At 70.9% G+C, this 41062-nt stretch carries 41 protein-coding genes, 2 tRNA genes and 1 pseudogene; 12 read left to right on the top strand and 32 right to left on the bottom strand.

All coding sequences use genetic code 11. From position 1 onward, the window contains the following. The 5 genes and pseudogenes from VQ03_RS34505 to VQ03_RS07155 form a co-directional block, all read right to left on the bottom strand. A pseudogene (locus tag VQ03_RS34505) lies at positions 1 to 163 on the bottom strand (metallophosphoesterase); the annotation flags it as partial. 3 nt (positions 164 to 166) lie between these two features. Continuing rightward, a complete protein-coding gene (locus VQ03_RS07170) occupies positions 167 to 1219 on the bottom strand; it encodes a DNA polymerase III subunit delta' (protein ID WP_048450186.1) in 1053 nt (350 codons plus the stop codon). Beyond that, positions 1209 to 1910 (bottom strand): dTMP kinase, encoded by a 702-nt coding sequence (gene tmk / locus VQ03_RS07165; RefSeq protein WP_048450185.1) that lies wholly within the window; start codon positions 1908 to 1910, stop codon positions 1209 to 1211. The genes VQ03_RS07170 and tmk overlap by 11 nt, the downstream gene beginning before the upstream one ends. Continuing rightward, positions 1907 to 3133 (bottom strand): D-alanyl-D-alanine carboxypeptidase family protein, encoded by a 1227-nt coding sequence (locus VQ03_RS07160; protein WP_048450184.1) that lies wholly within the window; start codon positions 3131 to 3133, stop codon positions 1907 to 1909. Before VQ03_RS07160 ends, tmk begins: the two co-directional genes overlap by 4 nt. Positions 3134 to 3372: 239 nt before the next feature. Further along, the gene (locus VQ03_RS07155; protein ID WP_245291996.1) at positions 3373 to 4599 is read right to left on the bottom strand and encodes a septal ring lytic transglycosylase RlpA family protein; all 1227 of its coding nucleotides are present in this window, start codon (positions 4597 to 4599) and stop codon (positions 3373 to 3375) included. A 551-nt stretch (positions 4600 to 5150) separates the two neighbouring features. Between VQ03_RS07155 and VQ03_RS32795 the strand changes: the two genes are divergently transcribed. Further along, entirely contained in the window at positions 5151 to 5963 is an 813-nt protein-coding gene (locus VQ03_RS32795) for a hypothetical protein (protein WP_048450182.1), read from the top strand. Between the two features lie 28 nt (positions 5964 to 5991). Here the strand turns inward: VQ03_RS32795 and VQ03_RS07145 are convergent, their stop codons facing one another. Further along, complete coding sequence (locus VQ03_RS07145; protein WP_083467824.1) at positions 5992 to 9225, bottom strand: efflux RND transporter permease subunit; 3234 nt, start codon at positions 9223 to 9225, stop codon at positions 5992 to 5994. A 214-nt stretch (positions 9226 to 9439) separates the two neighbouring features. On the opposite strand from VQ03_RS07145, the gene VQ03_RS07140 reads away from it, so the two are divergent. Both VQ03_RS07140 and VQ03_RS07135 read left to right on the top strand, forming a co-directional pair. Further along, positions 9440 to 10654 (top strand): efflux RND transporter periplasmic adaptor subunit, encoded by a 1215-nt coding sequence (locus VQ03_RS07140; protein ID WP_048450181.1) that lies wholly within the window; start codon positions 9440 to 9442, stop codon positions 10652 to 10654. A 100-nt stretch (positions 10655 to 10754) separates the two neighbouring features. Then, on the top strand, positions 10755 to 11258 hold the full coding sequence (locus tag VQ03_RS07135) for a hypothetical protein (RefSeq protein ID WP_048450180.1): 504 nt from the start codon (positions 10755 to 10757) through the stop codon (positions 11256 to 11258). Here the strand turns inward: VQ03_RS07135 and VQ03_RS07130 are convergent. The 6 genes from VQ03_RS07130 to VQ03_RS07105 all read right to left on the bottom strand — a co-directional run bounded on the left by VQ03_RS07130 (position 11246) and on the right by VQ03_RS07105 (position 18684). Continuing rightward, positions 11246 to 11962: a DUF2459 domain-containing protein gene (locus VQ03_RS07130; RefSeq protein WP_245291995.1), complete on the bottom strand. Its 717-nt coding sequence runs from the start codon at positions 11960 to 11962 to the stop codon at positions 11246 to 11248. The genes VQ03_RS07135 and VQ03_RS07130 overlap by 13 nt on opposite strands. A 5-nt stretch (positions 11963 to 11967) precedes the next feature. After that, positions 11968 to 12222: a DUF2283 domain-containing protein gene (locus VQ03_RS07125; RefSeq protein ID WP_245291994.1), complete on the bottom strand. Its 255-nt coding sequence runs from the start codon at positions 12220 to 12222 to the stop codon at positions 11968 to 11970. Positions 12223 to 12365: 143 nt separating this feature from the next. Then, positions 12366 to 15077 carry a valine--tRNA ligase gene (locus tag VQ03_RS07120; protein WP_048450179.1) on the bottom strand — a complete coding sequence of 904 codons (2712 nt, stop codon included), beginning with the start codon at positions 15075 to 15077 and terminating at the stop codon, positions 12366 to 12368. 224 nt (positions 15078 to 15301) lie between these two features. Further along, positions 15302 to 15952 carry a PopZ family protein gene (locus VQ03_RS07115; protein WP_245291993.1) on the bottom strand — a complete coding sequence of 217 codons (651 nt, stop codon included), beginning with the start codon at positions 15950 to 15952 and terminating at the stop codon, positions 15302 to 15304. A gap of 132 nt (positions 15953 to 16084) precedes the next feature. Then, entirely contained in the window at positions 16085 to 17488 is a 1404-nt protein-coding gene (locus VQ03_RS07110; RefSeq protein ID WP_048450178.1) for a TolC family outer membrane protein, read from the bottom strand. A 527-nt stretch (positions 17489 to 18015) separates the two neighbouring features. Beyond that, positions 18016 to 18684 (bottom strand): protein-L-isoaspartate O-methyltransferase family protein, encoded by a 669-nt coding sequence (locus VQ03_RS07105; protein ID WP_048450177.1) that lies wholly within the window; start codon positions 18682 to 18684, stop codon positions 18016 to 18018. A 713-nt stretch (positions 18685 to 19397) separates the two neighbouring features. Here VQ03_RS07105 and VQ03_RS32790 point away from each other — a divergent pair. Then, positions 19398 to 19757, top strand: a complete 360-nt coding sequence (locus VQ03_RS32790) for a hypothetical protein (RefSeq protein ID WP_157063988.1) — start codon at positions 19398 to 19400, stop codon at positions 19755 to 19757. Between the two features lie 56 nt (positions 19758 to 19813). Here VQ03_RS32790 and VQ03_RS32785 read toward each other — a convergent pair whose 3' ends face one another. The 5 genes from VQ03_RS32785 to VQ03_RS07090 all read right to left on the bottom strand — a co-directional run bounded on the left by VQ03_RS32785 (position 19814) and on the right by VQ03_RS07090 (position 22527). Beyond that, positions 19814 to 20257, bottom strand: coding sequence for a hypothetical protein (locus VQ03_RS32785; protein WP_157063987.1), 444 nt, complete (start codon positions 20255 to 20257; stop codon positions 19814 to 19816). A 108-nt stretch (positions 20258 to 20365) separates the two neighbouring features. Next, entirely contained in the window at positions 20366 to 20779 is a 414-nt protein-coding gene (locus VQ03_RS07100) for a hypothetical protein (protein ID WP_048450176.1), read from the bottom strand. 79 nt (positions 20780 to 20858) lie between these two features. Further along, positions 20859 to 21311: a hypothetical protein gene (locus tag VQ03_RS07095; protein ID WP_048450175.1), complete on the bottom strand. Its 453-nt coding sequence runs from the start codon at positions 21309 to 21311 to the stop codon at positions 20859 to 20861. Continuing rightward, positions 21308 to 22126 (bottom strand): TIGR04255 family protein, encoded by an 819-nt coding sequence (locus tag VQ03_RS31625; RefSeq protein ID WP_167376062.1) that lies wholly within the window; start codon positions 22124 to 22126, stop codon positions 21308 to 21310. Before VQ03_RS31625 ends, VQ03_RS07095 begins: the two co-directional genes overlap by 4 nt. A 327-nt stretch (positions 22127 to 22453) precedes the next feature. Beyond that, positions 22454 to 22527, bottom strand: a tRNA-Cys gene (locus tag VQ03_RS07090). Between the two features lie 271 nt (positions 22528 to 22798). Here VQ03_RS07090 and VQ03_RS07085 point away from each other — a divergent pair. Beyond that, a tRNA-Asn gene (locus tag VQ03_RS07085) sits at positions 22799 to 22874 on the top strand. Positions 22875 to 23077: 203 nt separating this feature from the next. After that, entirely contained in the window at positions 23078 to 23254 is a 177-nt protein-coding gene (locus tag VQ03_RS31620) for a DUF1328 domain-containing protein (protein WP_048431004.1), read from the top strand. Between the two features lie 144 nt (positions 23255 to 23398). On the opposite strand, the gene VQ03_RS07075 is transcribed toward VQ03_RS31620, so the two are convergent. Further along, positions 23399 to 23626: a hypothetical protein gene (locus VQ03_RS07075; protein WP_048450174.1), complete on the bottom strand. Its 228-nt coding sequence runs from the start codon at positions 23624 to 23626 to the stop codon at positions 23399 to 23401. 460 nt (positions 23627 to 24086) lie between these two features. On the opposite strand from VQ03_RS07075, the gene sseA reads away from it, so the two are divergent. Further along, the gene (sseA, locus tag VQ03_RS07070) at positions 24087 to 24929 is read left to right on the top strand and encodes a 3-mercaptopyruvate sulfurtransferase (protein WP_048450173.1); all 843 of its coding nucleotides are present in this window, start codon (positions 24087 to 24089) and stop codon (positions 24927 to 24929) included. Positions 24930 to 24965: 36 nt separating this feature from the next. Here the strand turns inward: sseA and VQ03_RS07065 are convergent, their stop codons facing one another. The 4 genes from VQ03_RS07065 to VQ03_RS07050 all read right to left on the bottom strand — a co-directional run bounded on the left by VQ03_RS07065 (position 24966) and on the right by VQ03_RS07050 (position 29267). Beyond that, positions 24966 to 25793 (bottom strand): amino acid ABC transporter ATP-binding protein, encoded by an 828-nt coding sequence (locus VQ03_RS07065; protein ID WP_083467821.1) that lies wholly within the window; start codon positions 25791 to 25793, stop codon positions 24966 to 24968. A gap of 8 nt (positions 25794 to 25801) precedes the next feature. Beyond that, positions 25802 to 26959, bottom strand: coding sequence for an amino acid ABC transporter permease (locus tag VQ03_RS07060; protein ID WP_048450172.1), 1158 nt, complete (start codon positions 26957 to 26959; stop codon positions 25802 to 25804). A 7-nt stretch (positions 26960 to 26966) separates the two neighbouring features. Then, positions 26967 to 28178: an amino acid ABC transporter permease gene (locus VQ03_RS07055; protein WP_048450171.1), complete on the bottom strand. Its 1212-nt coding sequence runs from the start codon at positions 28176 to 28178 to the stop codon at positions 26967 to 26969. 66 nt (positions 28179 to 28244) lie between these two features. Beyond that, positions 28245 to 29267 carry an amino acid ABC transporter substrate-binding protein gene (locus tag VQ03_RS07050; protein ID WP_048450170.1) on the bottom strand — a complete coding sequence of 341 codons (1023 nt, stop codon included), beginning with the start codon at positions 29265 to 29267 and terminating at the stop codon, positions 28245 to 28247. A gap of 279 nt (positions 29268 to 29546) precedes the next feature. Between VQ03_RS07050 and metC the strand changes: the two genes are divergently transcribed. Then, on the top strand, positions 29547 to 30734 hold the full coding sequence (gene metC / locus VQ03_RS07045; protein ID WP_048450169.1) for a cystathionine beta-lyase: 1188 nt from the start codon (positions 29547 to 29549) through the stop codon (positions 30732 to 30734). 278 nt (positions 30735 to 31012) lie between these two features. Here metC and VQ03_RS07040 read toward each other — a convergent pair whose 3' ends face one another. Next, positions 31013 to 31606 (bottom strand): pyridoxamine 5'-phosphate oxidase family protein, encoded by a 594-nt coding sequence (locus VQ03_RS07040; RefSeq protein ID WP_048450189.1) that lies wholly within the window; start codon positions 31604 to 31606, stop codon positions 31013 to 31015. 64 nt (positions 31607 to 31670) lie between these two features. On the opposite strand from VQ03_RS07040, the gene VQ03_RS07035 reads away from it, so the two are divergent. After that, on the top strand, positions 31671 to 32030 hold the full coding sequence (locus VQ03_RS07035; RefSeq protein ID WP_157063986.1) for a hypothetical protein: 360 nt from the start codon (positions 31671 to 31673) through the stop codon (positions 32028 to 32030). On the opposite strand, the gene VQ03_RS07030 is transcribed toward VQ03_RS07035, so the two are convergent. Next, complete coding sequence (locus VQ03_RS07030; protein ID WP_048450167.1) at positions 31985 to 32746, bottom strand: gamma-glutamylcyclotransferase; 762 nt, start codon at positions 32744 to 32746, stop codon at positions 31985 to 31987. The genes VQ03_RS07035 and VQ03_RS07030 overlap by 46 nt on opposite strands. Before the next feature lie 131 nt (positions 32747 to 32877). Between VQ03_RS07030 and VQ03_RS07025 the strand changes: the two genes are divergently transcribed. Further along, a complete protein-coding gene (locus VQ03_RS07025; RefSeq protein ID WP_048450166.1) occupies positions 32878 to 33189 on the top strand; it encodes a hypothetical protein in 312 nt (103 codons plus the stop codon). Positions 33190 to 33277: 88 nt separating this feature from the next. After that, the gene (locus VQ03_RS07020) at positions 33278 to 33562 is read left to right on the top strand and encodes a hypothetical protein (RefSeq protein WP_048450165.1); all 285 of its coding nucleotides are present in this window, start codon (positions 33278 to 33280) and stop codon (positions 33560 to 33562) included. A 26-nt stretch (positions 33563 to 33588) separates the two neighbouring features. Here VQ03_RS07020 and VQ03_RS07015 read toward each other — a convergent pair whose 3' ends face one another. The 5 genes from VQ03_RS07015 to VQ03_RS06995 all read right to left on the bottom strand — a co-directional run bounded on the left by VQ03_RS07015 (position 33589) and on the right by VQ03_RS06995 (position 37219). After that, positions 33589 to 34329, bottom strand: a complete 741-nt coding sequence (locus tag VQ03_RS07015) for an alpha/beta hydrolase (RefSeq protein ID WP_048450164.1) — start codon at positions 34327 to 34329, stop codon at positions 33589 to 33591. Positions 34330 to 34406: 77 nt separating this feature from the next. After that, entirely contained in the window at positions 34407 to 34883 is a 477-nt protein-coding gene (locus tag VQ03_RS07010) for a hypothetical protein (protein WP_208605483.1), read from the bottom strand. A gap of 409 nt (positions 34884 to 35292) precedes the next feature. Beyond that, the gene (locus VQ03_RS07005) at positions 35293 to 35748 is read right to left on the bottom strand and encodes a type II toxin-antitoxin system RatA family toxin (RefSeq protein WP_048450163.1); all 456 of its coding nucleotides are present in this window, start codon (positions 35746 to 35748) and stop codon (positions 35293 to 35295) included. A 4-nt stretch (positions 35749 to 35752) separates the two neighbouring features. Further along, positions 35753 to 36715, bottom strand: a complete 963-nt coding sequence (lipA, locus tag VQ03_RS07000) for a lipoyl synthase (protein WP_048450162.1) — start codon at positions 36713 to 36715, stop codon at positions 35753 to 35755. 216 nt (positions 36716 to 36931) lie between these two features. Further along, complete coding sequence (locus VQ03_RS06995; RefSeq protein WP_048450161.1) at positions 36932 to 37219, bottom strand: GlsB/YeaQ/YmgE family stress response membrane protein; 288 nt, start codon at positions 37217 to 37219, stop codon at positions 36932 to 36934. 252 nt (positions 37220 to 37471) lie between these two features. Between VQ03_RS06995 and VQ03_RS06990 the strand changes: the two genes are divergently transcribed. Then, positions 37472 to 37900, top strand: coding sequence for a PRC-barrel domain-containing protein (locus VQ03_RS06990; RefSeq protein ID WP_048450160.1), 429 nt, complete (start codon positions 37472 to 37474; stop codon positions 37898 to 37900). Between the two features lie 47 nt (positions 37901 to 37947). Here VQ03_RS06990 and VQ03_RS06985 read toward each other — a convergent pair whose 3' ends face one another. Genes VQ03_RS06985 through VQ03_RS06975 form a run of 3 tightly spaced genes read right to left on the bottom strand, consistent with a single transcriptional unit; the run spans position 37948 to position 40770 of the window. Further along, positions 37948 to 38274 (bottom strand): lipid-A-disaccharide synthase N-terminal domain-containing protein, encoded by a 327-nt coding sequence (locus tag VQ03_RS06985; protein ID WP_048450159.1) that lies wholly within the window; start codon positions 38272 to 38274, stop codon positions 37948 to 37950. A gap of 4 nt (positions 38275 to 38278) precedes the next feature. Continuing rightward, positions 38279 to 39025 (bottom strand): glycosyltransferase family 2 protein, encoded by a 747-nt coding sequence (locus tag VQ03_RS06980; protein WP_048450158.1) that lies wholly within the window; start codon positions 39023 to 39025, stop codon positions 38279 to 38281. 29 nt (positions 39026 to 39054) lie between these two features. Beyond that, the gene (locus tag VQ03_RS06975; protein WP_048450157.1) at positions 39055 to 40770 is read right to left on the bottom strand and encodes an ArnT family glycosyltransferase; all 1716 of its coding nucleotides are present in this window, start codon (positions 40768 to 40770) and stop codon (positions 39055 to 39057) included. Positions 40771 to 41062 lie beyond the last annotated feature (292 nt).

The raw sequence follows: 41062 nt of genomic DNA, 5'->3' as shown, positions 1-41062 counted from the left end.
GCAGCTCGCCGGCGAGCTGCAGCAGCGCGGCGAGGCCCTGCTCCGGCTCGCCCTCCCAGACGTCGCCGGCGCAGACCATCACGTCGAAGGGCTGCGCCGGGGCCGGGACCGCCGCGAGGGGCCGGCGCTCGAGATGCAGGTCGGAGAGCGGGAAGAGGCGCATCGCTCAGGTACCGAACAGCGACAGCACCACCGGCCGCCGGTCGAGGTTGTAGACCTGCGCCTCCCGGGCGGCCCGCGCGGCGCGCTCGGCGGCCTCCGCCAGGGCCGCGAGGCGGGCCGGCGGATCGCCCTGGCGGCGCTCGATCTCGGCGGCGAGCCGACGTTGCACCGTGTCGAGGGCGGCGGCGTAGAGCCCGTCGGCGTCGCGGCCGGCGAGCCGCTCGGCGAGCTTCAGGGCCCGGCGCCAATCCGGCCGGTCGCCCTGGTCCAGCAGCGCCTCGACCTCGTCGACCACCCCGATCGTGTCGGGGTCGAGGAGGTCGAGGGCGCGGGCGACCGAGCCCTCGCTCAAGGCGGCCGCCCGCTCGATCAGCTCCGACGGTTTGCCGGCCTGCTGCGGCCCGAGGCTGCGCAGCACCCGGGCCACGTCCCCGCTCGCGAGCGGCTTCAGGGCGAGGCGGCGGCAGCGCGAGCGGATCGTCGGCAGCAGGCGCCCGGGGGCATGGCTGACGATCAGGAACAGCGAGCGCGGCGGCGGCTCCTCGATCACCTTCAGGAGCGCGTTGGCGCTGGCGAGGTTCAGTTCGTCGGCGCAATCGACGATGCAGATCCGGTAGCCCGCATCGGCCGAGGTCGCGGCGAAGAGGTGCAGGGCGCGCCGCGCCGCGTCGACGCCGATCTGGGTCGGCACGGTCTTGGCCACGCTCGTCTTGGATCCTGGCGCCCTCTGGCGGCGCAGCAGGACGAGGTTGGGGTGCGACAGGCCGGCGACCTGGCGCGCCACCGGGTGGCCGGGCGGCAGCGCCAGGCTGTCGGGCACGCCTGCGCCGTCGCCGCGGGCGAGCAGGTGGCGGGCGACCCGGAAGGCGAGCGTCGCCTTGCCGATGCCCTTCGGGCCGCCGAGCAGCCAGGCATGGTGCAGCCGCCCGGCGCCGATCGCTTCGCGAAAAGCCCGCTCGGCCGCCTCCTGTCCCAGGAGATCGGTCTGCTCGCGCGGGCGCGGCACGCCCGGGATCTCGCCCGGTTCGAGCTCGTCGTCCCTCGTCTCAGGCGGCATCGGAGGTTCCCCGCACGAGATGGGGCAACCGCGCCGCGACCGTGGCACGGATCGCCTGCGCCACGGCATCGGGCGATCCTTGCGCGTCGATGACCGCGCAGCGCGCCGGCTCGGCCGCGGCGATGGCGAGGAAGGCCGCCCGCAGGCGCTGGTGGAAGCCCAGGGCCTCGGCCTCGAACCGGTCGGGGCCGCCGGCGGAGGCGCGGTCGCGCTGGCGCGCCCGGGCGAGGCCGATCTCGGGGGGAAGATCGAGGATCAGGGTCAGGTCCGGCCGGGTCGTCCCCACCACCACCCGCTCCAGCGCGGCGAGCGTCCCCGCATCGACCCCGCCGGCGGCGCCCTGGTAGGCCCGGGTCGAATCGCTGAAGCGGTCGCACAGCACGACGGCGCCGCGGCCGAGGCTCGGGCGGATCAGGGTCGCGAGATGGTCGAGGCGGGCGGCGGCGAAGAGCAGCGCCTCGGCGAAGGGGCCGTAGGGCTTGGCGATTCCGGAGAGCACCGCGCCGCGGATCCGCTCGGCCCGCGGCGAGCCGCCGGGTTCCCGGGTGGTCACCACCTCGCGGGCCCCCTCCGCGCCGGCGCGCAGCCAGGCCGCGACCCGGGCGATCTGGGTCGACTTGCCGGCGCCCTCGCCGCCCTCGAAGGTGATGAAGCAGCCGGAACCCCCGGCCGGTCGCGCGTCTCCGGTCACGACTTGCTGGTGATCCGGCTGAGGGCCTGGCGGAACCAGCCGGTGCCGACCTCCAAGGCCGCATCGAGGGCGCGCTGGGTCATGGTGCCGGCCGGCACCGCTTCGCCGGTATAGAGCGGCATGTCGAGCACCACCTGCTCGCCGCGGGTGACCTTGAGCCGGCCGACCTCGCGCCCCTCCTCCACCGGCGCGGTCAGCGGGCCCTGGTAGGTGGCGCGCGCCACCAGCCGGTCGCTGTTGCCCCGAGGCAGCATCAGCCGCACCGGCTTCTTCGTGACGAGGGGCACCCGGCCCTTCTCGCCCCCGTAGGTCTCGGCCTCCGCCACCATCTCGCCGGCATTGAAGACCTGGCGCGCCTCGAACGCGCGAAAGCCCCATTCGATCAGCTTGCGCGATTCCGCGGCGCGGTCGCGGGCGGTCTTGAGGCCGCTCACCACCAGGACCAGGCGCTGGCCGTTCTGCACCGCCGAGCCGGTCAGGCCGTAGCCGGATTCCTCGAGATAGCCGGTCTTCAGCCCGTCGGCGCCGATATCGAGGGCGAGGAGCGGGTTGCGGTTCTGCTGGCGGATCTTGTTCCAGGTGAACTCGCGCTCGGCGAACAGCTTGTACTGCTCCGGATAGGTCTCGATCAGGTGGATGGCGAGCTTCGACATGTCCCGGGCGGTGACCTTCTGGTCGGGCGCCGAGTAGCCGGTGGCGTTGCGGAAGGTCGAGCGCTCGAGCCCGATCTCCTTCGCGTGCCGGTTCATGATCTGGGCGAAGTTGTCCTCGGTGCCGGCGACGCCCTCGGCGGCCGCGATCGAGGCGTCGTTGCCGGACTGGACCACGATGCCGCGCAGGAGGTCGGGCAGCTTCACCTTGCTGTTGAGCTGGGCGAACATCGACGAGCCGCCGCCTCCGGCGCCGCCGCGGCGCCAGGCGTTCTCGCTGATGGTGAACTCGGTGTCGGGGCCGAGCTTGCCCTTGCGCATCTCGTCGAAGAGCACCTCGACGGTCATCAGCTTCGCCATGCTGGCGGGCGAGAACGGCTCGTCGGCGCCCTTCTCGAACAGGACCGCGCCGGTATCGGCATCGATCAGGATCGCGTGCGGCGCAAGTGTCTGGAAGGCTTGAGCGCGCGCGCCGGTGACCGCGACGGCGGCCCCGAGGATGGCTGCCAGGCCCAAGCCCGCGGCACGGCGCGCGAGCGCCCTGCCCGCTCCGGTGGTCGCTGTCACACGCATACCCCTACCGCTCTCGAACCCGGCCGACCGGGAGACCTGACGCATTTTGCCGCTCCGCCCGGGCACGCGCAACCGCGCCTGTGCCGCAGTGCGGGAGGCGGAACCGTTTCGGATGTGAGCTGCGGCGGGCCGGTCGGATCATCCGGTCGCCTCGACCGGCCCATCCTGTCCGCGACCCCGGGACGAGGTCGCGGGCCGGACGCCGCGGGCCTCCGACGTCCCGAAGGCCGCGCCTGGCCTCAATACATCCCCGCCACCTTCGACCGCGGCGCCGTGCCGGGCCGGCGGCCGGTCTCCTTCGCGTCGTCCTTCGCGCCCTTCTGGGCGCCGGCGAGACGCAGGGGCGGCGCGACCGGCGGCGGGCCGCCCTTCGCGACCGCGATCTTGGACGCGGCCTTGCCCCCGGCCGGCATCGCGGCGGCGTGCATCGCCTGGGCGAGCGAGGCGCGGTCCGCCGCCGGATGGCCTGCGAAGGCCAGGGCCTGGCTCGGCGGGGCCGGCCGGCGGGTCGAGGCGGTGGGGGCCGCGGGCTTGGTGGCCGCGGGCTTGGCGGCTGCGGGCTTGGCGGTGCGGGACGCGGCGAGGGCCGGGTTCAGGCCCTCGATGGCGGCCATGCGGACCGGAGCCGGGGCGGCGGGCAGGCGGGCCGGCACGCGGGGGGCCTCGGCGACCCGGACGGGAGCCGGCGCGCGCGCGGCGACCTGTATCGGGGCGGCTTGCAACGGGGCGACCCGCGGCGTCTCGACGATCGGGCGTACCGCCTCCGGCTCGGGCCGGCGGAACGCGAAGGGCTTCGCGTCGTCGCGGGCCTCCTGCCCTCCTGCATCCGCCACCATGATGTTGGCGCCGGCCGGCACGCCGGCCGGGGCGCCGTCGGTGCGGAGGGTGGCCATCAGCTTGCGGTCGTCGCTGCCGCCGACCGAGGCCTTGCCGACATATTCGATCCGCACCTTGGTGGTGCCGCGGCGGCGGAAGTCGAGGGCCTCGGCCACCGCCTGCGACACGTCCATCAGCCGGTCGGCGTGATAGGGCCCGCGGTCGTTGACCCGCACCACCATCGAGTGGCCGTTCTGAAGGTTGGTGACCCGGGCGTAGCTCGGCAGCGGCAGGGTCGGATGCGCGGCGGCGACCGAGAAGCGGTCGAAGATCTCGCCGTTGGCGGTCAGGCGGCCGTGGAAGGCGGTGCCGTACCAGGAGGCCAGGCCCTCGCGCACGTAGCCGCGGGCGTCCTGGCGCGGCACGTAGGTGCGCCCGGCCACCACGTAGGGCTTGCCGGTCATCTGCCGGCCGCCGCCCTTCGGGATCTGGTCGTTCTCGCCGTAGAGCCGGGGGCTCGCGGCGACGCCGTATTTCGGGTCGATCTCGCGGCCGCCGCTCTTCACCGCCAGGTTCTTGGGCGTCGGCCCGGCGCAATTGGCTGCCGCCAGGGCGATTCCCGCCACCGCGGCCCACCGCACGACCGGCATCGGCCGGAGGGCCCCCCGCTCCGTCCCCGGACGCGAGGAGCCGCTCTTCGAAGATCCCGCCATCGACCCCTCGGATCCCCCGTGCCGCCCGAAGGCCGCCGCCCGCCCGGGAGGGCCAGGGCAAGCGGGCCTCGAAGGCCGCACAGGGTTACGCTGCACTTAAGGCAGACCCTGCCGGCCCTGCGTAAATGAAAGCTCAACGGAGGGTCTCGCGCGAGTCCCCTCCACCGTCGTCCACAGGCGCGTGCGCCGGCCTCGCCCGAGGGACGGCGTCGAGGCCGCCCGCGGCAGGCCCGGTGGGCCCGGCGGGCGGCAAGGCCGGCCGGGATCTCTGGGTCGGGATCTCCGGGTCGGAATCTCCGGGCGGCCGGGCGTTTCGCGAAAGACGTATAACCCGCGAATGACTTGACTGTTCGGACGACGCATTTTCGGACGACTCGGTATTTTCGGACGACTTGGCTTCCCGGACGGATCGGGCAGGCTCGATCCGGCGTGGGGCCGGCCGCCGTCGCGCGGCGGCCCGTGAGCCTGCCCCACCCGGGAGGAACACCATGGGACACGCACTGGGACACGCCCTGTCGCGGCCGCTCGCCGCATCGCTGCTCGCCGCCTTGCTGGCCCAGCCCGTCCCCGCCCTCGCGCAGCAGGCCCCCGCCGATCCCGGGCCGGGCGTCCCGGCCGGCTGGTCGCAGGAGGTGCGGACCGTCGTCGCCCTCGCGGTGCCGGAGGAGACGGCCCAGTCGCTGCTGCCGGCGGGCTGGACCGTCAACCCGGCCCCGCAGGGGCCGGGCCGGGGCGCCAACCTCTCGGTGGTCTTCCGCGAGCAGCTCGCGGCGACGGGGCCGGACGGCAAGCCGGCGGGGGCCGAGGAGCGGGCCGCCGTGCTGGCGGTGCCGGCCCGCCGCGGCGACGAGACCGGCTTCGTGATCGTCCACACCTTCGGCGATGCCCGGTCCGGACCGGGCTACTACAAGGTCGGCGTGCCGGCGAGCGTCACGCTCGAGCGGCGCGGCAGCGCCACGGCGCTGGCGGGCACGGCCGAGGAGGCCTGGAGCGTGAGCGCCGAGAGCGGCGAGCGGCTGGCGCTGCGGGTCGCCTATGCGCGCGGCACGCCGGCCCGGGTCCAGCCCACCGCGCTCAATCTCTCGGCCGCCGATCCGCGGGTCCGGCGCATCTACCGGGTCGACCAGGGCGTCGACCCGGTCCTGAGCCGGCCCGCCGGCATCGACCGGACCACGGCCCTGACGTTCACCGCCTCGGGCGGCGCGCTCGCCCGGGTCTTCGACGGCCGGGAGCAGGTGGTCGCCGTCCTGTCCCTGCCCTGGTACGCGCGCCAGATGTTCGCGCCCGCCGCGATCGACTGACCTCTCCGGTCGAAGCCCCGCGCGCCGCCTATTCCGCCGGCTGCGGCGCGCCGGGGCCCTGCGCCTCCTCGCCGGGCTTCTCCTTGCCTGGCCTCTCCTGGCCTGGCCTCTCCTGGCCTGGCCTCTCCTGGCCCGGCTTCTCCTGGCCCGGCTTCTCCTGGCGCCCCCGCCTCTCCACCAGCCGCTCGGCCGCGACGTAGAAGACCGGGGTGACGAACAGGGTGAGCAGCGTCGCCGCCAGCAACCCGCCGATCACCACCGTCCCCATCGAGATCCGGGCGTTGGCGCTGGCCCCGCTGGCGATGGCGAGCGGCACCGAGCCGAGGATGAAGGCGAAGGAGGTCATCAGGATCGGCCGCATCCGCAGGCGCACCGCGTCCTGCGCCGCCCGCACCGGATCCTCGCCCTTCGCCCTCAGGTCGCGGGCGAAGGAGACGAGCAGGATCGCGTTCTTGGCCGCGAGACCGACGAGGAGCAGGAGGCCGATCTGCCCGAAGATGTCGAGCGGCAGGTCGCGCAGGCTGAGCGCGCCCGCCGCGCCGAACAGGGCGAGCGGCGTCACCAGGATCACCACGAAGGGGAGCCGCAGGCTCTCGTACTGGCCGGCGAGGAGGAGCACGATCATCACCACCCCGAGCCCGAAGATCAGCGGCGCCCAGCCGCCGGCGATCTTCTCCTGGTAGGCGACCTCGGTCCATTCCACCGCGTAATCGGTCGGGAGCGCCGTCCCGGCCAGGCGCTCCACCGCCGCGATCGCCGCGCCCGAGCTCGCGGTCTCGGCGGTGTCGAGGGCGATCTCGATCGCCGGATAGGTGTTGTAGGACAAAACCGCCGTCGGCCCGCTGACGAAGTGCGGCGTGACGAGCGCGCCGATCTGCACCGGCTCGCCGCGATTGTTGGGCACCGTCAGCCGCGACAGGTCCTGGATCGTGCGCCGCCCCTGCGACTCGCTCTGGACATAGACCTGGTAGACGAAGCCGAACTTGTTGAAGAGGTTGACGAAGGACGAGCCGACATAGGTGCCGAGCGCGTCGAACAGCGACGACAGGCTGACCCCGAGCTGCTCGGCCTTGGCCCGGTCGATGTCGAGGCGCAATTGCGGCACGCCGTAGCTCGTGGTGGCGGTGGCGCCGCCGATCTCGGGCAATCTCTTCAGTTGCGCGATGAAGCCTTCGGCGGTCCGGGCGAGCTTGAGCCCGCCCTCGCCGCTGCGGTCCTGCAATTCCAGCGTCAGGCCGCCGCGGGAGCCGAGGCCCGGCAGCGGCGACGGATCGACGATGCGCAAGACCCCGTCCGGGTGGTTCCTGAACTGCTGGCGCAGCCGCCCGATCACGTCGGCGACCGTCTCCTCGCGCTGGTCCCAGGGCTTCAGGGTCGGGATCTGGAAGCCGTAGAACGGCGCCGTGACGTCGGCCAGGATGCCGCGCCCGGCGACCCCGATCGTGCCGGCGGCCGAGGGCTGGTCGAGGACCGCGCGGCCGACCTCCTCCACCATCGCGGCGGTGCGGCCGACGGAGGCGCCCTTCGGCATCGCGATGTCGGCGAAGAAGTAGCCTTGGTCCTCCTGCGGCACGAAGGCGCTCGGACGGCTCGCGACCATCCAGGCGGTGAGACCGGCGAAGGCGAGGAAGACGAGGCCCGTGGCGACCAAGTGGCGCGACAGCCGCCCCACCGAGCCGACCGCGACGCCGGTCGCCTGGTCGAGGGCGGCGTTGAACCAGCGCAGGGGCGCCCGCCAGCGGCTCCGGTGAGCGTTCGTGTCGTGAGGCTTGAGCAGCAGGGCGCAGAGCGCCGGGGTCAGGGTGAGCGAGACGACCGCCGAGATCAGCACCGAGATCGCGATGGTCAGCGCGAACTGGTTGTAGAGCTGGCCCGTCAGCCCCGGGATGAAGGCCACCGGCACGAACAGGGCGGCGAGCACCAGGGTGGTGGCGATGACCGGGCCCGCCACCTCGTTCACCGCCTCGCGGGCGGCCTCGCGGGGCTCTTGGCCCTCCTCCATCAGCCGCTCGGTGTTCTCGACCACGATGATCGCGTCGTCGACGACGAGGCCCACCGCCAGCACCAGGCCGAGCAGGCTCAGGGTGTTGAACGAGAAGCCGAGCGCCGCCATCGGCCCGAAGGTGCCGATCAGCGCCACCGGCACGGCGATGGCCGGGATCAGGGTCGCGCGCCAGCTCTGGAGGAACAGGTAGGTGATGACGACGACCAGCACGATCGCCTCGAACAGGGTCTTGATCACCTCGTGGATCGAGGCGGTGACGAACTCGGTGCGGTCGAGGGCGATCTTGTACGTCAACCCGGGCGGAAAGCGTTTCCCTAAATCCTTCATGGTGGCGCGCACGCCCTTCATCACCTCGACGGCGTTGGCCTCCGGGTTCTGGAACAGGCCGAGGGACGCGGCGGGCTTGTTGTCGTAGGTCGAGCGGCTGCCATACTGCTCCGACCCCAGCTCGACCCGGCCGACGTCGCGGATGCGCACCACCGAGCCGTCCGGGTTGGCCCGGATCACGATGTCGGAGAATTCCCGGGCTTCCGTCAGGCGGCCCTTGGTGACGATCTGCAGCTCGAAGGCGGGGGCGTCGCGGACCGGCTCCTTGCCGAGGGAGCCGACGGTGATCTGGGCGTTCTGCTGCTCGACCGCCTGGACGATCTGGCTCGGGCCGATCCCCAGCGATTCCATCCGGGCCGGGTCGAGCCAGACCCGCATCGCGTAGCGCTGGTTGGAGAAGTTGACGATGCGGCCCATGCCGGTGACCCGGCGCAGGGGCTTGATCACCTGGGTCTCGGCCCAGTTGGACAGGAACAGCTCGTCGTAGCGGTTGTCGTCGCTGTACAGCACCACGTTGCCGAGGCGCTGGCGCGACGACTTCACGATCTCGAGGCCCTGGTCGCGCACCGCCTGCGGCAGGCGCGACTCGGCGCGCTGGGCCCGGGTCAGCACGTCGGCGGCCGCCGCGTTGAGGTCGGAGCCGACCTCGAAGGTCGCGTCCATGCTGACGCTGCCGTCGGCGTTGCTGGTCGAGCTGATGTAGATCAGGTCCTGCGCGCCGTTGATCTCCTGCTCGAGCGGGATCGCGATCGCCTCGTAGGCCTGCTGCGCCGTGGCGCCCGGATAGGTCGCCTGGATGTTGATGATCGGCGGCGCGATCTCGGGGAACTGGGCGATCGGCAGGGCGAACCCCGCCACGGCCCCGATCAGGGTGATGAGCACCGAGATCACGCCCGCCAGGACGGGCCGGTCGACGAAGTAGGCGAACATCCCGGGTCCCGGTGGCCGCCGGGGAAGCCGCCGCGAGCCGAGGCTCCGGAAGCCGGCCTTGCTGGCCTGCGACGGTAAGGTGAAAAGCTCACGTGCAACGTCATCGCGTCCGAGGGAGTTCCCCCCGCGGGAGACCGGCCGCCACGCGCCCCTGCGCGGATCCAGCACCTGCGGATCCAGCCCGGAGCCTGCCCCTCGGAAGGAGACCGCCATCGTGCGCGCAAGGCTTCGCTACGGCCTCGCCGGTCTCGCCGCGCTCGCGGCGGGGGCCGGCCTCTGGTGGGGCTTCGGCCATCCGCTGCCGCCGGGCGCCGCCGGCCTCCTGCCCGGCCCCGTGGCGCACTTTCTGATGCCGCAATCGCCACCGAAGACGGAGCCCGAGGCGCCCGAATTCGACGTCGCGGTGGCGCAGGCCACCACGCAGACCGTGCCGGTCGCCTTCTCGTATACCGGCACGGTGATCTCGCCCAAGGACGCCGCGCTCCAGCCCCGGGTCACCGGCGTGGTGGTGGAGCGGCCCTTCGAGCCGGGCGGCCACGTCAAGCAGGGCCAGATCCTGTTCCGCATCGATCCGCGGCCTTTCGAGGTGGCGTTGCGAACGGCGGAGGCGCAGCGCGAGCAGGCAGCGGCGCAGCTCGCCTTCGCGGATGCCGAGGTCGACCGCACCCAGCCGCTGGCCGACAAGGGCTACGCCTCCGAGCAGCGCTTCCAGCAGCTCGAGAGCAACCGCCAGGTCGCCCGCAGCCGGGTGCAGGAGGCGGAGGCCGCCATCGCCCGCCAGAAGCTCAACCTCGACTACGCGGTGATCCGCGCGCCCTTCGACGGGCGCTCCAGCCTCTCCGACGTCAATATCGGCGACCACGTCAACGAGAACACGACCCAGCTCGCCAGCGTCGTCCAGGTCGACCCGATCGAGGTGCAGGTGGCGCTCTCGGCCGAGGATTCGGAGGCGGTGCGCGCGGCGCTGAAGGAGAAGCGCGCCTTCATCCAGACCCTCGATGCGCAAGGGCGCCCGGAGCGCAAGGCGACCATCTACAAGCTCGACAACCGCTTCGACCCCCGCACCGCCCGCCGCCTGGTCCGGGCCTGGCTGCCCAATGCCGACGAGCGCTACCTGCCGGGGGAGTTCGTGCGCACGCAGGTGCAGGTCGGCGAGGAGGAGCGCCTGCTGGTGCCGACCGTCGCCCTCTCGTCCCAGCTCGACCAGCGCATCGTCTGGCGCGTCGGCGACGACGGCCGGGTGGCGATGAATCCGGTCACGACGGGCGAGGAATTCGGCGACCGCACGGCGATCCTCAAGGGCCTGAAGGCCGGCGACCGGATCGCCACCGACCACCTCCAGCTCCTGCGCCAGGACCAGCGGGTCGGGATCAAGCGCGACGGGAAGGACGCGCGGCAGGCCGCGAACGAGCCCGGCGCGGTCCGGTAACCTCTCGCCGGTAGCCTCTCGTCAGCGCTTGCCGGAGAGGAGCGCCCGACGCTACGCTTCGGGCGGCCACCCGGCCAGGCACGCGAGCGACGGGCCCCGCATGACCTCTCTCGAGACCGCGTCCGCCGAGACCACGCCGACCGGACCTGCACGTCCTGGAGGCGCACCGAGCGGCGACCTGCGCTTCTCGGTCGTGACCGCCGGGCCGGACGGGCTCGAGCTCGTGGTGGCGTTCGGGCCACGGGACTACGCGGTGCGCCTGACCCCTGCGGAAGCCGCCGAGCTCGGCGTGGCGCTCCTCGCCACCGCCTCGGTGGCGGCGGATGCGGCACAGGACGTGCCGGCGGGCACCCGGGTGGAGAACTGCTTCTTCCCGGTCCTCGGCTGGACGGCCGGCGAGGTCGCGCCCGGCGTGCCGGCCCTCGCCCTCCGGCTCGCCGAGGGCACCGAGATCGCCTTCCAGTTCGATCGCGCCCGCGCCCGGGCCTGCGGCCGCGACCTTGCCCGCAGCGGCCGGACGCCCCTGCGCGAGCGCCTCCGGCGCGTCTTCCGGCGCCCCGTCCCGGTGCCCGCCGCCCCGCCTGCCGATCCTCAGGGCGCGTGAGGCCTGGCGCGCCAGGCGAGATCGAGGGCGAGTCCCCGCGGCAGGGTGTCGAGGAGCGGCGTGACCGGGAGGCCCGCTTCGTTGAGGAGCCCGGCACTCCAGTGGTTGCAGACGTGGAGCAGGCCGAAGCGGCCTTGCGCCTCGTAGAACAGGCTCGGGCCGTAGAGGCCGGGTCCCAGCACCACCGGGTGGCCGTCGCGCCGGGTGAAGGACTGCGCGAGCGCGGCGGCAAGGCGCCGGAATCCGGCCTGCGACAGCTGCAGGGTCACGATCTCGGCTTCCGGAAAGGCGGCGCCGGGCTCGGCCGCGACCCCGACCACGTGCAGGACCGCCGGGCGGCCGCCCGGGGTGAACAGGGCCCTGAGGGCCAGCCGCCAGTCGAGGGACTGGAGCGTCGGCACGGCGCGGTAGAAGCCGGCATCGCCCCAGCCGACCTCCAGCGCCGGGTAGGCGCGAAAGCGCCCCGTCACCTCGAGGAGCGCTCCGGCCCCGGCCTCCTCCGCCGCCCGGGCGAGGGTGTCGCGGGGCAGCAGCAGGCCGGAATGCCAGGGCCCGGCGACGAGCCGCACCGTGACCGTTTCCTCGCCGGGAGCCGGCGGGTAGAGGCTCGGGCTCCCCGGCCGGGCGGTGAGCCAGGCCGTCAGGACGAGGGTGACGAAGAGGGTGACGACGAGGGCCGCCACCCGCCGGGCGAGGCGGCGCAAGGCGATCAGGCCGCCACGGTGAGACGCCGCAGGTCCTGGTCGGCCGCGAGGTCTTCCAGGGAGGCGTCGAGGATCTCGATCCCCGCGACGGTCCCGGCGGCGTCGTAGGCTACGACGATGCCCGGCCGGACCTCCCGGCTCTCCACCACCTCGGCATCGGTGAAGCGGACGGACAGCACGTCGGTCGCGGTGTCGTAGCGGCCCCTCACGGCGCGGGCCTTCGGGCGGGTCGGTTCATCGGGATGGGCTGCGGGGCTCATGCCGGGCGCGTATCCGGGCAAAGGTTGACGAATCGCTTGCGCGCCGCCCGATCCCCCGGGCCGGGTGCCTCTCCCCGGTCGGGCCGGCCTTCCGCGGCTCCGGTGCGGGGACCGCACCGGAGCCGTCGCATCGCGGGATCGGCTCAGCCCTGGAGCCGGGTCAGCGCCTCGCGCACCTTCTCGCGGCGGGCGATGGCCGCGTCGCGGCGCTCGCGCTGCTCCTCGACCACCTCCTCGGGGGCGCGGGCGAGGAAGTCGGCATTGCCGAGCTTGGCGTCGATCTTGGCGATCTCGCCATCGAGCTTGGCATCCTCCTTCTTCAGCCGCGCCACCTCGGCGGCGAGGTCGACCACGCCTTCGAGCGGCAGGGCCGCCACCTCGCCGCGCACGATCAGCTGCACGGCGTTGCGCGGGCTCACCTCGGCGATCTCGATCGAGGCGATGCGGCCCAGCCGCCGCACGGTGTCGCCCCAGCGCGCGACGCGCTCGCGCACCGCCTCGCTCGGGGCCACCAGCACCAGGGGGATCTGGGCGCCGGCCGGCACGTTCGTCTCCGAGCGGGCCGAGCGGATCTCCGAGACGAGATCGACCACCCAGCCGATCTCGGCCTCGGCCTCGGGCTTGGCGAGCGCGCCGAGGTCGGGCCAGGCGGCGAGCGCCAGCAGTCCGCGTTCGATCCCGGCCTCGCGCGCCTTCGTCGCCCACAATTCCTCGGTCAGGAACGGCATGAACGGGTGCAGCAGCACGCAGATCTGGTCGATCAGGTAGGCGATCGTCCGGCGCGTCTCCTCCTTCGCCGGGCCGTCCTCGCCCTGGAGCACCGGCTTGGCCAGTTCCAGGTACCAGTCGCAGAAGACGTTCCAGACGAAGCGGTAGGCGGCGTTGGCGGCGTCGTTGAAGCGATAGGCCTCGATGGCGCCCGTCACCTCGACGACGGCGCGCGCGGCCTCGCCGAGCGCCCAGGCGTTGAGGGTCTGGGTGACGCTCCCCGGCGCGAAGGCCGGATCAAGGCGGCAGCCGTTCATCTCGGCGAAGCGGGCGGCGTTCCAGAGCTTCGTGGCGAAGTTCCGATAGCCTTCGACGCGTTGCACCGAGAGCTTGATGTCGCGTCCCTGCGCCGCCATGGCCGCGAGGGTGAAGCGCAGGGCGTCGGCGCCGTAGCGATCGACGAGGTCGAGGGGATCGACCACGTTGCCCTTCGACTTCGACATCTTGGCGCCCTTCTCGTCGCGGACGAGGGCGTGGATGTAGACGGTCCGGAACGGCACCTCGTCCAGCGCGTGAAGGCCGAGCATCATCATCCTGGCAACCCAGAAGAAAATGATGTCGAAGCCCGTCACCAGGGCGCTGGTCGGGTAGTAGCGCGACAGCTCCGGCGTGGCGTCGGGCCAGCCGAGCGTCGAGAACGGCCACAGCCCCGAGGAGAACCAGGTGTCGAGCACGTCCTCGTCGCGGCGCAAGGCGACCGCACGGCCGTGCTTGTCCGCCGCCTGGGCCAGGGCCTCCTCCTCCGTGTGGGCGACGAAGCAGTGGCCGTCCGCATCGTACCAGGCCGGGATCTGGTGGCCCCACCAGAGCTGGCGCGAGATGCACCACGGCTCGATGTTCTCGAGCCACTGGAAGTAGGTCTTCTCGTAGGTCTCGGGCACGAAGCGGGTGCGGCCGTCGCGCACCGCCTGCAAGGCCCGCTCGGCCAGCGGCTTGACGTTCACGTACCACTGGTCGGTCAGGTACGGCTCGATCACCACGCCCGAGCGGTCGCCATGCGGCACCGCATGGGTGTTGGGCTCGATCGTGACGAGCCGGCCGCGCGCCTCCATCAGGGCGACGACCGCCTCGCGGGCCTTGAACCGGTCGAGGCCGTGCAGCGCCAGGGCCTCCGGCTCAGGCGCCGAGCCTTCCAGGAATTCCGCGTTGCCGTCGAGGCTTATGCGGGCTTCCTCATCCAGGATGTTGATCTGGGCCAGCCCGTGCCGGCGCCCGACCTCGAAGTCGTTGAAGTCGTGCGCCGGGGTGATCTTGACCGCGCCGGTGCCCTTCTCGGGGTCGGAATACTCATCCGCCACGATGGGGATCAGGCGGCCGACCAGCGGCAGGCGCAGGCTCTTGCCGACCAGCGCCCGGTAGCGCTCGTCCTCGGGGTGGACCGCCACGGCGGTGTCGCCCAGCATCGTCTCGGGCCGGGTCGTCGCCACCGTGATGGTCTCGCCGGTCTCGTTCCCGGCCTCGTCCACCACCGGATAGGCGAAGTGCCAGAGATGGCCCTTCACCTCGACCTGCTGCACCTCGAGGTCGGAGATCGCGGTCTGGAACTTCGGGTCCCAGTTCACCAGGCGCTTGTCGCGGTAGATCAGCCCCTGCGCGTGCAGGTCGACGAAGACCTTCAGGACGGCCTTGGACAGGCCCTCGTCCATGGTGAAGCGCTCCCGCGACCAGTCGCAGGAGGCGCCCAGGCGCTTGAGCTGGTTGACGATGGTGCCGCCCGATTCCGCCTTCCACTCCCAGACCCGGCGGACGAATTCCGGCCGGCCGAGGGTGCGGCGGTCGGGCTGCTGCTGCTCGGCGAGGCGGCGCTCCACCACCATCTGGGTCGCGATGCCGGCGTGATCCGTGCCGGGCTGCCACAGCACGTCCTTGCCGCGCAGGCGCTCGAAGCGGGCGAGCACGTCCTGCAGCGTGTTGTTGAGGGCATGGCCCATATGCAGCGAGCCCGTCACGTTCGGCGGCGGGATCATGATGCTGTAGGGCTCGGCGCCAGTGCGGTCCGGGCGCCCGGCCCGGAAGGCCTGCGCCTCCTCCCACTCGGCGGCGATGCGCGCCTCGACGGCGGCGGGATCGAAGGTCTTGTCCATCATCGCGGTAGCGCCACTCGCACGCCGCCCGGGCGCGTCCCCTCAGGCGGGAGGCGCGCCCTGCGGGCGCCGGAACTGAAACGAAAAAGGCCGGCCGCGCGAGCGGCCGGCCCCCGATCCCGCTTTCAAGCGGACCCGGGCCGTTCCGTCAACTGGAGCCGCCGCGCGATCGGCGACCGGGACATCGGCGACCCGGATTCTGCGGCCTGGACGCAACCGGGCGACGATCAGCGCCCTCTGGCGACGCGCTCGATCTCGGCCCTGACGAGGCGCTCGACCAGGACCGGCAGGTTGTCGTCGAGCCAGGCCTTCAGCATCGGCCGCAGCATGTCCTGGACCAGGTCCTCGATGGTGCGGGCGTTGCGGGTCAGGACTGTGTTGGCCAGGAGGTCGAAGGCGTGGCTGACCGTCGCGTCCGTCGCCTGGGACAGGAGCCGCTCCTCCGTCGCCGGTGCGGGCGGCTCCGGCGGCGCGGGCGGCGGCGGGGCGGCGGCCTTCACTGGCTCGGGCGGCGGCGGCGGAGGAGCGGGTTCCGGCTCGATCTCGATGGCGTCGAAGTCCATCGGCTCGTCGCGGAACGCGATCTCCGACATCGCGTCGAACTTCTCGTCGAAGCTCGGCTCGGGCTCGGGCTTGGGCGGCGGCGCCTTGGCCACCGGCTCCGGCTTCGCGGCGGGCTTGGGCGTGGCGACCGTCGCGAGGTCGAGCACGTCGTCCTCGTCCGGCTCGGGATCCGGCACCGGCACCGGCCGCGATCCGGCGGCAGGCGGCTCGGCCGGCTTCTGGTCGTCGGCGATGATGCGGCGGATGGAGGCGAGGATCTCCTCCATCGAGGGTTCCTGCGTCTTGTCCTGCGTCTTGGGGCTCGCGGCGCTCATCCGGCTCAACGCTCGAGTGCAGAGATGGGGAGGGTCGGGGTGTCGGTTACGCAGTATTCCACAGGACCGGCCCCGCACAAGCGAGGCCGCCCGCAACTCACAGGGAGGCGTGCGCCATCCCGGCCGCTGCGGTCAGCGGCCGTCCGGCGTGCGCACGCCGTACCAGAGGTCCTTGACCTGGTCGTAGTGCTGCTTGGCGCTGTACTGCGTCACCGGGACCGCGACGAAACGGGTGGTGAGGCGGCCGACGGTCTGCACCACCTGGTAGGAGCCCACCACCCGGTCGCGCTGGGCGGCGATCAGGCTGACGCGGGCGGTCAGGAGTTCCTGCTGGGCGTTCAGCACGTCCAGGGTGGTGCGCTGGCCGACCCGGGCCTCCTCGCGCACGCCGTTCAGCGCCACCTCGTTGGCCTGGACCTGGGCCTGCGAGGCGATGACGCGGGCCTTGGCCGCCTCCAGGGCGCCCCAGGCGGTGACGATGCCGGCGCGGACCTGGTCGCGGGTAAGCTCGGCCTGGAGCCGGGTCTGGCCGACCTGCTCCTTGGCCTGGCGGATCTGCGCGTACTCGGCGCCGCCCTGGTAGAGCGGGACCGTGAGCTGGCCGACGATCGAGCCCTGGAAGAAGCGGGTATTGGCGATCTGCTGGTCGAAGACCTGCGCCGCGTTGCCGCTCACCGACACCGTCGGGTAGAGGGACGATTCGGCGATCTTCACCTGCGCCTCGGCCGCGTCGACCGAGTGCAGGGCGGAGAGGATCGCCGGGTGCTCGGCGAGGCCGATCTCCACCGCCGCCGTCAGGGTCGGGGGCACGTAGCGGTCGATCGGCCGGCCGGGGGCGAGCTGGCGCGGCTCGACGCCGATCACCTGCCGGTAGGTCGCGATGCTGGTGCGCAGGTTGGCCTCGGCCAGGCTGACCTGGGCCCGGGCGCCGGCGAGCCGCGCCTCGGCCTGGGCGACGTCGGTGCGGGTGACCTCGCCGACGTTGAAGCGGTCGCGGGTCTGGCGGAGCTGCTCCTCCAGGACCTCGACGTTGTTGCGGTTGAGCTCCAGCGTGGCGGTGTCCGCCAGCACGTTCATGTAGGCCTGCGCTGCCTGGAACAGCGTCTGCATCTCGGTGTTGCGCAGGGTCTCGCGGCCGCCCAGCACCTGCGACTCGGCCTGCCGGGTCTGGTTGTCGGTCCGGAAGCCGTTGAACAGGGTCTGGTTGACCGTGAGCCCGGCCGAGCCGGGGATCAGGGTCTGCGAGCCGCCGTCCCGCCCACCAAGGGCGCCGGACGTGCCGGAGACGTTGCTGACGCCGATGCTGGCCGCGGCGCTGACCGTCGGGCGATAGCCCGCCAGAGCCCGCGGCACGTTCTCGTCGTTGGCGCGCTGGCCGGCGCGCTGTGCGTTGAGCGTCGGGTTGCCCGCATAGGCCCGCGCGAGCGCGCTCTCCAGGGTTTCTGCGGCCGCGCCCTGGCCCACCATGGCGAGCGCCATGGCGGCGAACCCGCCCAGCCGAAGCCCGCGGAACGCCCGAGTTCCTGTGTCAGTCACGCCTGTCTACCCTGTGCGGCTAGCCCACATTCGACCGGCTCTGCGCCGCGGGCGGCGGAACCGGTTCGTCATATCGCTGTGCCCACCTCGAGCGTGACCTTAACCGAGGGTGCTTCCGGGAGCACCGCCTCCGCGCTGTGGAGGACTGTGTTTGGTCGCCAGTGCCGCAAAAAAGCGACAGGTGTCTTCAGGTCAGCCGTGGATGTCGTCCGGCGCGCAACGGCGATTCGCGTCGCATCCCAGTCCGGGCCAAGGCCGGGGGGCGCAACCTGCAAGTCATTGGTGAATGAAGTGCTTCCGCGCGCGGTCGCCGCGCGTACCGGGCGGGTGCCCGGGCCGGCAGGCCCAGGCCGGAGGGCTCGGGGCCGCAGCCCCGGCCCGATCCATCCGGGCCGCTCAAGAAAAATCGCCAGGGACGGCCCCGGACCGGGCCGCCGGTCCGCCTGTCAGATCGGCGGAGGACCACCCTCTTCCGGAGGTGGTCGATGCGGCCGCGGGACCGGCCCGGCCGTCCCGCGTGCCGGTGCTCAGAACGCGAAGCCGGTCTCGACCGCGAAGGCGCGCAAGGCCGGCAGGGTCGCGTCAAAGAGCGGGCGCGAGCCGAAGGCGTCGCCGGAGCGCACCCACAGGGTCGCCTTGGCCGGGCGGCCCTGCCCCTGGACGCAGGCGAGGCGGCCGCCATCGGCGAGCTGGTCCAGCAGGCCCTGCGGGCGCTGCTCGACCTGGCCGTTGACCAGGATCGCGTCGTAGGGAGCGTGGCTGGCGGCGCCCTTCTCGAGCGGGCCGACCTCGACGGTCACGCCGTCGCCCGCTCCTGCCTGGGCCAGGCGCTCCTGCGCGGCCGCCGCGAGGCCGGGGAGCGATTCGAGGGCGACCACCTCGACGCCGAGGCGGCGCAGGAGCGCGGCGCCGTAGCCGAGGCCGGTTCCGACCTCGAGGACGCGGTGGCCGGGCTTGAGGGCCAGCGCCTGGATCAGGCGGGCGAGGACCATCGGGGCCGGCATGAAGCGGGTCTCGCCGTTCTCGGTCCCGACCGCCTGCGGCTGGTCGATATAGGCGAAGGCCTCCCGGTCCGCCGGCATGAACCGCTCGCGGGGGACGGCGTCGAACGCGTCGAGGAGCGCGATGTCGGTCACGTCGAACGTCCGGAGCTGGCAATCGACCATGAGGCGGCGCGCTTGCGCGTAGTCGAGCATGAACGTCTCTGGAGAGCTTGAGCGACGGTCAAGCCGTCGGGCGACGCGGTTGTGGTGGATCGCCGGCCAAAAGGCAAGGATCCGGGAAAGCCCGGTCTCGCATGCGAGCGCCGGGCTGATCTGCATCGAAATCGGGAGATGAAGGGTGGAGGCCTCGCCCGGCCTTCCATTCCCCTTAAAAATTCAAGGGGTTAGCTCAAGAGTTTGGGACTTTCCGCTTCGTTGAAATTCAAGGCTTTTCAGGCCTGTTCCCAACCGGTTCCCCAAACTTTGGAGGCCGACAATGGACGAGTTCGAGCCCTCTTGGCAAGGGACGATAAGATCGTAGTTCGGCTCTATGGCACTTGGCTGAATTGTGCCACTGCCACGTCCGGCGGTGTTGGAGGTGCGGACACCTGGACCGCGCCGGCAGCAATTCCTTCCTGTGCGTAGCGTGAGATGCGAGCTTCAATCTCTGCGATGTGCTGACGCGGTTCCTGCAATTCGTTTTCACTCAGGAGCCTTGCGCGCCACACACCCTCTTCGCGGCGCAGAACAGCAATGCGTAACGGAAGACCTACGCCACCTGGTGCATGTTGGATAGCGTGCTCCAAAGCCCAACATAGGCCAACTGTCGCAGCGGCTACGGTTGGTTCGCGCTCACCCCAGAAAACACGGCTGATAAAGGCGAGGAAAGGGTCGGCGAGCGCTTGTCCAGACCCCATGGAAACCCAGTGCCGAAGGGAGGTTTTTCGCTCTGGCTGCATGTCGAAAGTGTTGAACTCAATGAGTTCAGCTTGGCCGTCGATAGGGGCGGCAACCATGGCGCCGAAGCCGTATCCATGGCCTTGTGGGGCGAAGTGGACACCGCTCCCGGTGAAGTCCTCGCGGACCTCGTTGGCGACGGTAAAAAGACAATCGTGACAGCAGCGGTTGAAAACGCCGCCATCTATGGAGCGGCCAACGAGGTGCTCGAAGCGCTGGGCGAGACCAATGCTCCCACTCCCAACAACTATGGCTTGATCTCGGACAATGCGGATTTTGTCGTCGGAGCGGATCTGGATGAGCGGGTTTCGCCCATTAGCAGATGTTGAGATACTATCGGCCCCAACGACGATTCCGTCGGAGCAACGTGCGCCAACGACAACCGTCACGTGCGACTTCCTTGAAAGACGCTGTTGGCTCTCATCTCCGGGTATGCTTGATATATGGCAGTGACGAGTCCGCTAAAGCTCTGAGATCGAACCCAGCCGGCTACCTCGACAAGATATCGGCGGATCTCGGGCGCAAGTCCATTAAGGATACGCCCGCCCTCGGCGATGCCCTGCTGGCTTGCAGCGTATGTCTTCCAGCGGCCGATCATGGAGGGGCGGATTAGGGCGAGACCCTCACGCTCAAGTCCCTCAGCCTCTTCATAAACAGCGCTGTCGAATGGGCCGTAGTCATATGGTCTGAAGGAGTAAGATTCGCCCTCATCAACGAGCGCAGGTATATTACGAATTATCAGAAAGGTTGCTTTCTGCACCTGCACGGGCTCGTATGTTTGTCCGTCGGCAGCCGCTAGGATTGCAAGGAGCAGATTGCGTCTGTTCATGATGGCACTCGCTGCGTCCGAGCGGGTGACGAGACCAGGTGATTCCCGGGCACTTCGGGGTGTATCCTACAGCGTGGCAATGAACAAATCGTGGGGTACCGACCATGGTTAGGGGCAGGTGTGGCCCTTCAGGCCACCATCAAACACCTGTGCCATGATCTCGCGCACGTCCTGCTTGTCCTGCTTGCTGAGTTTGGCCGTGCCTTCGGCTAGCATCACCGTGATGCGCGCGTGCCAGTCGCCCTCTTCCGGAGCATGAGTAACTGAGAAGCGGTGCTTGTTCGTGGTGTGTCGTGTGCGGATTGCGCGTACGAGCGCGTCGATGCAGCCACGGTAGGTTGGGCCGGCGCGTCCTCTGGCCTCATCCCGCGCGCGGTCGCGAGCCTGCTTGTCACAACCAAGTCCGTGTACCTCGCCATCCGTTGGGACCACCGTGCGCAACGCAACCGACTCAGCCAGCCCATGGCTGGTCGAGAATTGAAACACCTCCTCCCACACGAAGTCAGCGGCAGGGCCGACCATTCGTGGAGCGAAGATGTGCCTAGAGACTACGTCGTCGTCGGAGATGTCCCGGACCGCCGGCGTGGCAGTCGTGGCGTCGTCAGGCTCGGATGGGAATGTGCTGGAGGAGAGCGGGAGGGATGTGTCCGCCATTGTAAACGAGGGGCTCGACGTGCGTGGAGTTGGAGCCAGGGTTGGCGGTCATGTGAAGGACCTGGTGGGCAACGGTCAAGGCGCAACGCCCGGTCGGTTCCGCCCAACGCATAAGAATGTCACCCTCATCGTCGACCGCTACCTTCGGCAGTGCGCGATTGAGCGGCAGCCTCCGCACAAAGTCGATAGCGATCTGCATGGTAACCGGGGACACGTCGGCATAGTCCATGTCCTTGGCATGCGCAGGCAGTTGACGAATGGCATCAACGAGATGGGCAAGCCTGCTATTGTGAATCGACGACTCACGCGTTGGATCGAGGTCAGAGTAGAGGGCGAACGGTGTGCCCCGCGATGCCGTGGCCGGCATGGCCTCGGTGTAATTAGCGAGGTCGTAAATCATTTTTCCCTTCCCCACACCTCGTGCTGGACGCCGGCGTCCGTGATGTCCGCGAAGGTCGTCACGATCGCCTCGTGCGCAAGGTCGAACCACTCCCATATAGCACTGGTTGCGAGGTTCGGCGAAAATTTTCTGGCAAGGAGGTCCAAACGAGCCACGCCGCGGCCGTCACTCGGCCTATGCGTCGTATTAAGGGTCACAGACAGGCTGCCTCCACCCGGCAGGCCGAGGTCGGCGTTCCATCCCAGCCCGGTGACAGGGAAGCGAGGCGCCTCACCTTTTGGTCGCCACGCAAGCATCGGAATGACGGTTCCTACATCTTCAGGCCCGGCGAGTTCATGGCCGTACAGAAGTGTATTAACGTAGCCAATCTCAAGTCCAATAGTAATCAGTGTGCCAATATTCTCTTCTTTTGTAAAATCGGAAAATATATCTACCACTTCTCGAAGTTTTGTAGAAATAATATCGTAGCTTGGATATCTGGCGTCTGCATCCCGCCTGCGCCAGTTAATTATCAACCTGTCGCGCTGAAGCTGAACAAGAGAACTGTCGTCTTCGCTCACAAACCAAATCCGTGGGAATGGACTAGGCTCAGCGGCGCCAAACTGCAATTGGATAAACATGTCCGACGGTCCGGAAGCGGATATAGTCGGCGGTAGCGTTGGTTTAGTTTCAGCTCTTGGGAAGTCATGTTTCAGGCGCTCCCAGAGCCTTCCGACCAGCGGAACCTGGAGCGCATCGAGGTTCTCGAAATAAATTCCGCAGACCACCTCCGTGACGGGCGGCTTCCCGAACTTAGGGAGCTGGGAGGTAGGCATGGACAGCTTCTGGCCTCGGTTTCGCGGCATCGCGGCGACAAGGTGCACCGAACCGAGGCGTCAAGCAAACCGCTGCCTTGCCGCATTGGGCATTGGACAGGGAGTCGCAGCACCGCTCCAATCGCCGAACGCCGAGAGGTTCGACGTGGCAAGGAACCTTGTGGGGGCATCAACGCGAAGGACTGGGAAGTGCCGGTTGCCCCGCCAAAGCCAGATGCCCTTGCGGCGCGCTAGGGCTGCTTACGCGCGGCAACTCCCAAACCTGGAGTTCCAGGTTTGGGAGTCGTCCCAAATTCTTCAATGAAATCAATAACTTAGAAGGAAAATTGGAGGCCTCGCCCGGAATCGAACCGGGGTGCAAGGATTTGCAGTCCTCTGCGTAACCACTCCGCCACGAGGCCATCCGGGCCGGCCTGACAGCCGGCGATCGTGCGGGCCGGGCTCGAAGGGCCGGCGCGCCGTCTCCCCGGCATCGGGCGGACGACCCGGGGACGAGGGCTCATTAGCAGAGCCCGCCCCGGCTCCGCAACAGGGATCCGGCGGCAAAACCGCGATGGACGGCCGCGAAGTGAGCCGGCTCGCAAAAAACCCCCCGCGCCCGAGAATCCGCCGAGAATCCGCCGAGAATCCCCTTGCGCACCCTGCCCGCCTTGGGTAGAGGTCCCGCCGCGATCCCCGATAGCTCAGTTGGTAGAGCAGGCGACTGTTAATCGCCTTGTCGCAGGTTCGAGTCCTGCTCGGGGAGCCATTCTCCCACATCGCGATGCACGCGAACGGCCCCCCGCCCCCGGGCCGCGGTGAGGCCGTGCCGCACGCCCGAGTGCCGGCTTTCATCCGAAAAAATCGACGGAACCTGTCGCCCGCTCCGGTGGTTTCTCGTTCAACTTGCTGCAACGCTTCTCTGCACGGCGCCGCGAAGCAATCCAGCAGCCTTCGATACGGGAGTTTCCAATGATCGGCTGGGCTATCACCTTCCTCGTCGTCGCCCTCGTCGCGGCTCTGCTGGGCTTCGGTGGCATCGCCGGCACCGCCATGGAGGCGGCCAAGATCGTGTTCTTCGTCGCGATCGTGCTGTTCGCCGTCTCGGCCATCTTCGGCCTGATGCGCGGCCGCTCGCCCCGGATCTGACGTAAACCGGCCGGCGGGCCCTGCGGGCCCGCCTCTCCGGACCAGGGCGGCCCCGTGGGGGCCGCCTTTTTTATTGGCCGATCGCCGTCATCCGATGCCTTGCGTCCGATGCCCTGCGTCCGATGTTCCGGGCTTGCGAGACGTTCAGCCCTCGGCCGCGCGCCGCAGCCCGTCGGCCGGCGCCAGCCCCGGCCTCGTCCTTGCCCGGCGCGGCACCAGCCGATGCACCGTCGCGCAAGGCAGCGGGCGCGCCGCCGCGGCGCGGGCGGCGCGCAGGTCGGAACAGAGGATCGCTGCGGCGAGATAGCCGAGCGACGAGACCTCGATCCTGTCGGGACGGATCGGCCATTCGAAGCGGGCCGTGGCCTTCATCGCATCCTCCCGGTCACGCATGCAGATAGGCCGAGGCAAGAGCCAGACGCCGTCCGGACGGCCCGAGGTCGTCGGTCCGTTGCCCGGGGCGGGCGGGCCAGGCAGCCCTCGGAGTATCACCGCCTGGCCCGTCGACCACGCCCGGCCGTGCAAGGGAGAGTGGACACGGCGGGTGCAGTGGAAACCCTCTCGCAAGCCGCGTGCCAGATGCGGTAAGACGTCGTCGCAGGGGGCGGGATGCGCGTGGGGCATCGGTTCCGGCATCTCCTGGGTGAGGCGCGCCCTTTCTAGGCAGGCTTTGCCGCCGTCTCGCTATCATTTGCTAGGATATCCCTCCCAGGTAACCTGCGGCGGCACGGGGGTGCCGCTTTCGCGCCCGGGCGGGTGGCGGTGGCGCCCGGATTTCGGGCAGAATGCTCCGGACGGGCGAAACGGCCCCCTTGTTCGGAGATTGACAGGCATGTCGACTGGCCCTTTCGTGACGGCGGACTGGCTCGCAGAGCGGCTCGCGGCGCCCGACATCGTCGTGGTCGACGGCTCCTGGTACCTGCCGGCGATGGGCCGGGACGCCGCGGCGGAGTTCCTCGCCGGCCACATCCCGGGGGCGCTGCGCTTCGACATCGACGCGGTGCGCGACGAGGGAAGCACCCTGCCCCACATGCTGCCGTCGCCGGAGGCCTTCGCCTCGCGGATGCGCCAGATGGGCATCGGCGACGGCATGACGGTGGTGGTCTATGACGGGATGGGCCTCTTCTCCGCCCCGCGGGTGCGCTGGACCCTGAAGGCCTTCGGCGCCCGGGACGTGACGCTCCTCGAGGGCGGCTTCCCGGCCTGGGTGGCGGGCGGCCACCCGGTCGAGGAGGGCGAGGCCCGCCCGCGCGACCGGCGCCACTTCACCGCCCGCCTCGACCATTCGGCGGTCGCCCATGTGGGCGACGTGCAGCGGGCGCTCGCCGGCCAGGCCCAGGTGGTCGATGCCCGTTCGCCGGCCCGCTTCGCCGGCGAGGAGGCCGAGCCCCGCCCGGGCGTGCGCCCCGGCCACATGCCGGGCGCGCTGAACCTGCATTACGCCGCGCTGCAGGAGAACGGCCGGCTCAAGGACGAGGCCGCCTTGCGTGCCGCGGTGGCGAAGGCCGGCATCGACCTCGACCGGCCGGTGGTCACCACCTGCGGCTCCGGCGTCACCGCGGCGATCGTCAGCCTCGCCCTCGAGACCCTCGGCCGGCCGCCGCGGTCGCTCTACGACGGCTCGTGGTCGGAATGGGGTGCGCGGGAGGACCTGCCGGTCGCGACCGGGCGGTAGCGCGCCCTCGCCCGGCCTGTCGGCCGGGCGTCACCCTCAATGCAGGATCTGGCTCAGGAAGAGCCGGGTCCGCTCGTGCTCCGGCGCGCGGAAGAACGCCTCGGGGGTGTTCGATTCGACGATCTGGCCTTCGTCCATGAAGATCACCCGGTCGGCGACCTGGCGGGCGAAGCCCATCTCGTGGGTGACGCACAGCATGGTCATGCCCTCGTCGGCCAGCCCCACCATCGTGTCGAGCACCTCCTTGACCATCTCGGGATCCAGCGCCGAGGTCGGTTCGTCGAACAGCATGATCTTGGGCGCCATGCACAGCGAGCGGGCAATCGCCACGCGCTGCTGCTGGCCGCCCGAGAGCTGGCCCGGATACTTGTGCGCCTGGTTCGGGATCTTCACCCGGGTCAGGTATCGCATGGCGATCGCCTCGGCCTCGGCCTTCGGCATCTTCTTCACCCAGATCGGCGCCAGCGTGCAGTTCTCGAGCACGGTCAGGTGCGGGAACAGGTTGAAGTGCTGGAAGACCATGCCGACCTCGCGGCGGATCTCGTCGATCCGCTTGAGGTCGTTGGTGAGCTCGATGCCGTCGACCACGATGCGGCCGGCCTGATGCTCCTCCAGGCGGTTGATGCAGCGGATCAGGGTCGACTTGCCGGAGCCCGAGGGGCCGCAGATCACGATCCGCTCGCCCTTGCGCACGCTGAGATCGACGTCGCGCAGGACGTGGAAGGCGCCGTACCACTTGTTGACCCGCTCCAGCGACACCGCGACGGGCGCGCTGGCGAGCCGGGCCGCCGAGGTGTTGCGGGGCGCCAGGTCCGGATCGGTCTCCGGCAGGGTCGGCGGGGTCGGGACGGGGGAGGAAGCCATCGGGGAACTCACCGTGTCTGGCCGGCCGCGAGCCGCCGCTCCATGAAGCGGGCGTAGCGCGACATGCCGAAGCAGAAGACGAAGTAGAACAGGGCCGCGAAGGCGTAACCGGTCATCACCACCGTCGGCGCCGCCCAGGCGGGATCGACCCGGGCCGATTCGATCGTGCGGATGAAGTCGAATATGCCGACGATCGAGACGAGGCTGGTATCCTTGAACAGGGCGATGAAGCTGTTGACGATGCCCGGGATCACGATGCGCAGGGCCTGGGGCAGGATGATCAGGCGCATCCGGTGCCAGGGGCTCAGGCCCAGCGACATCGCCCCCTCGGTCTGGCCGCGGGGAATCGCCTGCAGGCCGCCGCGCACCACCTCGGCCATGTAGGCGGCGGAGAACAGCGCGATGCCCACCAACGGCCGCGCCAGCCGGTCGACCGTGACGTCGCCGGGCAGGAACAGCGGCAGCATCACGTTGGCCATGAACAGCACCGTGATCAGCGGCACGCCGCGCCAGAACTCGATGAAGATGACGCAGAACAGCCGCACGATCGGCAGGCGCGAGCGCCGCCCGAGCGCCAGGAGGATGCCGAGCGGCAGCGAGGCGACGATGCCGACGAGGGAGACGATCAAGGTCACCAGCATGCCGCCCCACAGGGCGGTCGGCACGGACGGAAGCCCGAGGGCCGGCACCCCGGCGAGCAGCCCGTAGGAGACGAGCGGGAAGACGACGAAGAAGTAGAGCGCCCCCCATGCGCGCCTGGGCGCATCGAGCCACAGCAGCCACCCGACCCCGAACGCCATCAGGGCGAAGAAGACGTTCGGCCGCCAGCGCTCCTCGATCGGGTACGAGCCGTAGATGAAGTAGTTGATCTTGTTGGCCACGAAGGCCCAGCAGGCGCCGACCGGGCGGCCCACCACCTCGGGCCGGCAGGCGTCGCGGTTCTGGCCGGTCCAGACCGCGTCGAGCACCAGGAAGCGCAGGAGCGGCGGCACCACCAGGGCGATGACGGCGAGCGCCGCCAGCGTCATCACGGCGTTGGCCGGGCTGGAGAACAGGTTCTGGCGCAGCCAGGCGAGCGGCCCGCTCACCAGGCTGGGCGGGGGCGAGGCGGGCACCGCCTCGCGGCGGACGAAGGCGAGCGGCAGGGGCTGGGAGCCGGCGGTCATCGATGCCTCACCGCTCGATCAGCGCGACGCGCCGGTTGTAGAGGTTCATCACGAAGGCCGTGACGAGGCTGATCGTCAGGTAGACCGCCATGGTGATCGCCACCACCTCGACCGCCTGTCCGGTCTGGTTCAGCACCGTGCCCATGAAGACCTGGACGAGGTCCGGGTAGCCGATGGCGACCGCGAGCGACGAGTTCTTGGTGAGGTTGAGGTACTGGCTGGTCAGCGGCGGCACGATCACCCGCATCGCCTGCGGGATCACCACCAGCCGCATGGTCGGGCCGGGCTGCAGGCCGAGAGCCCGGGCGGCCTCGGTCTGGCCCTTGTTGACCGCCTGGATGCCGGCCCGCACCACCTCGGCGATGAAGGCGGCGGTGTAGACCGTGAGCCCGACCACCAGGGCGACGAATTCCGGATAGAGCTGCATCCCGCCGCGCAGGTTGAAGGTGCCCTTCACGGGAAAATCGAGCGCCACCGGCGCGACGCCGAGGAGCGCCAGCACCCCGTAGGTCAGGAGCGGCAGGCCGAGGATCAGCGCCAGCCCCACCGCCGGCACCGGCAGGCGCCGGCCGGTGCGGGCCTGCTCGCGCTTCGCGCGGGCGCGGAACACCAGGGTGCCGACGATGCCGGCGACGAGGGCGATCGGCAGCGCCCAGGCATCCGCCGCCAGCAGGGGCTTGGGCAGGTAGAGGCCGCGCTGGTTGAGGAAGACGGAAGACCCGAGCGCGTAGGAATCGCGCGCGGCCGGCAGGCTCGCCAGCACCGCGACGTACCAGAACAGCAATTGCAGCAGCAGCGGGATGTTGCGCAGGACCTCGACATAGACCGTGGCCAGCGTCCGCACGATCCAGTTGGGCGACAGCCGCGCCACGCCGACCGCGAAGCCGAGGATCGTCGCCAGGACGATGCCGATCACCGCGACCATCAGGGTGTTGGTGAGCCCGACCAGGAAGGCGGTGCCGTAGGTCGAGGTCGCGGCGGCGAAGGGGATCACCGTCTGGTTGACGTCGAAACCCGCGGTGCTGCCGAGAAAGCCGAAGCCGGAGGCGACGCGGGCGTTGCGCAGGTTCTCGGCGGCGTTGCCGATCGCGATCCAGGCCACCACGCCGACCGCGACGAGCAGCAGGATCTGGTAGGCCGCCGCGCGGATGCGGGGATCGTAGAGGGGCGAGACCCGGGGTGGACCGGACGGCGGACCGGACGGAAGCTGCGTCGGCAAGTGGTGTGCTCGCTTCTTATGATTGGGGGACGGCGCCCGGGAGCCCGGGCGCCGCATCTCACGATCTCAGCGGATCGGCGGGCCGTATTGCAGGCCGCCCTTCGACCACAGGGCGTTGAGGCCGCGCTGGATCTTCAGCGGCGAACCCTGGCCGACATTGCGCTCGAACACCTCGCCGTAATTGCCGACGAGCTTGATGATCCGGTAGGCCCAGTCGCTGGTGAGCCCGAGATCGGCGCCGTACTTGCCCTCGGTGCCGAGGATGCGCTTGATGTCCGGGTTGTCGGTGGACTTCGCCATCTGGTCGACGTTGGCCTGCGTGATGCCCGCCTCCTCGGCGTTCAGCATCGCGTAATGGGTCCAGCGGACGATGTCGGCCCATTGGGCGTCGCCCTGGCGCACCGCCGGCGCGAGGGGTTCCTTCGAGATGATCTCCGGCAGGACGATGTTGTCGTCGGGGGCCGAGGCGCGCAGGCGCTCGGCGTAGAGGCCCGAGGCGTCGGTGGTGAAGGCGTCGCAGCGGCCCGAATCGTAGGCCTTGAAGGTCTCGTCGGCGCTGGCGAAGGCCACCACTTCGTACTTCATCTTGTTGGCGCGGAAGTAGTCGGCCAGGTTCAGCTCGGTGGTGGTGCCCTGCTGGGTGCAGACCGACGCCCCGTCGAGCTGCTTGGCCGAGGTGACGCCGAGCTTCTTTTTCACCATGAAGCCCTGGCCGTCGTAGAAGTTGACGGCCGGGAAATCGAGGCCGAGCGTCGTGTCGCGCGACATCGACCAGGTGGTGTTGCGCGACAGGAGGTCGACCTCGCCCGACTGGAGCGCCGTGAAGCGGTCCTTGGCCGAGAGCGGGATGAAGCGGACCTTCGTGACGTCGTTGAAGATCGCCGCGGACAGGGCCCGGCAGAAATCGACGTCGAGCCCGGTCCAGCGTCCCTGCGCGTCCGGCACGCCGAAGCCGGCCAGCCCCGGGTTGGAGCCGCAGGAGATGTAGCCCTTCTGCTTGATGCTGTTCAGCGTCCCTTGCGCCTGGGCGGCGCCCGCCAGCAGGGTGGCGCCGAGCCCGAAGGCCAGGGCGGCGACGATTCTCTTCATGGGGTCTTGCGTCTCCCGTTCCGGTTGCGGCGCCCGTCGGCCGCCGCCCGTCTGCTCAAGCACGGACACTGCCTAAGCAAGAGGCATTCCAGGCGAAGCGGGCTGCCCGGTCAAGGGGTTGGCTCGTGCGACGAACAGCCTAGGCGGCCCTGTCTCCGGGTTGCTGTGCGCGCAAGTCTCTCGTGCGAGGCACCCGACTCCCAGGGTTGACGGCGACGGGCGGCCCGGGATGTGCTCAAGCTCGGTTTCCACGCCCGATGTCGCCACGCCAGAGGCCCGATGAGCATCACCCCGCCCCGCGACAAGAGCCGCCTCGGCACCCGCACCCGCCTCGTCCATGCCGGCCGCGACCCGTCGCAGCAGCACGGCTTCGTCAACACCCCGATCTATCGCGGCTCGACGGTGCTCTACGAGAGCTACGACGCGCTCAAGAACCGGCGGGCGGAATACACCTACGGCACCACCGGCACGCCGACGGTCCGCGCCCTCGAATCCGCCTGGACCGAACTCGCGGGGGCGGCCGGCACGGTGCTGACGCCCTCGGGCCTCGCCGCCGTCACGGTCGGGCTCTTGTCCTGCCTCAAGGCCGGCGACCACCTGCTGGTGACCGATTCCGCCTACCGGCCGACCCGGGTCTTCTGCGACGGCTTCCTGACGCGCTTCGGGGTCGAGACCACCTATTACGATCCGACCATCGGGGCCGGCATCGCGGACCTCATGCGCGACAACACCGCTGCGGTGCTCACCGAGGCGCCGGGCTCGCAGAGCTTCGAGATGCAGGACATCCCGGCCATCGCCGAGGTCGCCCATGCGAGGGGCGCCTGCGTGCTGATGGACAATACCTGGGCGACGCCCCTGCTCTTCCCGCCGCACGAGCGCGGGGTCGACATCGCCATCGAGGCCGGCACCAAGTACCTGTCGGGCGGCTCGGACCTGCTGCTCGGCCTCACCTCGGCCAACGCGAAATACTGGCCGGCCCTGCGGCGGACCTTCGACCAATTCGCGATGTGTGCCGGCGCCGAGGACGTGTTCCTGGCTTTGCGCGGGTTGCGCACCCTGCCCCTGCGCCTGCGCGAGCACGGCGAGCAGGCGCTCAAGCTCGCCCGCTGGTTCCAGGGCCGGCCGGAGGTCGCCCGGGTGCTGCATCCGGCCCTGCCGGAGGATCCCGGCCACGCGATCTGGTCCCGCGACTTCCTGGGCGCCTCGGGCCTGTTCTCGATCATCCTCAAGCCCTGCCCCGAGGCGGCGGTGGCGGCGATGCTCGACGGGCTGGAGCTGTTCGGGATGGGCTTCTCCTGGGGCGGCTTCGAGAGCCTGGTGATCCCGTTCGACTGCGCGCCCTACCGCACCGCCAATCCCTGGGCGCCGGGTGGGCCGGGCCTGCGGTTCCAGGTCGGGCTGGAGGACCTGGAGGATCTGACGCGTGACTTGGAGGCGGGATTCGCGCGGCTGCGGGCGGCGGCGTGAGGGATCGGTCGAGAGCCGCGACTCGGAGCCTGTTTGATTGATCTCGACAGATCTCACATCCACCGTGTCATCCCGGCTCCGCCTCGCGGCACCGGGACGACGAGGAGGGTGTCATGCCAACGGTCGAAAGAAAACGACCTTTGGTTCCGTTCTCGAGTCTTCGCCAGGCCCGAGGTCCCGGACCTCTGGGCTTGGCGTCGAAAATTCGAGATGTGTCAGCATCTTAGGCCGTTGGTGTCGATCCTGTTCAACAAGTCAGACGGAACCTCGGCGTCCCTCTACGGCGCCAGCCACGTCGCCGTCTCGGCCTCCCCGTCCCAGGTGAACAGGGCCCGCCGGTGGCCCTGGCGGGCGAGGTACAGGAAGTCCAGCCGGGCCGCCGTGAGGACGACGACGCGGAATTCCGGAAAACCCGCCTCCACCGCCGCCTCGTCCTCCGGCAGCGCATAGGCGCCGCCCTCGGCCAAGGGCGTGCCGGGGCCCGGAATCGTGCCGTAGCAGACCCGGCTCATCGGCCGCGACGCGCCCCAGGCGGCGCGGGCGGCCGCGTCCATCCCGTGCAGGCGGGCCCGGCCCTCGATCCGGACCTGGAGCTTGGCCGCGGCGTCGTAGGCGTGGAGCGACACCCGGGGATCGGCGGCGATCTCGGCGGCCTTGTCGGAGCGGGCGTCGCAATGGATGCGCAAGGTGCGGGCCGCCCGGTCGACCCCGCGCAAAACCACCGTGCGCAGGCGCGGGGCGCCGTCGCGGCCGATCGTGGCCAGCGCGGGCGCGTGGAAGCCGCTCTGATGCGCCGCCCCCTCCTCCAGCCGGCGCCAAGCCTCGGCGAGGCAGCCCGCGAGGTCGTCGTAGAACGCAGGCAGCTCGGTCATCCGCGGCATCGGCTCCGGTTCGTTCACCAATCTAGGGCACGATCCGGGGAACCGGGATGCCCCGGTGAAGCTTGTCCGTAACACGGTTCCCCAGAGGGTCTTCACCATGACGCTCCGCACGACGCTGGCCTGGCTGCCCCTGGCGGCCGCCCTCGCCGCATCGCCGGCGATGGCCGCCGACATGCCCGCCGGGTATGCGGCGCGCGGCGGGGCGGAGTTCTCCGCCGGCTGGCAGGCACCGCCCCCGCCGCTGCCCCCGCCTCCCGCCATCGCCCTGGAGGCCGAGGTCATCGTGGCCGAGCCGCCGCCGCGCCCGCTCCTCGGCTTCGGCTACGCGCCGGTCCTGCCCTATTACGGCGTCTCGACAGGGCCCTACGGCTATCCGCCGCGGCGCGAGCCCGGCATCGGCGTCGGGCTGTTCTGAACCGTGGGGCCGTCGCAGGCGGCGAGCCGATCGGCGATCCGGTCCGCGACCAGGGCCTGCATCGCCCAGAGGTGCCGGTCGTGGATGCCCGTCGCCTCGCAGGCCGCCACCGTGTTGAGCAGGTACTCGGCGCTCGGGCCGGTGGGGCCGCAGGCGGCGGCGATGCGATCGGCGATCGCCGCATCGGTGAGCCGGCCGGCATAGCGCTCGCCCGTCCGGTCGGCCACGAAGGCGAGGGCCGGGACCGGGCCCTCCGCGGTCTCGGCCGTGAGCCAGCGGGCCTGGTAGCCGCGCCCGCGCATCTCCCGCCGCCAGACCGGCCGGACCTCGGCCCGCAGGTCGTCGCCGGCGAGCCGGTAGGCGAAGCCCCGGCACTGGCCTCCCCGGTCGAGGGCCAGCATCACCCCCGGGCAGTCCGGCGTGCCGCGAAAGCCCCGCTGCCACAGGCAGAACCGGCGGTGCCAGCCCCGCACCCTGGCCTCGCGCCGCTCCGAGAACCGGAATTCCGGCCGCCACATCAGGGCGCCGTAGGCGAACAGCCACAGGATGCTCGCGTCGCCCGGCTTCTCGGCCAGGGCCGCATCGAGGCGCGCATCGGCCTCCGCCTCGCCCATCAGCGCCATGTCGTAGCCCGGGCCGCGTCCGTCATGGGTCACGGGGTGCGGATGGGCCCGGGCGATCAGCGCGGCGTTAAGCGTGAGGGAGCGTTTGGGCATCGCAACCGTTAGTGAGGGGGTGCGGCAGCGCGGCAATGTCCCTCGCGGGTTTCCTGCCAAGCGTGGCCGCCCCATGTTAGTGCTGTGCTAAGTCGCACAGGTCCAGGTTGTCCGGGAATGGAGGACGCGTCATGGCCATCACGGGTCGCTTCAATTTCCGCAAGACCTTCACCGGCAAGCTCGTCCTGCAGGTCGAGACCGAGCGCCGCTCCTGGTGGCCCTTCGCCCGCACCGCCTCGCCCGGCCATGTCTGGCGCGACGCCACGCCGAAGGACCTGACCGCGGTGGAGCTGCAGCAACTGCTGAACCTTCGCCGCAACCCCGGCTACATGCCGCGCAGCCCGGTGATCTTCATGATGGGCCAGGGCCAGAAGGAGGCCCCCTCCGCCGAGGTCGTGACGCTCGCCGCCCACCGCGCCGCGGGCCAGCAGCAGGCGGGGTGACCCGGAGGCGGGCGGCACCGCTCCGTCCCCTCCGCGTTGTCCCGGTTCAGGGGGCAGGGCACCGCCCTGTCGAAGGGGAGAGCGCAGCATGGGCATGACCTCCGTGAACCAGGCCGTGATCGAGGCCCTGTCGGAGCAGATCGTCGCCGCCTATTGCGCCGCCGCCGGGCCCGCCGAGGAGCCGGCCCGCGCCCGGTTGATGGGCGAGATCATGCACGCCATCGAGGAGCCGGTGGGCACCCGCACCCTGGCCGAGGAGGGCCCCGAGCGGGTCAACGCCGTGCTCGCCGACTGGGAGGCGCAGGAGGGGCGCAGCTTCGGCCTGCGGCTGATCGAGATCGATCCGGGCCGCACCGTGGTGACGATGGGCTGACGGCCATCGCCGAGAGAGGGCGAGGCTCAGGGGGGCGAGGCTCGGCCTTGGCCGAGTTCGACCAGCAGGTCGGCGAGCGGGCCGGGCGCGCTCACCATGGCGTCGTGTCCGGTGGCGAGGTCGCGCCAGCCCCAGCCGGGCTGGCGCCGCACCCGATCCTTGACGCCGTCGAGGGTGGCGTAGGACGGCGCGGTGCAATCGACGTAAGTCCGCGGCAGGCCGTTGCCGACCGGGCCGCGGATCGGCAACGGGCTCTCGTAGGTGCTCAGGGGATGCGGCGTCAGGCGCCGCTCGACCCAGGCCGCATCCGCCGGGTCGAGCACCCCGAAGGCCTCCGCGGGAGGCGGCGGCAGGCTCAGGCCTCCGCTCGATTCCGCGGCGGCGCGGCGGCGGGCCGCCACGACCTCGGGCGGCAGCCCGTCGAAGGGCGCCCGGCCCGGCTCCGCGATCAGCGCATCGAGATAGACGAGGTGGCGCAGCCGCTCCGGCATCGCTTCGGCGACGCCGCTGATCGCCAGGCCCCCGAAGGAATGGCCGACCAGCACGACCTCCGTCAGCTCCTCGGCCGCGATCACCCCGGCGACGTCGCGCACGAAGGTGTCGAGGGTGAGGGTCCGGGAGAGGAGATGGGCCCGCTCGCCGAGGCCGGTGCAGGTCGGCGTGAAGACCCGGTGGCCTCGCGCCCGGAGGAGCGCGGCGACGCGCGCCCAGCACCAGCCGCCGTGCCAGGCGCCGTGCACCAGCACGAAGGTCAGACCATCCGGCATCCCGCCCCTCCCGTCATCGCCGGGGGAGCCAAGCGCGATCGGACGCGGCGCGCAAGGGGCTGTCTGCAGGGGAGCGCTTACTCCCCGGCCTCGTCCCGGTCCTGGCGGTTCGCGTCGAACCCGGCGATCATCCGCTCCAGGGACTGGAAGCTGCGGACCGCCTCCTGGGTGCGGCCGGCGGCGCATTTGCCTTCCGCCGAGCGGTACCACAGCAGCATGCTGTTGAAGGCGTGCTGGTGCGGCGCGATCGCGACGCGGGCGCGCCGCGCGGTCTCGGCGTCGAACCAGACCCGCACGGCGTGGCCGGCATTGGTGCAGACATCCGCCGAGGGCGGCAGGGCGGCGCGGGAGACGGTCGGGTCGCAGAGCATGGCGAACCAGATCGCCCCGGCCGCGAGGCCGGAGGCACCGAGCATGCCGGCGGCGCCACGCAGGCGCCGGCGCCAATCGGGCCGCACCGGCTCGGAGGCCGGCAGGGCCTCGACGGCCTCGGGCCAGCAATGGGTATAGTGCACCGAACCGTCGGTGTGGTGGTGGGGCCACGGATGGGTCATCGAGCACCCCCTTCAGGCAGGGTGGGACTCCGGAGCCTCGCGTGGACGGTCAAGGGGGCCGGGTCATCGGGGAAGGTCGCGGCAGGACGAAGAGCCGCGGCCGATCGCCGAACGATCTTGCGGCGGCATCGGGACCTCGCGAGGTAGTCGGAGGTTAGGCCCGGGCTGCCGCCCCCGGCGTGTTCCAGCGCACATTCCGCGCGCAGGGACGGATGATTCTCGCGGCGGCTTGCTCTGCCTGTCGGCAGGCGCGCGGCCTTCTCCCCTCGGGCCGGCTTCGCCGGGGGCTGGCTCGGCTCGACCGGTGACGGCCGAAGTGCCTGGGCCGAAGCGCCTGGGCCTAAGGGCCCGGGCGAAGCCTGGCCGGTCGCCCGGGACTTCCTGGCGCGAGCCCCGTCCCGACGTGACGTTACGCCCGCGCGTACAACCGGTCCGCCCGGCTCTCGAACGCGTCGGTGAACTTGCGGAACGCCCGGTCGAACATCTTGCCCATGAGCAGGCCGAGCGCCAGGCTCTTGAACTCGTAGGTGATGAAGAACTCGACCGTGCATCCGCCGTTCGGCGCTTCGCGAAACGTCCAGCGGTTCTCGAGGTGGCGGAACGGGCCGTCGATGTACTCGGCCAGGATCTTCAGATTCGGCCGGTCGAGGCGGACCCGGGTGGTGAAGTGCTCCGAGATCGCCTTGTAGCCGACGCCCATGTCGGCCACGAGGGTCTCGGTGCCGTCCTCGCCCTCCTGCCGGCGCAGCACCCGCAGGGAGTCGCAGAGCGGCAGGAATTCGGGGTAGCGCTCGACGTCGGCGACGAGGTCGAACATCTCCGTCGGGCTGTGGCGGACGGTGCGGGTGGTGCGGAAGCTCGGCATCGGGTCAGACGGTCCCCAGCCGGTCGAGCCGGGCCTGCTTGAGCCGGGCGAAATCCTCGCCGGCATGGTGGGAGGAGCGGGTGAGCGGCGTCGCCGAGACGAGCAGGAAGCCCTTGGCGTAGGCCGTGGTCTCGTAGGCCTTGAACGCGTCCGGCGTCACGAAGGAGAGCACCGGATGGTGCTTCTTGGTCGGCTGCAAATATTGCCCGATGGTCAGGAAGTCGACCTCGGCCGAGCGCAGGTCGTCCATCAGCTGGAGCACCTCGTTGCGCTCCTCGCCGAGGCCCACCATGATCCCCGACTTGGTGAAGATGGTGGGGTCGAGCTCCTTCACCCGCTGAAGCAGGCGGATGGAGTGGAAGTAGCGGGCGCCCGGGCGCACCGTCAGGTACTTCGACGGCACGGTCTCCAGGTTGTGGTTGAACACGTCGGGGCGGGCCGCCACCACGATCTCCAGGGCGCCGTCCTTGCGCAGGAAGTCGGGGGTCAGGATCTCGACCGTGGTGGTGGGGCTCAGGCGCCGGATCGCGCCGATGACGGCCGCGAAATGCGCCGCGCCCCCGTCCTTGAGGTCGTCGCGGTCGACCGAGGTGATGACGACGTGGTGCAGGCCGAGCTTGGCCACAGCCTCCGCCACCCGCTCGGGCTCGGCGGCGTCGAGGGCGTCCGGCATCCCGGTGCGCACGTTGCAGAACGCGCAGGCCCGGGTGCAGGTATCCCCCATGATCATGAAGGTGGCGTGCTTCTTCTCCCAGCACTCGCCGATATTGGGGCAGCCCGCCTCCTCGCACACCGTCACGAGCTTGTTCTCGCGCACGATGGCCTGGGTCTCGGCCCATTTCGGCGAGCCCGGCGCCTTGACGCGGATCCAGTCCGGCTTGCGCAGGATCGGCTGATCGGGCCGATGCGCCTTCTCCGGGTGACGCGGGCGCTGGTCGTTGCGCAGGAGATCGAGGACGACGGCCATGGGATCCGGGTCGGCAAGGGGTTTCGAGACGAAGAAGTGCCCGCGAACCCCTCGCGGCGCGGTTCTGACTTAAGATGTCCGGGCCGCCGGGGCAAATGGGGCGTGACGCGCCGCCGCGCGGCGCGCCGTCGATCCGTGCTCCCGCCGTCCTGCGGCGGCGCCCGCCCGGGCTTGCCGCCGCACGATGAGGCGGTTCCTGCCGCCGTGGCCCGACGGTCAGTAGCGCCGTTCGCCCCGGACCGCCCGCACCACCGCGATGATGATGACCGCCCCGATGGTGGCGGAGATCAGGTTGCGCCAGAACCCGAAGATCGGGATGTGGAGCTGGGCCGCCAGGAAGTTGCCGACCACGCCGCCGATGATGCCGAGCACGATGTTGCCGAGCAGGCCCATGTTGGAGTTCATGAAGCGCTCCGCCAGCCAGCCCGCCAGCGCACCGATGACGATGGCCATCAGGAGCCCGACGCCCGGCTGTCCGAGCGCTCCGTACACGTGACCGTCCATGCTGTTCCCCTGTGAGCCTCGGCTCTGATTCTCGGCTGTGGCACTCGGCTGTGGCACTTGGCTGTGGCTCTTGGCCGTGACCCGGCCGCAACCGCTGCGCCGCACCCGCATAGATGGGGCGGCGTGGCCGCGTTGCACCATGCGGTGGCCGATCGATCGCCGGAAAACTGACGATGCGGAACCCGGCCGGCCCCCGCCCGTTCTGCGCAAGGCCCGCGCCGCTCCAGGGCGCGCGCCTCCTCGGAGAACCCCATGACGCTGAAGACCGCCCTCGCGACGGCCGCCCTCCTCCTCGCCTGCGCGCCGGCCCTGGCCCAGACCGCGACGCAGCAGGACGCGACCGGCGCGATGACGACCCAGCAGGTCAAGACCGCCACGGTGCAGTTCGTCACCCTCGAGCCCACCGCCGCGGTGACCTCGCGCATCCTCGGCACCAAGGTCACCAACGCCCAGAACGAGTCCATCGGCGACATCGCCGACCTGGTGATCGTGGACGGCAAGACCGTGCAGGCGGTGATCCTCGGCGTCGGCGGCTTCCTCGGCATCGGCGAGCGCTACGTCGCGGTCGGCCCCGACAGCGTGACGCTGACCCGGGACGGCGACAGCTGGAAGGCGGTCGTGAACGCCACCAAGGACGAGCTGAACAAGGCCCCGGCCTTCGACTACAAGAAGAAGGGCTGACGGCCGGTCCGCCTCCGTCATGCGCCCCGGCTCGCCGGGGCGCCCCTTCAAGCGCCGGTGTTCCGCCGCTCGCGGAACACCAGGGCGAGGTTGCGCAGGTAGATCACCGTGCCGAGGCTCTGGCCGAGGATGAAGACCGGGTCGCGCCGGTAGAGCGCGTAGCCGAGCAGCACCGCCGAGCCGCCGAGGGACAGGAACCAGAACGAGAGCGGGATCACGCTGCGCCCGGCCCGCTCGCTGGCGACCCACTGGACCAGGAAGCGGGCGGTGAACAGCCCCTGCCCCACGAGGCCGACCAGCAGCACGAGATCGACCGGGCCGGTGAACAGCGACCAGAAATAGGCGCTGAGCCCGTGCATGATGTCGGCGACCATCGGGTTACTCCGTCTCTGCCGCCACGACCTCCGGCACCCGGCGCCGGCGGCGGATCAGCCACCACACCCCGGCGAGATCGAGGATGCCGACCCAGAGCCGGTCGAACAGGCCGTAATTCGAGCGGCCGGTGAAGCGCGGCCGGTCGACCACGTCGGCGTGGACGACCGCAAACCCCTCGCGGGCGACGAGGGCCGGCATGAAGCGGTGGAGCGCATCGAAATAGGGCAGGCGCAGGTACACCGCCCGGCGGAAGACCTTCAGGCCGCAGCCGGTATCCCGGGTCGCGTCCTTGAGGATGCGGCCGCGCACCCCGTTGGCGATGCGCGATTGGATCATCTTCAGCCGCCCGTCCTTGCGGCCGACCCGCTGGCCCTGGGCCAGCCCGGCACGCGGCCCCGCCGCGGCGAGCGCCGCCGCCAGGGCCGGGATGAAGGCCGGATCGTTCTGGCCGTCGCCGTCGAGGGTCGCCACCAGCTCGCCCCGCGCCGCCAGCACCCCGGTGCGCACCGCCGCGCTCTGGCCGCAGCTCTCGCGGTGGCGCAGCACCCGCAGCAGGCCCGGATGGCGCGCCCGCAGGTCCGCCAGGGCCTTCGGCGTGGCGTCGGTCGAGCCGTCGTCGACGTAGATGATCTCGAACGGGCTCAACGCCGCGCAGGACGCCGCGATCTCGGCGACCAGGGGGGCGATGTTGCCGGCCTCGTTCTTCACCGGCACCACGACGCTGAGGCGGATCGCCTCCCGATCGGCCATGGCGTTTGCGCTTTCTTGCAGGGGCTGGATCACGGCGTCACCGCATAGGCCGACAGGCCGACCGGCTTGCCGCCGTTGATGTTGAAGCCCGTCACGCGGCCGACCTGCCGGGGCGAAGGACCGGCCTGGCTCGCCGCGAAGGCCGTGGCGAAGCGGTCCTCGACATAGACGAGGCGGCAGCCGCCCCGGGCCAGGAAGGCGGCGGCCTCCTCGGCGGAATCGAGCATCGCGAGGTCGGTGCCGATCAGGAAGACCAGGCTCGGCTCGCGGTAGCCCAGCGTCCCGACCTTCGGGCTCGGGCAGGGCAGCGCGTCGCGCAGCGCGGCGAGCCGCGGCGAGACCTTGAGGGCGGCCAGCGCCGGCTGGGTGAGCCCGAACACCGCCGGCCCCAGCAGCGCCCCGGCGAGCACCGCGATCGCCAGCGCCCGCTCGGGCAAGCCGTCCACGAAGGCGCGCCAGGCGAGGAAGGCCACCGCGCTCGCGGCGAGAAGGAGCGGCAGCCCCGCCCACGGGATCACCCCGTCGAGGCGCCAGGCGGCGACGCCGAGGCCGATCGTCAGGCCGGCGGGGATGAACGGCACCAGGAGCGCCACCCACCGCGCGCCCGGCCGGTCGCGGTGGACCGCCCCGCGGGCGACCGCCATGACGGCGAGGATCGCGAGGGCGGTGCAGAGCGGCAGCACGTAATGCGGCAGCTTGGTCGGCACCGCCTCGAAGACCAGCCAGGACGGCAGCACCCAGGCGGCCAGGAAGGCGACCCCGTCCTCCCGGCGATGCGCCCAGGCGAACGGGACCGCCATCGCCGCGAAGGCGGCGGCGGGCCAGAAGGTGGCGAAGATGACGAGGAGATAGGTGCCCGGCGGCGCCCAGTGCTGGGTCTGCGCGGTGCCGACCTTGCCCAGCATGTCGTGGCCCACCGCCTCGCCGTAGAAGGCGCCGCCGCTCTTGACCGTGATGGCGACGAACCACGGCGCCACCAGGGCCAGCACCAGGACGAGGCCGAGGCCCGGCCGGAGCGCCTTGAGCCAGGCGCCGGAGCGGGCGGAGACCGAGAGGCACAGGGCCGCGAGGCCGGCGAAGAGCGGCACCATCGGCCCCTTGACCAGGATGCCGAGGGCGACCGCGAACCAGAAGGTCAGGACCGTGGTGGCCGGCAGCCGCATCGCGGCGGTGCGGCCGAGCCAGGCCCGGGCGAGAGCCCCCATGGCGGCGACCGCGCAGGCGGTCAGCAGCGCGTCGGTCTTGGCGAGCCGCGCCTCGGCCGACAGCATGACCGAGGCGCCGACGAGGGCGGCGGCGAGGAAGGCCTGGCGCCGCGGCAGGAAGGCGAGCGCGGCCCAGTAGCCGAGCAGCACCGTACCGAGCGCGCCGAGGAGCGAGGGGATGCGGTAGAGCCAGATGGCGGTGCGGGCGCCCGGCACGCCGAGCGCCTCGCCGGCGGCGACGACCGCGCTCTGGGCCCAGTAGATGCCGACCGGCTTCTTGTGCCGGGCCTCGCCCTGGAAGCGGATGTCGACGAGGTCGCCCGATTCCAGCATCTGCTTCGAGGCCTGGGCGAAGCGCGGCTCGTCCCGGTCCATCGGCTGGAGCGAGGCGAAGCCCGGCAGGAAGCAGGCCAGCGACAGCGCGACGAGCAGCGCGCAGGCCGCGCCGTGGCTGCGCGCCCCGAGATCGAGGAGGCGCTCCGCGAGGAGGCCCACGGAGGCGGCGCGGCCGGGGCGGCGCCCGGCGGCAAGGCTCGTCAATGCACTGCTCCGAACCGGGGATTCCCGACGCCCGCGGCGCCGGCCGGGCCACCCGACCGGCGCCGGTCGCGGCGGGCGCCCGTGTCGGTGATCCGGTTCGGAAAGTCAATTTTCGCGGGTGGGGCGCCCGTGCCTCGCTCGAGCGCGGCGGGCGCCCGGGGGGCGGGCGGGGGACTGTCTCTTTTATACCTCTCCCCGCCCCCGAGACCCGACCAGAGTTCGCTTTTCCTCTTTTTTTTTTAAAAAAAAAAAAAAAACTAATATGCATATTCTATGTTATATTTAGATGCGA

It is taken from the genome of Methylobacterium tarhaniae (assembly GCF_001043955.1).
Classification (GTDB): Bacteria; Pseudomonadota; Alphaproteobacteria; order Rhizobiales; family Beijerinckiaceae; genus Methylobacterium; species Methylobacterium tarhaniae.
The sequence above is the reverse complement of the archived record's forward strand: the minus strand, read 5'-3'. Positions and strand labels throughout refer to the sequence as shown.

Coding starts and splice junctions, on each gene's coding strand:
- VQ03_RS07170 (WP_048450186.1), bottom strand. CDS start 1,219: ATGCCGCCTGAGACGAGGGACGACGAGCTCGAACCGGGCGAGATCCCG.
- VQ03_RS07160 (WP_048450184.1), bottom strand. CDS start 3,133: ATGCGTGTGACAGCGACCACCGGAGCGGGCAGGGCGCTCGCGCGCCGT.
- VQ03_RS07155 (WP_245291996.1), bottom strand. CDS start 4,599: ATGCCGGTCGTGCGGTGGGCCGCGGTGGCGGGAATCGCCCTGGCGGCA.
- VQ03_RS32795 (WP_048450182.1), top strand. CDS start 5,151: ATGGGACACGCACTGGGACACGCCCTGTCGCGGCCGCTCGCCGCATCG.
- VQ03_RS07145 (WP_083467824.1), bottom strand. CDS start 9,225: ATGTTCGCCTACTTCGTCGACCGGCCCGTCCTGGCGGGCGTGATCTCG.
- VQ03_RS07135 (WP_048450180.1), top strand. CDS start 10,755: ATGACCTCTCTCGAGACCGCGTCCGCCGAGACCACGCCGACCGGACCT.
- VQ03_RS07125 (WP_245291994.1), bottom strand. CDS start 12,222: ATGAGCCCCGCAGCCCATCCCGATGAACCGACCCGCCCGAAGGCCCGC.
- VQ03_RS07120 (WP_048450179.1), bottom strand. CDS start 15,077: ATGATGGACAAGACCTTCGATCCCGCCGCCGTCGAGGCGCGCATCGCC.
- VQ03_RS07115 (WP_245291993.1), bottom strand. CDS start 15,952: ATGAGCGCCGCGAGCCCCAAGACGCAGGACAAGACGCAGGAACCCTCG.
- VQ03_RS07105 (WP_048450177.1), bottom strand. CDS start 18,684: ATGCTCGACTACGCGCAAGCGCGCCGCCTCATGGTCGATTGCCAGCTC.
- VQ03_RS32785 (WP_157063987.1), bottom strand. CDS start 20,257: ATGAACAGACGCAATCTGCTCCTTGCAATCCTAGCGGCTGCCGACGGA.
- VQ03_RS07100 (WP_048450176.1), bottom strand. CDS start 20,779: ATGGTCGGCCCTGCCGCTGACTTCGTGTGGGAGGAGGTGTTTCAATTC.
- VQ03_RS07095 (WP_048450175.1), bottom strand. CDS start 21,311: ATGATTTACGACCTCGCTAATTACACCGAGGCCATGCCGGCCACGGCA.
- VQ03_RS31625 (WP_167376062.1), bottom strand. CDS start 22,126: ATGCCTACCTCCCAGCTCCCTAAGTTCGGGAAGCCGCCCGTCACGGAG.
- VQ03_RS31620 (WP_048431004.1), top strand. CDS start 23,078: ATGATCGGCTGGGCTATCACCTTCCTCGTCGTCGCCCTCGTCGCGGCT.
- VQ03_RS07075 (WP_048450174.1), bottom strand. CDS start 23,626: ATGAAGGCCACGGCCCGCTTCGAATGGCCGATCCGTCCCGACAGGATC.
- sseA (WP_048450173.1), top strand. CDS start 24,087: ATGTCGACTGGCCCTTTCGTGACGGCGGACTGGCTCGCAGAGCGGCTC.
- VQ03_RS07065 (WP_083467821.1), bottom strand. CDS start 25,793: ATGGCTTCCTCCCCCGTCCCGACCCCGCCGACCCTGCCGGAGACCGAT.
- VQ03_RS07060 (WP_048450172.1), bottom strand. CDS start 26,959: ATGACCGCCGGCTCCCAGCCCCTGCCGCTCGCCTTCGTCCGCCGCGAG.
- VQ03_RS07050 (WP_048450170.1), bottom strand. CDS start 29,267: ATGAAGAGAATCGTCGCCGCCCTGGCCTTCGGGCTCGGCGCCACCCTG.
- metC (WP_048450169.1), top strand. CDS start 29,547: ATGAGCATCACCCCGCCCCGCGACAAGAGCCGCCTCGGCACCCGCACC.
- VQ03_RS07040 (WP_048450189.1), bottom strand. CDS start 31,606: ATGACCGAGCTGCCTGCGTTCTACGACGACCTCGCGGGCTGCCTCGCC.
- VQ03_RS07030 (WP_048450167.1), bottom strand. CDS start 32,746: ATGCCCAAACGCTCCCTCACGCTTAACGCCGCGCTGATCGCCCGGGCC.
- VQ03_RS07025 (WP_048450166.1), top strand. CDS start 32,878: ATGGCCATCACGGGTCGCTTCAATTTCCGCAAGACCTTCACCGGCAAG.
- VQ03_RS07020 (WP_048450165.1), top strand. CDS start 33,278: ATGGGCATGACCTCCGTGAACCAGGCCGTGATCGAGGCCCTGTCGGAG.
- VQ03_RS07015 (WP_048450164.1), bottom strand. CDS start 34,329: ATGCCGGATGGTCTGACCTTCGTGCTGGTGCACGGCGCCTGGCACGGC.
- VQ03_RS07010 (WP_208605483.1), bottom strand. CDS start 34,883: ATGACCCATCCGTGGCCCCACCACCACACCGACGGTTCGGTGCACTAT.
- VQ03_RS07005 (WP_048450163.1), bottom strand. CDS start 35,748: ATGCCGAGCTTCCGCACCACCCGCACCGTCCGCCACAGCCCGACGGAG.
- lipA (WP_048450162.1), bottom strand. CDS start 36,715: ATGGCCGTCGTCCTCGATCTCCTGCGCAACGACCAGCGCCCGCGTCAC.
- VQ03_RS06995 (WP_048450161.1), bottom strand. CDS start 37,219: ATGGACGGTCACGTGTACGGAGCGCTCGGACAGCCGGGCGTCGGGCTC.
- VQ03_RS06990 (WP_048450160.1), top strand. CDS start 37,472: ATGACGCTGAAGACCGCCCTCGCGACGGCCGCCCTCCTCCTCGCCTGC.
- VQ03_RS06985 (WP_048450159.1), bottom strand. CDS start 38,274: ATGGTCGCCGACATCATGCACGGGCTCAGCGCCTATTTCTGGTCGCTG.
- VQ03_RS06980 (WP_048450158.1), bottom strand. CDS start 39,025: ATGGCCGATCGGGAGGCGATCCGCCTCAGCGTCGTGGTGCCGGTGAAG.